The organism is Chryseobacterium foetidum, assembly GCF_025457425.1.
GTDB lineage: Bacteria > Bacteroidota > Bacteroidia > Flavobacteriales > Weeksellaceae > Chryseobacterium > Chryseobacterium foetidum.
In genome coordinates, this window is record NZ_JAMXIA010000001.1 from 2,130,177 (window position 1) to 2,187,847 (window position 57,671).

54 protein-coding genes, 2 tRNA genes and 1 pseudogene (2 of these 57 cut by a window edge) are annotated in these 57,671 nt (G+C 36.6%); 25 read left to right on the top strand and 32 right to left on the bottom strand.

Annotation, left to right across the window (positions count from 1 at the left end):
• The 5 genes in view from NG809_RS10070 to NG809_RS10090 are tightly spaced (at most 46 nt apart) and all read right to left on the bottom strand, a layout consistent with a single transcriptional unit that may run on beyond the window.
• Nucleotides 1–271, bottom strand: the beginning of a protein-coding gene (locus NG809_RS10070; RefSeq protein ID WP_262150284.1) for a methyltransferase family protein. It extends 296 nt beyond the left edge of the window; only the first 271 of its 567 coding nucleotides appear in the window; it begins with the start codon at nt 269–271; its stop codon lies off the left edge, out of view.
• Nucleotides 258–572 carry a 2TM domain-containing protein gene (locus NG809_RS10075; RefSeq protein ID WP_262150286.1) on the bottom strand — a complete coding sequence of 105 codons (315 nt, stop codon included), beginning with the start codon at nt 570–572 and terminating at the stop codon, nt 258–260. Before NG809_RS10075 ends, NG809_RS10070 begins: the two co-directional genes overlap by 14 nt.
• Nucleotides 559–1,890, bottom strand: a complete 1,332-nt coding sequence (locus NG809_RS10080; RefSeq protein WP_262150288.1) for a 2TM domain-containing protein — start codon at nt 1,888–1,890, stop codon at nt 559–561. Before NG809_RS10080 ends, NG809_RS10075 begins: the two co-directional genes overlap by 14 nt.
• Before the next feature lie 46 nt (nt 1,891–1,936).
• On the bottom strand, nt 1,937–2,587 hold the full coding sequence (locus NG809_RS10085; RefSeq protein WP_262150290.1) for a hypothetical protein: 651 nt from the start codon (nt 2,585–2,587) through the stop codon (nt 1,937–1,939).
• Nucleotides 2,588–2,624: 37 nt separating this feature from the next.
• A complete protein-coding gene (locus tag NG809_RS10090) occupies nt 2,625–4,856 on the bottom strand; it encodes a TonB-dependent receptor (RefSeq protein WP_262150292.1) in 2,232 nt (743 codons plus the stop codon).
• Nucleotides 4,857–5,024: 168 nt separating this feature from the next.
• On the opposite strand from NG809_RS10090, the gene NG809_RS10095 reads away from it, so the two are divergent.
• Nucleotides 5,025–5,528, top strand: a complete 504-nt coding sequence (locus NG809_RS10095; protein WP_262150294.1) for a superoxide dismutase family protein — start codon at nt 5,025–5,027, stop codon at nt 5,526–5,528.
• Nucleotides 5,529–5,706: 178 nt separating this feature from the next.
• On the opposite strand, the gene msrA is transcribed toward NG809_RS10095, so the two are convergent.
• The 8 genes from msrA to NG809_RS10135 form a co-directional block, all read right to left on the bottom strand.
• Nucleotides 5,707–6,261, bottom strand: coding sequence for a peptide-methionine (S)-S-oxide reductase MsrA (gene msrA / locus NG809_RS10100; protein WP_262150296.1), 555 nt, complete (start codon nt 6,259–6,261; stop codon nt 5,707–5,709).
• A gap of 473 nt (nt 6,262–6,734) precedes the next feature.
• Entirely contained in the window at nt 6,735–7,700 is a 966-nt protein-coding gene (locus tag NG809_RS10105; protein WP_262150298.1) for an ROK family protein, read from the bottom strand.
• An 82-nt stretch (nt 7,701–7,782) separates the two neighbouring features.
• Complete coding sequence (locus NG809_RS10110) at nt 7,783–8,991, bottom strand: PepSY-associated TM helix domain-containing protein (RefSeq protein WP_262150300.1); 1,209 nt, start codon at nt 8,989–8,991, stop codon at nt 7,783–7,785.
• A gap of 139 nt (nt 8,992–9,130) precedes the next feature.
• Entirely contained in the window at nt 9,131–11,266 is a 2,136-nt protein-coding gene (locus NG809_RS10115; RefSeq protein WP_262150302.1) for a TonB-dependent siderophore receptor, read from the bottom strand.
• 154 nt (nt 11,267–11,420) lie between these two features.
• Entirely contained in the window at nt 11,421–14,495 is a 3,075-nt protein-coding gene (secA, locus tag NG809_RS10120; protein WP_262150304.1) for a preprotein translocase subunit SecA, read from the bottom strand.
• 89 nt (nt 14,496–14,584) lie between these two features.
• A complete protein-coding gene (locus NG809_RS10125; protein WP_034709134.1) occupies nt 14,585–14,806 on the bottom strand; it encodes a DUF2795 domain-containing protein in 222 nt (73 codons plus the stop codon).
• 118 nt (nt 14,807–14,924) lie between these two features.
• Nucleotides 14,925–15,962: a GDP-mannose 4,6-dehydratase gene (locus NG809_RS10130; protein WP_262152570.1), complete on the bottom strand. Its 1,038-nt coding sequence runs from the start codon at nt 15,960–15,962 to the stop codon at nt 14,925–14,927.
• A gap of 14 nt (nt 15,963–15,976) precedes the next feature.
• A complete protein-coding gene (locus NG809_RS10135) occupies nt 15,977–17,134 on the bottom strand; it encodes a hypothetical protein (RefSeq protein ID WP_262150308.1) in 1,158 nt (385 codons plus the stop codon).
• Nucleotides 17,135–17,215: 81 nt separating this feature from the next.
• Between NG809_RS10135 and NG809_RS10140 the strand changes: the two genes are divergently transcribed.
• Both NG809_RS10140 and NG809_RS10145 read left to right on the top strand, forming a co-directional pair.
• The gene (locus NG809_RS10140) at nt 17,216–18,010 is read left to right on the top strand and encodes a DUF2797 domain-containing protein (protein WP_262150311.1); all 795 of its coding nucleotides are present in this window, start codon (nt 17,216–17,218) and stop codon (nt 18,008–18,010) included.
• A gap of 85 nt (nt 18,011–18,095) precedes the next feature.
• Nucleotides 18,096–20,705, top strand: coding sequence for an AsmA family protein (locus NG809_RS10145; RefSeq protein WP_262150313.1), 2,610 nt, complete (start codon nt 18,096–18,098; stop codon nt 20,703–20,705).
• A 31-nt stretch (nt 20,706–20,736) separates the two neighbouring features.
• Here the strand turns inward: NG809_RS10145 and NG809_RS10150 are convergent, their stop codons facing one another.
• Nucleotides 20,737–21,090, bottom strand: coding sequence for a hypothetical protein (locus NG809_RS10150; RefSeq protein WP_262150315.1), 354 nt, complete (start codon nt 21,088–21,090; stop codon nt 20,737–20,739).
• A gap of 140 nt (nt 21,091–21,230) precedes the next feature.
• On the opposite strand from NG809_RS10150, the gene NG809_RS10155 reads away from it, so the two are divergent.
• Together NG809_RS10155 and NG809_RS10160 are read left to right on the top strand one after the other, a co-directional pair.
• Nucleotides 21,231–21,422, top strand: a complete 192-nt coding sequence (locus tag NG809_RS10155; RefSeq protein ID WP_262150317.1) for a hypothetical protein — start codon at nt 21,231–21,233, stop codon at nt 21,420–21,422.
• A 147-nt stretch (nt 21,423–21,569) separates the two neighbouring features.
• Nucleotides 21,570–22,613 carry a PA0069 family radical SAM protein gene (locus tag NG809_RS10160; RefSeq protein WP_262150319.1) on the top strand — a complete coding sequence of 348 codons (1,044 nt, stop codon included), beginning with the start codon at nt 21,570–21,572 and terminating at the stop codon, nt 22,611–22,613.
• An 86-nt stretch (nt 22,614–22,699) separates the two neighbouring features.
• Here the strand turns inward: NG809_RS10160 and NG809_RS10165 are convergent, their stop codons facing one another.
• Together NG809_RS10165 and NG809_RS10170 are read right to left on the bottom strand one after the other, a co-directional pair.
• A complete protein-coding gene (locus NG809_RS10165) occupies nt 22,700–23,650 on the bottom strand; it encodes an isopenicillin N synthase family dioxygenase (protein WP_262150321.1) in 951 nt (316 codons plus the stop codon).
• 86 nt (nt 23,651–23,736) lie between these two features.
• Nucleotides 23,737–25,140, bottom strand: a complete 1,404-nt coding sequence (locus NG809_RS10170; protein WP_262150323.1) for an RCC1 domain-containing protein — start codon at nt 25,138–25,140, stop codon at nt 23,737–23,739.
• 409 nt (nt 25,141–25,549) lie between these two features.
• Between NG809_RS10170 and NG809_RS10175 the strand changes: the two genes are divergently transcribed.
• The 3 genes from NG809_RS10175 (at nt 25,550) to menD (ending at nt 28,658) form a co-directional block, all read left to right on the top strand.
• Nucleotides 25,550–26,287, top strand: a complete 738-nt coding sequence (locus NG809_RS10175) for a DUF6261 family protein (protein WP_262150324.1) — start codon at nt 25,550–25,552, stop codon at nt 26,285–26,287.
• 111 nt (nt 26,288–26,398) lie between these two features.
• The gene (locus NG809_RS10180; protein WP_262150325.1) at nt 26,399–26,857 is read left to right on the top strand and encodes a hypothetical protein; all 459 of its coding nucleotides are present in this window, start codon (nt 26,399–26,401) and stop codon (nt 26,855–26,857) included.
• Between the two features lie 133 nt (nt 26,858–26,990).
• Nucleotides 26,991–28,658, top strand: coding sequence for a 2-succinyl-5-enolpyruvyl-6-hydroxy-3-cyclohexene-1-carboxylic-acid synthase (gene menD, locus NG809_RS10185; RefSeq protein WP_262150327.1), 1,668 nt, complete (start codon nt 26,991–26,993; stop codon nt 28,656–28,658).
• A gap of 283 nt (nt 28,659–28,941) precedes the next feature.
• Here menD and NG809_RS10190 read toward each other — a convergent pair whose 3' ends face one another.
• Both NG809_RS10190 and NG809_RS10195 read right to left on the bottom strand, forming a co-directional pair.
• Entirely contained in the window at nt 28,942–29,568 is a 627-nt protein-coding gene (locus tag NG809_RS10190; protein ID WP_262150329.1) for an aminotransferase class IV, read from the bottom strand.
• Nucleotides 29,552–30,529 (bottom strand): aminodeoxychorismate synthase component I, encoded by a 978-nt coding sequence (locus tag NG809_RS10195; protein ID WP_396124855.1) that lies wholly within the window; start codon nt 30,527–30,529, stop codon nt 29,552–29,554. Before NG809_RS10195 ends, NG809_RS10190 begins: the two co-directional genes overlap by 17 nt.
• 48 nt (nt 30,530–30,577) lie before the next feature.
• On the opposite strand from NG809_RS10195, the gene NG809_RS10200 reads away from it, so the two are divergent.
• Genes NG809_RS10200 through NG809_RS10225 form a run of 6 tightly spaced genes read left to right on the top strand, consistent with a single transcriptional unit; the run spans nt 30,578 to nt 35,314 of the window.
• Entirely contained in the window at nt 30,578–31,330 is a 753-nt protein-coding gene (locus tag NG809_RS10200; protein ID WP_262150333.1) for a hypothetical protein, read from the top strand.
• Between the two features lie 57 nt (nt 31,331–31,387).
• Complete coding sequence (locus tag NG809_RS10205; RefSeq protein ID WP_262150335.1) at nt 31,388–32,107, top strand: beta-carotene 15,15'-monooxygenase; 720 nt, start codon at nt 31,388–31,390, stop codon at nt 32,105–32,107.
• 15 nt (nt 32,108–32,122) lie between these two features.
• A complete protein-coding gene (locus tag NG809_RS10210; protein ID WP_262150337.1) occupies nt 32,123–33,214 on the top strand; it encodes an AI-2E family transporter in 1,092 nt (363 codons plus the stop codon).
• Between the two features lie 3 nt (nt 33,215–33,217).
• Nucleotides 33,218–33,436 (top strand): DUF3820 family protein, encoded by a 219-nt coding sequence (locus NG809_RS10215; RefSeq protein ID WP_191737120.1) that lies wholly within the window; start codon nt 33,218–33,220, stop codon nt 33,434–33,436.
• A 53-nt stretch (nt 33,437–33,489) separates the two neighbouring features.
• Nucleotides 33,490–34,527 (top strand): glycosyltransferase family 9 protein, encoded by a 1,038-nt coding sequence (locus NG809_RS10220; RefSeq protein ID WP_262150342.1) that lies wholly within the window; start codon nt 33,490–33,492, stop codon nt 34,525–34,527.
• Between the two features lie 22 nt (nt 34,528–34,549).
• Nucleotides 34,550–35,314, top strand: a complete 765-nt coding sequence (locus NG809_RS10225) for a lipopolysaccharide kinase InaA family protein (RefSeq protein ID WP_262150344.1) — start codon at nt 34,550–34,552, stop codon at nt 35,312–35,314.
• Here the strand turns inward: NG809_RS10225 and uvrB are convergent.
• The 4 genes from uvrB to NG809_RS10245 all read right to left on the bottom strand — a co-directional run bounded on the left by uvrB (nt 35,311) and on the right by NG809_RS10245 (nt 40,077).
• Nucleotides 35,311–37,302: an excinuclease ABC subunit UvrB gene (gene uvrB / locus NG809_RS10230; RefSeq protein WP_262150346.1), complete on the bottom strand. Its 1,992-nt coding sequence runs from the start codon at nt 37,300–37,302 to the stop codon at nt 35,311–35,313. The two genes, NG809_RS10225 and uvrB, sit on opposite strands and share 4 nt — an antisense overlap.
• 123 nt (nt 37,303–37,425) lie before the next feature.
• The gene (locus NG809_RS10235; RefSeq protein ID WP_262150349.1) at nt 37,426–37,851 is read right to left on the bottom strand and encodes a hypothetical protein; all 426 of its coding nucleotides are present in this window, start codon (nt 37,849–37,851) and stop codon (nt 37,426–37,428) included.
• A gap of 7 nt (nt 37,852–37,858) precedes the next feature.
• Nucleotides 37,859–39,703: a M56 family metallopeptidase gene (locus tag NG809_RS10240; RefSeq protein ID WP_262150350.1), complete on the bottom strand. Its 1,845-nt coding sequence runs from the start codon at nt 39,701–39,703 to the stop codon at nt 37,859–37,861.
• Nucleotides 39,704–39,705: 2 nt separating this feature from the next.
• On the bottom strand, nt 39,706–40,077 hold the full coding sequence (locus tag NG809_RS10245; RefSeq protein ID WP_262150352.1) for a BlaI/MecI/CopY family transcriptional regulator: 372 nt from the start codon (nt 40,075–40,077) through the stop codon (nt 39,706–39,708).
• Nucleotides 40,078–40,186: 109 nt separating this feature from the next.
• Between NG809_RS10245 and NG809_RS10250 the strand changes: the two genes are divergently transcribed.
• Together NG809_RS10250 and NG809_RS10255 are read left to right on the top strand one after the other, a co-directional pair.
• Nucleotides 40,187–41,386 (top strand): PQQ-dependent sugar dehydrogenase, encoded by a 1,200-nt coding sequence (locus NG809_RS10250; RefSeq protein ID WP_262150353.1) that lies wholly within the window; start codon nt 40,187–40,189, stop codon nt 41,384–41,386.
• Nucleotides 41,387–41,466: 80 nt separating this feature from the next.
• Nucleotides 41,467–41,967 carry a DUF6646 family protein gene (locus NG809_RS10255; protein WP_262150354.1) on the top strand — a complete coding sequence of 167 codons (501 nt, stop codon included), beginning with the start codon at nt 41,467–41,469 and terminating at the stop codon, nt 41,965–41,967.
• A 94-nt stretch (nt 41,968–42,061) separates the two neighbouring features.
• On the opposite strand, the gene NG809_RS10260 is transcribed toward NG809_RS10255, so the two are convergent.
• Nucleotides 42,062–43,753 carry a helix-turn-helix transcriptional regulator gene (locus NG809_RS10260; RefSeq protein ID WP_262150356.1) on the bottom strand — a complete coding sequence of 564 codons (1,692 nt, stop codon included), beginning with the start codon at nt 43,751–43,753 and terminating at the stop codon, nt 42,062–42,064.
• A 497-nt stretch (nt 43,754–44,250) separates the two neighbouring features.
• On the opposite strand from NG809_RS10260, the gene NG809_RS10265 reads away from it, so the two are divergent.
• Genes NG809_RS10265 through NG809_RS10285 form a run of 5 tightly spaced genes read left to right on the top strand, consistent with a single transcriptional unit; the run spans nt 44,251 to nt 45,973 of the window.
• Nucleotides 44,251–44,433 (top strand): hypothetical protein, encoded by a 183-nt coding sequence (locus NG809_RS10265; protein WP_262150358.1) that lies wholly within the window; start codon nt 44,251–44,253, stop codon nt 44,431–44,433.
• Nucleotides 44,430–44,654 carry a hypothetical protein gene (locus tag NG809_RS10270; protein WP_262150360.1) on the top strand — a complete coding sequence of 75 codons (225 nt, stop codon included), beginning with the start codon at nt 44,430–44,432 and terminating at the stop codon, nt 44,652–44,654. The genes NG809_RS10265 and NG809_RS10270 overlap by 4 nt, the downstream gene beginning before the upstream one ends.
• Complete coding sequence (locus NG809_RS10275; RefSeq protein ID WP_262150362.1) at nt 44,654–45,355, top strand: hypothetical protein; 702 nt, start codon at nt 44,654–44,656, stop codon at nt 45,353–45,355. The genes NG809_RS10270 and NG809_RS10275 overlap by 1 nt, the downstream gene beginning before the upstream one ends.
• Before the next feature lie 2 nt (nt 45,356–45,357).
• Nucleotides 45,358–45,789, top strand: coding sequence for a hypothetical protein (locus tag NG809_RS10280; protein WP_262150364.1), 432 nt, complete (start codon nt 45,358–45,360; stop codon nt 45,787–45,789).
• A gap of 31 nt (nt 45,790–45,820) precedes the next feature.
• Nucleotides 45,821–45,973, top strand: coding sequence for a hypothetical protein (locus NG809_RS10285; protein WP_262150366.1), 153 nt, complete (start codon nt 45,821–45,823; stop codon nt 45,971–45,973).
• A gap of 38 nt (nt 45,974–46,011) precedes the next feature.
• Here the strand turns inward: NG809_RS10285 and NG809_RS10290 are convergent, their stop codons facing one another.
• The 4 genes from NG809_RS10290 to miaE form a co-directional block, all read right to left on the bottom strand.
• On the bottom strand, nt 46,012–47,169 hold the full coding sequence (locus NG809_RS10290) for a pyridoxal phosphate-dependent aminotransferase (RefSeq protein WP_262150368.1): 1,158 nt from the start codon (nt 47,167–47,169) through the stop codon (nt 46,012–46,014).
• A 3-nt stretch (nt 47,170–47,172) separates the two neighbouring features.
• Nucleotides 47,173–48,258, bottom strand: a complete 1,086-nt coding sequence (locus tag NG809_RS10295; RefSeq protein WP_262150370.1) for an FAD-dependent oxidoreductase — start codon at nt 48,256–48,258, stop codon at nt 47,173–47,175.
• A 193-nt stretch (nt 48,259–48,451) separates the two neighbouring features.
• Entirely contained in the window at nt 48,452–49,069 is a 618-nt protein-coding gene (locus tag NG809_RS10300; protein ID WP_191737130.1) for a DUF502 domain-containing protein, read from the bottom strand.
• A 9-nt stretch (nt 49,070–49,078) separates the two neighbouring features.
• Nucleotides 49,079–49,660, bottom strand: coding sequence for a tRNA-(ms[2]io[6]A)-hydroxylase (gene miaE / locus NG809_RS10305; protein ID WP_262150373.1), 582 nt, complete (start codon nt 49,658–49,660; stop codon nt 49,079–49,081).
• A gap of 133 nt (nt 49,661–49,793) precedes the next feature.
• Here miaE and NG809_RS10310 point away from each other — a divergent pair, with 133 nt between their 5' ends.
• On the top strand, nt 49,794–50,030 hold the full coding sequence (locus NG809_RS10310; RefSeq protein WP_262150375.1) for a hypothetical protein: 237 nt from the start codon (nt 49,794–49,796) through the stop codon (nt 50,028–50,030).
• A gap of 31 nt (nt 50,031–50,061) precedes the next feature.
• On the opposite strand, the gene NG809_RS10315 is transcribed toward NG809_RS10310, so the two are convergent.
• Complete coding sequence (locus NG809_RS10315; RefSeq protein ID WP_262150377.1) at nt 50,062–51,150, bottom strand: acyltransferase family protein; 1,089 nt, start codon at nt 51,148–51,150, stop codon at nt 50,062–50,064.
• 82 nt (nt 51,151–51,232) lie between these two features.
• Between NG809_RS10315 and NG809_RS10320 the strand changes: the two genes are divergently transcribed.
• The 3 genes and pseudogenes from NG809_RS10320 to rpmA all read left to right on the top strand — a co-directional run bounded on the left by NG809_RS10320 (nt 51,233) and on the right by rpmA (nt 52,866).
• A complete protein-coding gene (locus NG809_RS10320; protein ID WP_262150379.1) occupies nt 51,233–52,126 on the top strand; it encodes a GLPGLI family protein in 894 nt (297 codons plus the stop codon).
• A 79-nt stretch (nt 52,127–52,205) separates the two neighbouring features.
• A pseudogene (gene rplU, locus NG809_RS10325) lies at nt 52,206–52,556 on the top strand (50S ribosomal protein L21); the annotation flags it as partial.
• A 52-nt stretch (nt 52,557–52,608) separates the two neighbouring features.
• Nucleotides 52,609–52,866, top strand: a complete 258-nt coding sequence (gene rpmA / locus NG809_RS10330; protein ID WP_056083481.1) for a 50S ribosomal protein L27 — start codon at nt 52,609–52,611, stop codon at nt 52,864–52,866.
• Nucleotides 52,867–53,200: 334 nt separating this feature from the next.
• On the opposite strand, the gene NG809_RS10335 is transcribed toward rpmA, so the two are convergent.
• The 4 genes from NG809_RS10335 to rseP form a co-directional block, all read right to left on the bottom strand.
• A complete protein-coding gene (locus tag NG809_RS10335; protein ID WP_262150383.1) occupies nt 53,201–55,720 on the bottom strand; it encodes a DUF5686 family protein in 2,520 nt (839 codons plus the stop codon).
• A 435-nt stretch (nt 55,721–56,155) separates the two neighbouring features.
• Nucleotides 56,156–56,229 (bottom strand) — tRNA-Asn (locus NG809_RS10340).
• A 172-nt stretch (nt 56,230–56,401) separates the two neighbouring features.
• A tRNA-Asn gene (locus NG809_RS10345) sits at nt 56,402–56,475 on the bottom strand.
• Nucleotides 56,476–56,555: 80 nt separating this feature from the next.
• A protein-coding gene (gene rseP, locus NG809_RS10350) for an RIP metalloprotease RseP (RefSeq protein ID WP_262150385.1) crosses the window boundary here: on the bottom strand, nt 56,556–57,671 show its 3' portion. It continues 363 nt past the right edge of the window; the window shows 1,116 of its 1,479 coding nt (coding positions 364–1,479); its start codon lies off the right edge, out of view; it ends in the stop codon at nt 56,556–56,558.

Genomic DNA, 57,671 nt, shown 5'->3' on the forward strand with positions numbered 1-57,671 from the left:
GGATGATCACCCAGCGGATAAAAACACCTGTTAAAATCAATGCTAAACCGAAAAAGTATATCCATTGCTGATCTGTAATTTTAAATGCTGTTGATTTTGAAATATACACACCGAGAAAAACCGATGGCATAATCACCACCCAAAGGATGTTCAGCGTTGATCTATCCTTTTTTTCTGCCGTTTCATCAGACTTTAAAATTCTTTTGTAATAGATTTCAGAGGCAAGCCAAACGGTTATAGCTGCATAAAAAACAGCGCTAAGAGTTTCCATTTTTATTATCCTTATTCATCAGTTCTTTTATTTTTTTCTCTTCCCAATTTCTGAAAAAGCTGAACCTCGGAAAAAATACAAACAATGCATGAATCAAAAGACCAATTCCCCAGAATGTTGCCGTCATAAAATTTTTAAACTGAAAATAAGTTTCTCCAGGTTTTAGGTCGTAATAATTAAAAACTGCAATCATAATATTCACAGCAACGTAAGAAAACAGATGCCCGTAAAATCCACGAAGGCGGTCTACCTGTTTTTTAGCCTGCTGATACCGAAAGTCATTTTGATTAAACTGATCCATTTTTTCCGTCTTTTTGTTTGTTCATAATTTCCTGAATTTTTCTTTCCTGCCAGTCATTTCCTATCCCGAAAACCTGAAATGCATGTGAAGCCAGGCCAACTCCCCATCCCAGCATTGGCCACAAAAACCAAAGATATTCTCTGCTCGTAAACAGATTTACGAAAATTAAAAAAGGTATCACAATGCAGTAGGAGATGAGGTTTGCATAAAATGATTTCATTTCTTTTACCTTTTTTCGTGCTCTTTGATAAGCTTCGTTTTCGTCGTGCGTTTTTTCGCTTACAATCTGTGGTTTTTCAGCGAGCACCGGTAATTTAATTTTAAAATAATCTTCAGATTTTTCAATGAAGACATTTCTTTTGGTTAAAAGAGCGTAGCGTTGAACGATATTTGACAAGCCAATTCCCGCGCTTTCTTTCAACTGTTCCCTTGCCTGAAGATTGTTTTCGATGCAAAGACAATCGTTTTCAGTAAAAACTTTTATCATCAAAGGCTTCGATGAGGTGGCGAAATTATGTTTGATACAGTTTTCCAAAAGCAATTGAAGTGATAAAGGAACGACAAATTTTCTGAGGTCATTTTCGTTCACATCAAATACAAAATCCACGCTGTCTTCAAATCTTGTTTTCAGTAATTCACAATAGGTTTTAGCAAAATCGAGTTCATCCTGTACCGTCACCAGTTCTTTGTCTTTCTGTTCCAGAACGTACCTGTAAATCTTTGACATTGAAGCAGTAAACTTCTGTGCCTGCCTCGGATTTTCATCGATTAATGAACTTAAAACATTTAAAGAATTAAACAGAAAATGTGGGTCGAGCTGGTTTTTTAAACTTTCAAACTGGGCGTTGGCAGATTTGGCGATGAGTTTCTGTTCTACCACTTCTTTGCGGGAAGTTTTTTTCAGTTCATCCATAAAGCCTTTCGCATGAAGAAAGGCCGATATTAAGAGCGCAACATTAATCGTAAACCAGTTGATAAAATTATACCTTCCACTAAAATACTGCTGAGTCGTTGCCGCCTTTTGAAACACGACAAAATTCATGTAGTTGCAGAAGTAAACGAGAATTGTATTCGCAATCAGAATTACAACAATGCTGATGATGGCTCTTTTTGTAGTCGCTTCAGACCATGGAAATTTCTTGTTGAGATAGTCATTGATCAGGCCATTTCCTGCACCCAAAAAGAAAGAGTACATAAATGAAATGAGCACAGTCAGCAGAAAGTTTTCCAGTGTTTTCTCGTCTGTAAATGCAAAAAAGAAAAACATTGATGTTCCCAGCGAAATCCACGCTAACGTGATAAAATTCTTACGTTTCATAATTATTTTACAGGCTTTAGAAAAGCATTGCGCACAAATTTAAATATTATTTTCCTGCCCCTTGGCTGATGAAGTATTCAGCTTCAGATTTTCCCCAGTTTGGATCTAAAGAAGTTTTAGGTTTAAATGAATTGTATTTTTCCAAAGCGGTCTTGAAAAGCTCAATTCCTTTGGTCTGGCTTCCGCCGTACTGCGCCGGAGTAAAATACATATCTTCAGCTTTTATCAACGTCACTCTTGGGTTTTGAGGGTTTAAACTCTCTGCTTTTTTCAGCGTCTCATCGGCTTTCATTCCAAATGTCATGTATCTTTCCATCGGGTTAACAACCATTTTCAGAGAATAAATCATTTTCTGAAGCAGATAAATTTCAGAATTATTGGCGTCGGCGGCCATGGCAAGATCTACATATTTCTGAGCGGTATCGGCCACTGCATCAAGCTGATCCATTTTTCCTTCACGCATCAGAGTTCTTCCTTTTTGAATTTGTGCAAAGGCAGCGTAATAGTTTGGCAGCCATTTCCCTTTTTCTTTCTCTGCAATTCTTACAAAATCATTCGATAAAGCATGAAGCTCATCCGGAGTTTTTGAGGTTTCGATTTTGGCAATTTTATCAGCCATCACTTTCTCGTAAGTGGTTTGTGCAAAAGTCGTTAAGCTTATTAAACTTAAAGCAAAACTTAAAATTAATTTTTTCATGATTGTAAAATTTTTAAAGTTAAATATAATTGTTTTTTTAAAGATTGTTGTTGATGGCATCCTGCGTTTTATCGACTCCGAAACTGATGAACATTCCTACGAAAACAAAGGTATTCACAGGCGGAACGACTGCTGATCTGAAATTTCCGTTGGAAGAAAAATTGTATCCGTAAATATTATTTCTCCCCAAAATATTGGAAATACTTAAAACAAAAATGGTGAACGCTTTCGAATCTTTTTTCCCGAGGTTTGGCAGATAATTGAAACTTAAATTAAGCGAACTGAAATCCTTTAAATTGCCTTCGTTTCTGATGATATTTTCGCCGTTGCTTCTTACAATATCATAGTATGGGCGGCCTTTGGCATAATTAAAAGATAAATTGGTTCCGAATTTCAGTTTTGGAAAAAACCTTTTGGCGACTAAAGCGACGGTGTGTTCAGAAGCGAAATTGGGTCTTAAACTCATCGGATAATTCAGAAAATCTCTTTTCGAATCTAAAAACGAGTAGCTCACCCAGTAATCGATATTTTCGAAAGTCTTTTTGTCTCTGAAAAAGAACTCTAAACCTTTGGCAAAACCATTTCCGTTGTTGTTTACGGCAGTCTGCACCGGCTGATATTGCCCCTGAATATTGAAAGCATTCTGAACTTTTATCAAATCATCGTAATTTTTGTAGAAAGCTTCAAATCTCAGACTTCTTCCTTCCACATTGCCCTGAAGCTGGAAAATATAATGCTGTGACTGCTGAAAACCCAGTTTTGCCGGAGAATTGATGTATCTGCTTTCAGGATTTTGATAGAAGATTCCGTAAGCGAGGGAAGTAGTCCAGTCTTTTGCAAGTCGGTACGCTAAAGCAACTCTGGGAGCGAAATTACCGGCCTTTAGAAAAGAAGAATATTCTCCTCTCGCTCCGATTTTGGCTGAAAAACGGTTGCTGAAACCTAAATCTGTTTCCACAAAAGCCGAAGAAATGAGGTCTGAATAATTTTTATTAATATCGAGCACCGAAAGCTCTTCGTTTGCATGATTCAATTCAAAACCACCTCGCACAGCACTTATTCTGTTGATTTTTCTTTCTAAAACTGCTTTAAAGTTCAGATAATTTCCGTCATTCAATACTCTGGTTTCATCTGACTGTACAGATTCTTTTTCTGTTGTAAAACTAAGGTCTGAACGGTTGAAAGAATATGATGTTCCTAAATTTAAGAGATATCTGCCGAATTTCTGACGGTAAGAAAGGGTCTGAAAAGTGTTTTTTCCTTTTAAATTCACCAAAGAATGGTCGTAGTCAGGTTCAAGGCTGGGCATTTTCACGCCCATGACATCTGTGCTGAACATTCCGTAATATTTCAGAAAGCCGCCGGACTTTGTTTTAATTCTAAAATTGGCGTCTCCATTAAAACCACTTGGAGGTTCGTGAAAATTGGTGTTAAAATTAAACACTTCCTGCATCAGTTTTAAATTTGAATAGCCTGCACTCGCCCCAAAAGAATGGGTTTTCTCATCATTTACCCTCTGAAATGAAGCATTTAAGAAAATCGGAGCCACACCAAAATCGTAAGAAGACTGCTCAGGAAGATCCACACTTTCCAGCATCAGGGCTCCAGAAAGTGCCTGTCCGTACAAAGCGGAATAACCACCACTTGAAAATATATTTCCTTTAAAAAGTGAAGTGTTGAAGCGGTCCCGTCCTGCAATTCCCGGAACTGAGTTGGAAAAATAATTGTTGATTAAGCTTCCGTCCATAAAAATTTTAGCCTCAGAACCCGTACCGCCGCGAATGAAAAGACCTTCTGTTTCGCCAACTTTCTGTACACCCGGAAGATAATTTAAAGCAGATGAAATCTGTCCGTCTGCTCCTGCTGTTGTGTAAATATCCAATGGAGTAAGCAGTGCCGTTGCCCTGTTTTTGTCGCTCGCCTCAATCGAACCTGCGGTGATGACCACGGCATCGATCTCGCTCACTTGCTCTTTCATATCAAGTGAAAGTTGAATGTTTTCATTTTCTATCTGCAAAGGCTTTTCAGTCTCGATATATTTAGGATGAGAAAACTGGAGGATATGACTTCCTTTTTCTGAGGTTTCAAAAGAGAAATTTCCGTTGCTGTCGCTTGTGGTGCCATCGTAAGTGTCTTTCAGCGTAATATTTACCTGAGGAATTCCCTTGTTTTTATAGCTTACCTTTCCCGAAATTTTAATCTGGGCTGTTGCTGAGGCAAAAATCAGATTTAAACTTAAAATAAGGATGCGAAGGCTGAAAGTTTTCATTGGCTAATAATTTGATGTAAAAATACACAGTTCATCAAAAGCCTTCAATTAAAATATACTGAACGGTCATTTTTAAACTCCGAACGGTATTTTGATTTGTCGTGAGACTTTTATGGTTTTAGATTTTTTTCATTTTCAAATTATTCAACACTATAAAATATTAATAAAATGAATTTAAAAACAATTACATTATTGGGTGGTTTTGCCCTGTTCACCGTGTCTTGCGGAGCCAGCAAAACATACGACATTATGCCAAAGAGTGACACTAAAACTGCCGGAACCGTAAGTTTTACCGAATCAGGCGGAGAGGTAACAATGAAAATTAAAGCCAAAAATCTTACACCCGGAATTCACGCGGTACACCTGCATGAAAAAGCCGACTGCTCTGCACCCGATGCCACTTCGACCGGCGGACACTGGAATCCTTCAAAAATGGATCACGGAAGATGGGGCGGCGAGCATTTTCACATGGGAGATATTGGAAATCTTACAGCCGATGCCAATGGAAATGCTGAACTTACCTTTAAAACCGATAAGTGGTGTCTCGACTGTGTAGACGAATCTAAAAATATTCTCGGAAAAGGAATGATTATCCACGCCGCGGCAGACGATTTCCAGACTCAGCCAACGGGAAATGCTGGCGGTAGAGTTGGGTGTGTGGAAATAAAATAGTGATATATCTTAACCATTAAGGTAGTTGAGGTTTGAAGGAGTATTAAGAATTTGCAAGCAAATTTAAGCGGTTTGCTTAAGGAATTTTAATTTCATCTTAACCAAACTTAAATGTTAATTGTCTTAATGTTTCAAACCTTAAAATAAATAATGCCGGTCTTATCAACCGGCATTTGTTTTATTGTTCTGTAATCAATCCCAATTCTCCGTAATGTTTTTTAAACTTCTGAATTTTGGGACCGACCACTGCGCTGCAGTAAGGTTGCGTAGGATTTTCACTGTAATATCCCTGATGATACTGTTCGGCAGGCCAAAATTTTTCGAGAGGTGAAAGTTCTGTAACGTAAGTTCCGTTCCATCTTCCAGACTCTTTAGAAACTTCGATTGCCCTTTCAGCTTTAGCCTTTTCAGCGTCGTCTTTATAGTAAATTACCGAGCGGTATTGGGTTCCGATGTCGTTGCCCTGTCTGTTGAGTTGCGTAGGGTCGTGAAGGAAGAAAAATACATCCATCAGCTGCTCATATGAAATTACGTGCGGGTCGTAGGTAAGCTGTACCACTTCTGCATGACCGGTTTGTCCGGTGCAGACCTCTTCGTAAGTCGGGTTGTCTTTTTGTCCGCCTGAATATCCTGAGACTGCGGATTCCACACCTTTCAGCATATTGAAACAGCTTTCAACACACCAGAAGCATCCTCCGCCAAAAGTTATTTGTTCAAATTGATTTGTATCCATTTTTTATTGAATCTTATTTAAATTTAAAAATGCTTTTAAAAGCCTATCAAAATTAGGAAAAATCTTGCCAAAAGGAATGTGTTTGAGGTATGATTCGGTAAATAATTAAGATTTAAAATGACCATCAGAAAAAATGAGACGTGTAAATTAAAGAATTCAGACGTGTAAATTAATAAGTTTAGACGTGTGAATTTTAGAGGTTTTAATTTCAATCAAAAATTCATACGGGTGAGTTCAGGAATTCATGCGGATGAATTGAGTAAATCATGCGGATGAATTGGAAGATTGATGCGGGTGAATTTCGGAATCAATTTGCATGAGTTTGAAAATGCTCCATAGGAGCAATATCTGTGTAGAAAAAATAATCTGTTCGGATGGCGCGTTCCGTAGGAACGCTATCTCTTTTCAATCGAATCGTTTACACAAAAAAGCATCCCCGAAAGAATGCTTATATGATTTAAATTTATTTAAAATTATTTCTCCCAAACCAATGCACTTGCGCCTAAAATAGCAGCATCAGCTTCATCCAGTTCAGAGAAAACCAATCTCACCTTATTTCTGAAAATAGGAAGAAGGTTTCTTTCCATGTGAAGTTTGGCAGGTTTTAAAATGAAATCTCCTGCTTTGATGACTCCACCAAACAAAAGAATGGCCTGCGGGGAAGAGAACATTACGAAGTTCGCCAACGCCTCACCCAGTTTCTGACCTGTATATCTGAAAACTTCTATCGCAACAGGATCTTCTTTCAAGGCACATTCGTGAACCGTTTTAGAGTTAATTGATTCTTCAGGATATTGATTCAACATGGAATCAGGGAATTCAGCACGCATTTTCTTGGCTGTGATGGCAATTCCGGTAGCTGATGCGTAGGATTCAAGACTGCCTTCGGAGCCTGTGCTCCAGTGTTTTCTGCCGCCTGGTTTTACAATGGTGTGGCCCAATTCTCCGGCAAAACCATCGCTGCCGTAAATCAGATGTCCTCCGGAAACAATTCCGCTTCCTACACCGGTTCCAAGGGTAATCATGATGAAATCTCTCATGCCTCTTGCGGCACCGTACATCATTTCACCAAGCGCTGCTGCGTTGGCATCGTTGGTCATTTTGCAGGGCTTACCAAATTTTTCGGTCATCAAGTCTGCAAACTGAATCACGCCTTTCCATGGAAGATTGGGAGCAAGCTCGATAGTTCCTCTGTAGTAATTTGCGTTGGGAGCGCCTACACCGATACCTTCAATTCCGGCCTCACAATATTCTTCAATCAAGGGTTGAATCTGCTCGTAAAGCGCATCCACAAACTCTTCAGGTGTGCTGTATTGGTCGGTTGACAGGGAACCTTTGGTTAAAATCTGACCTCTGTGATTTACAAGACCAAATTTAGTATTGGTTCCACCGATATCGATACCTAATGCAACCTGTTTTGACAAATCTACTACTGACATTTTCTTATTGTATAATTTCGAGGCAATAAATTTATAAAAAAGATTGTATTAATAATCAGTAAACCTGATTTATTTAAATTCTTTACATCGCTTTTCTGGTCTTCTTTCTTCGTCCCCACCAGATTAAAAATCCTGTCACTGGCAATGAAGCACAGATTAAACTCACAATAAATGCAATGATTTTCGTTGGTAAACCTAAAATTGATCCTACGTGGATATCGTAATTGGCAGCCACGGTTTTTTCACCAAAGTTCTTGTCTTCGTGATTGTAGGTGTGTAATAATTCGCCTGAGTTTTCATCAAAAATCAGACTGCTGTTTTTGTGGTAAGAGTAGGAGAGATGCTTTACAAAAACCGAAAAATTCGGGTGCTCGTGATCATCCATGTGAGGATGTCCGAGATCGATAGCAAAGCCATACGACTCTGGATATTTTGCATGAACTGTCGAAATGACTTTGTCTAAAGTAGTTTCGTTTCTCAGTTCGATCGGTGCCTTTGTTGTGATATGGGAGAAATCAGGATACACGGTATTTCCGCCGGAGAAAATGAAATAAATCGCAGCCTGAACCACAAAGAAGGCATAAAATAAACCTGTAATCGAGAAAATCAGAGCAAAGATAGAAGCGTAGAAACCTAAGACGTTATGAAGGTCGTAGTTTTTTCTTTTCCAGCTTTTGATGTTTTTCCATTTGAATGAAAATCTCTGTTTTCTTGCGGCTTTGTTTTTTGGCCACCAAAGGATAATCCCTGAAATCAGCATAATGACGAAGATGATCACTGGAATTCCCACGACATATTTTCCCCAGTCCTGCTTCAGTAAAAAGCTCCAGTGAATGGTTTTTACAATCTGAAAAAAGCCGTTTTTCTCGTCGAATACTTCCAAAACTTTCCCTGTGTAAGGATTGACGTAGGCTGATTTGTAAATGGGAAATTCATCAAAATAATTCCATGCCTCGGTATTGTGCTCGTACCAGTAGAACTGATAAGACATTTTTTTATCGACAGGAACGTTGACCCAATGGATCTTGTATTTTTCTTTTACCTGCTCATCAACCATTTTCTCTAAAACACGAATAGGCAATACCTGCTTTTGAGCAATATTTTGTTCATTATGATAAATGACTTCTTTCCTCGTGAAGTTCTCTACTTCATCTTTGAAGACAAACAGAGTTCCGGTGATAGAAACGATAAAAATAATAAGCCCAACCGACATTCCCAGCCAGAGATGCATCTTGCCAGTCCATTTTTTGAAGGCGGTGGGTTTCTTTTTATGGTGATGTTTTTTTCTCATGAATCAATAAGTTGGACAAAGATAATATTTTCAATTCTTATTTAGATTAAATACAATTAATGAATTGAATTGATTTAAACTAAAACAAATCTGCCAAACTACAATTGCAATTTGGCAGAGGTTTGATGTGTTGTTTTAATTAAAATTTATAGTTCAGGCTTAAAGAAAGCGTTCTTAATCTCTGAGGAGTGACTGTAGACCATCCTGAGAAATACTTCTTGTTTGCGATGTTGTCTAATTTTAAAATAATACTGTATCGCTCTTCTGTAAATGATACTGAAGAATTCATAATGATGTAACTTGGTAACGGGAAAGCTCCGATATCACCTCTGTTCAAAGTATAAAATCTGCTTGCTGAGTTACCTCCAAAACCAATTCCGAAGTTTTTCAAAGGTCCTTCCTGTATTTTATATGTTCCCCAGAAGTTAACAAGATTTTTAGGTCCTGAATCTTCCGTTCTGTTTCCTGGATATCCCTGGTCGCCTTTAACTACATTACTGTCGTTGTAGCTGTATCCGGCAATAAGGTTCATTCCAGGAATCGGACTACCCAGTACACTTACTTCAAAACCTTTACTGTCAACTTCACCTCCCTGATTGACATCAAGGCCATTGCCCATTACCTTGTTTTTCACATTAATGCTATAGTAACTGGCTGTAATTGAGAATTTATCTCCTGCCAGGTTGGCTTTTGTGCCGACTTCCCATTGATTGGCGTGTTCCGGATCGAAGTAACGAAGTTCACTACTTAAAACATTTCCAAGATTGTCTGTTACCTGTATTGTAGAAGGATCAACATTTCTGAATCCGTTCATGTAATTACCAAATACAGAAACCTTGTCTGGAATAGGCTGATAAACTAAACCTAATTTAGGAGAAAAAGTTGTCTGACCCTTTGTATCATCAGTGGCGTATGCACTTGCTCTTCCTGTAAAATGATCCATTCTAAGGCTTAACATTGCTGATAAATTTGGTAGAATATTCACAACGTCAGAAACGTAGGCACTATAAATTTTTGCTTCAGCATGACCAATTGCCTGTCCGGCATTTCTTAGTTCATAATCTACAGCTGATTTGGTTAATAAATTTGCTTTCGTATCAGATTGGTTTACAATATCTACTACACCATATCCAATCCAACCTGTTCCTCCTTGGATAAAATCTCTTTGGAAATAATCTAAACCTACAAGCAGTTTGTTTTTAACATTTCCAAAATTAAAATCTCCAACAAAGTTCTGTTGAATTCCTGTGGTATTGGTTTCTCCACCAACATTGGCGATAAATCTAGTAAAATCTTTCCCATTGGACTGATCATAAAGATAATGGTAATAACCGTCTGTCTTAGAATTGCTCCTTGAGAAAATGGTCTTCGAAGTCCAGTTATCTGAAATCTTATAATTTGCAGATGCCTGAAGGTTGAAGGTATTATTATTAATTGTTAAATCATCACTTGTGTACGAGTTCTTGTAATTTTGTTTGAATATATCAATAGAATTGTAAGTAAGAGGGAGATTTCTGTTTAAGAAAATCATCGGCGCATTGGCAGATTCGCTCTTTTTTATTTCTGTATTAACGTAAAATGTAAGCCTGTCGCTTGCAACAAATTTAAGCGATGGAGCAATATAAAATGATTCGTTGAAGCCTGCATCCTGAAAAGTGTTTTGTTTTTGGTAAGCAGCATTTACTCTTGCAAACAGGTTTTTGCTGAGCGGCGCATTAACATCTGCTGAAACTCTGTTTAGGCCATAACTTCCGTTGATATAGTTTACCTCTCCACCAAAGTGTTGGTATGGTTTCTTTGTAATGACATTGATTAATCCACCATAAGAAATTACGCTTCCCCCGTATAATGTTCCTGAAGGTCCTTTTATAGCCTCAATGGTTTCAATTCCTGCAGGATCTAATGTTCCGTTTGTTAATGAAGGCATGCCGTTAGTCAGCGATGGTTGTAATGAAAAACCTCTCATCGTGTAATACTCACCACCATCATTTCCTCTTCCGGTAGATTCCCATAATCTTGTAATACCCGTAACATTTTTCAATGCGTCATTAAAGTTGGTAACGACCTGTTCTTTAATTACGTTTTTGTTAACGATATTGTAAACCTGCGGATTTTCAATTTCTTTTAAAGGCATTTTGTTTACAGATTCTCTGTCTCTGGTGATGTAACCCTGTACAACTACTTCATTTATATCATTTGATTTTATAGAGTCGTTTTCTTGCGCAAAAGCAAATACCGTTGCTAACAACGAAGCAGAAATTAATAGCTTATTCATGTAGACTTAATTTTCTGCAAATATATTCTTTTTAATTATTCTAAATAAATCTTAAAATTGATATTTGTCATATTTAAATCACATTTAATATTCAATAAATAACAAAAAAACCGTCTCAAAAGAAACGGTTTTTGTATAAAATGAAATTTATCTCTTATGCAGGAATTTCTCCTTTGTATAAGAATGAGATAATTTCTTTGTTTAATTTATCGATCATTTCGCTGAACAAGTGAAAAGATTCCTGCTTGTAGATTACCAACGGATCTTTCTGCTCGTAAACAGCTCCCTGAGAAGATTTTCTCAGATCATCCATTTCACGGAGGTGAAGTTTCCAGTTTTCATCGATGATGGAAAGAGTGATGTTCTTTTCGAAATCATTGATCATGGTTTCACATTTAGAATCGTAAGCTTCCTTAAGATCAGTAACGATAGTCATTGTTTTGATACCATCCGTGAACGGAACCTGAATCATTTTAAACATAGAACCCTGATTCTGGAATACATTTTCAATGATTGGGAAAGATTTTTCTTTCAACAGATTCAGCTTCATGTTGTAATCTTCCTGCGCAGCATTGAATAAAGTGTTCGTAAGATCAGCCACTGTTTTCGATTTGAAATCATCCTCAGAAACAGGAGATTCCATGGTGAAAGTTTTAATGATTTCGTACTCAAATTCTTTATAACTTCCGGTAGCTTTTCCTTTCGCAACGATAGAATTGGCAACATCGAAAATCATATTCGTAATGTCATACTTCAGGTGATCACCGAACAATGCGTTCTTTCTTCTTTTGTAAATTACGTCACGCTGTTTATTCATTACATCATCGTACTCCAGAAGTCTTTTTCTTGTTCCGAAGTTGTTTTCTTCTACTTTTTTCTGAGCTCTTTCGATAGATTTTGAAATCATAGAATGCTGAATTACTTCACCTTCCTTGTGACCCATTCTGTCCATCATTTTAGCAATTCTTTCAGAACCGAACAAACGCATCAGGTTATCTTCCAAAGAAACATAGAACTGCGAACTTCCAGGATCTCCCTGACGTCCCGCTCTACCTCTCAACTGTCTGTCAACACGTCTTGAATCATGTCTTTCAGTACCGATAATTGCCAAACCTCCGGATTCTTTTACTTCTTTTGAAAGCTTAATATCCGTTCCACGACCTGCCATGTTGGTTGCAATGGTTACAACTCCTGGCTGACCCGCTCCTGCAACGATTTCTGCTTCTTTCTTGTGAAGTTTAGCATTCAGAACCTGATGTGGAATTTTTCTTAACTGAAGTGCTTTTGAAAGCAACTGAGAAATTTCTACAGATGTCGTACCCACCAAAACAGGTCTTCCTGCAGCAGTTAATTGCTCAACTTCTTCAATTACAGCATTGTATTTTTCTCTATTGGTTTTGAAAACCAAATCCTGCTTGTCATTTCTCAAAATCGGACGGTTGGTAGGAATTACCACAACGTCTAATTTATAAATCTGCCAAAGCTCGCCAGCTTCTGTTTCAGCTGTACCCGTCATCCCCGCAAGTTTGTTGTACATACGGAAATAGTTCTGAAGGGTAACTGTTGCAAAAGTCTGCGTAGCAGCTTCAATTTTTACATTTTCTTTAGCTTCAATCGCCTGATGTAAACCGTCTGAATAACGACGGCCTTCCATGATACGACCGGTCTGTTCGTCAACGATTTTTACTTCACCGTCGATTACAACATACTCATCATCTTTTTCGAATAATGTGTAAGCTTTAAGCAACTGGCTCATGGTGTGAACTCGCTCAGATTTCTCGGCAAAATCTGCGAAAAGTCTTTCTTTAGCTTCAAATTCTTCTTCTTTGGATAAATTTTTAGCTTCAACTTCAGCGATTTCAGTTCCGATATCCGGAAGTACGAAGAAGTTTGAATCTGAATTCCCCTGAGACATGTACTCAACACCTTTGTCTGTAAGGTCTACCTGATTGTTTTTTTCTTCAATTACGAAGTAAAGATCTTTATCTACAATCGGCATTTCTCGGTTGTTGTCTGCCATGTACTGAGCCTCAGTTTTCTGAAGTAACGCACGGTTTCCGCTCTCCGATAAGAATTTGATCAGCTGTCTGTTCTTTGGAAGACCTCTGTAAGCCTGAAGTAATTTAAAACCACCTTCTTTAGTGTTTCCTCCGGCGATTAATTTTTTAGCTTCATTAAATAAAGCTGAAACTGTTTTTTTCTGAACTTCAACAATTCTGTCGATGGAAGGTTTCAGAACATCAAATTCCTGTCTGTCACCCTGAGGAACCGGACCTGAAATAATCAAAGGTGTTCTTGCATCATCCACCAAAACAGAATCTACCTCATCCACAATGGCAAAGTTTAATTCTCTCTGAACCAATTCGGTAGGAGAACTTACCATGTTGTCTCTAAGGTAATCGAAACCAAATTCGTTATTGGTTCCGTAAGTAATATCTGAATTGTATGCTTTTCTTCTTCCGTCTGAGTTCGGCTGGTGATTATCGATACAGTCGATAGACATACCGTGGAACTGGTACAAAGGTCCCATCCATGCAGAGTCACGCTTTGCCAAATAATCATTTACAGTTACAACGTGTACCCCTCTCTCTGGAAGAGCGTTTAGGAAGATAGGAAGTGTTCCTACCAAAGTTTTACCTTCACCGGTTGCCATTTCGGCAATTTTACCGCTGTGAAGAATTACCCCACCGATAAACTGCACATCATAATGCACCATATCCCAGTTTACGGGAGTTCCGGCAGCGTCCCAATGGTTTTTCCAAACCGCCTGGTCGCCCTGTATTTCCACGAAATCTTTTCCTAAAGAAGCCAACTGTCTGTCCCAGTCTGTAGCCGTCACACGGATTTCTCCGTTTTGAGCCCATCTTCTGGCAGTTTCTTTTACTACTGCAAAAACTTCCGGAAGAATCTGGAGAAGCACTTTCTCTTCAATTTCGTAAGATTCTTTCTTTAGTGTATCAATTTTTGAGAATAAAGCTTCCTTTTCGTCAACGTTTGTTGAGTTTTTGATCAGCTCTTTTGTTTCTTCAACCTGAGCAGTGATTTTGCTGGTTGCAGATTTGATATTTTCTTTAAACTCGGCCGTTTTACCTCTTAAACCATCATCAGACAATTGCTGAATTTCAGGTTCAACAGCTTTGATTTTTGTTACAACTTTTTTTACTTCCTTTAGGTCCTGCGCTTTCTTGTCTCCCAAAAACCCTTTAAGAACTTTGTTTAAAAAACTCATTTATTTAGCTTTTAGCAAATAGCTTATGGCTAATTGCGTTAGTAATTATATAAAAAAGCCAATGACAGAAGCCATCAGCTGTTGCTATCTTAATATTCGTCTTCGTTCCAAAGATAATCCTCGTCTGTAGGATAGTCGCTCCAGATCTCGTCAATGGCATCATAAACTTCACCTTCATCTTCGATAGCCTGAAGATTTTCTACCACCTCCATTGGTGCACCGGTTCTGATTGCGTAGTCGATCAATTCTGCCTTTGTCATCGGCCAAGGTGCGTCACTTAAGTAGGATGCTAATTCTAATGTCCAGTACATAATATTTTAATTTTTTGCAAAAGTATAAAATTAGGTTATATTATAGCCTTTTTTATACTTGATTTTCAATTCTTTTTGTTAAATATTTATGAACAGCGTAAAGTATTTACACACTTTGTCAGCTATTCTCTTCTCGATTTCTCAAAAACCATTCCACGAAAATTTTTATGCCATTTTGGAAGTTTACTGCAGGTTTATAAGCCAATAATGTGGTTGCTTTGGCAATATCTGCATTGGTTTTTGTGACATCACCCGCCTGCATTGGCAGATTTTTTCTGTTTGCTGTCTCGCCCAAAGCTTTTTCTAAAGTAGCGACCATTTGATTGAGTGTAATCACTTCGTTTTCACCCAAATTAATAATTTCGTAGATATTATTGTTGTTTTCTAAATATTCTATTGAGCCAATAATTCCATGGATGATGTCGTCAATAAAAGTATAATCCCTTGCAGTAGATCCGTCGCCGTAGAAGGGTATTTCTTGATTTTCGGAAATAAGTTTTGTGAATTTGTGAATTGCAAGATCGGGGCGCTGTCTCGGACCATAAACTGTGAAAAATCTGAGGTGAATCATGTCGATTCCGTAAAGACTGTGATACACATTTCCTAAAATTTCTACTGCTCTTTTTGTTGCTGCATAAGGAGAAATGGGTTGGTCTACAGCATCGTTTTCAGAAAAAGGAACTTTTTCATTGTTTCCATAAATGCTGGATGATGATGCGCAGACAAATTTTTTAATTCCAAAATCTCTTGCAAGCTCCCACAGGTGCATTGTTCCTTTAATATTTACTTCTTCGTAATCTAAAGGTCTTTCGATGGAAGGTCTTACGCCGGCAAGGGCAGCAAGATGAATAATCAGATCAATCTGATGGTTTTGGAAAATTTCCTTCAAGCCATTTTGATTTCTGATATCAACGTTGTAAAGCTTAAAATGTTCAGATTTGGTCTGTTTTATAACGGTTTCAATATCACTTGATTTATCTTCGAAACTGAATGTTGATTCAAGACCTGTAGATTCTAAAGTATTTCTGATTTTAATTTTATAATCATAGAAATCATCAAAATTATCGATGCTGATGACAGAATGTCCGTTTTTCAACAAATTTTCAATTAAGTGAGAACCGATAAATCCGCTTCCGCCGGTAATGAGATAGGTCATTGTGTTTTGTCTAATCATGATTTGGCATCAATAAAATTCTGTTCCTGAGCAGAAAGTAATGTTTTGGTTTCATTAATATCTTTGTCTGGAATGTTTTCTATGAAAGATTTGTTGAGATCAATTTTCTTTTTCAGACCACGTTTATTTCCTTCGCTGAATTTTTCCAGTTTAATTTCCTGATAAGCTTTAAAAGGAACTTTCATGGTTTTAGATTCAGAATACCCTTCGCCCATTACCGTAATCAAAGAAGGAAGATACTGGTTGTTTTTCTTATAAAAATCAAAAAAAACTTCTGCTTTCGTAGTATTGCTGGTGTAGGGCTCTCCGGTTTTAGACACTTTTTCAGATTGAGCATAGTTCTGGTCTATTACTACGTTTAAATTGATTATCGCCTTGTCGTTTTTGTTGTAAGTCAGAAATCCGCTGAATTTTATCTCAAATTTATCATTTTTCTCACTCTCAAAACGGAGTTTCTGAATGCCGGCATTTTCGTATAATAGGCTTGTTTTTATCTTTAAATCCTTCACTGTATTCAGCATGCCTGCGATCTGATAATTCATATAAAATGTTCCGATAAAATCTTTTGGAAGCAAATTAGGAACGGATGCGAAAGGGTATGACTCGTCAAGCTTTATCGTTTTATAGTATTTGATATCATTTAAACCGATATTGAAAAAACTGTCGGGATCTTTTGACTCTTTGAAATTGTAAAAATTAAATTTTGACCAAACATTTACGTCAGCAACCAGAAGATGAGCAATTTTACCGTCAACAAAAGATTTTTGCTTCACCGTTCCTGTATAAAGTGAAGGGTTTGAATAATAAACAGTACTGTAGGTATCAATAATATTCCTGAAAATTTTCTTTAAATCAACATTGGTAACCACAACTTCCTGAATCTCTTTGAATAGAGGCTTCAGATATATCTGTGGAGAAACAGAGGAGATTTTTTTCATTCCGTACCATGGAGCAGAAATTTCTATGTTTTTAATTTGTTCGGGAATAAGTACTTTGCCGTCTTCGTTGGTGTACAAAACACTGTTTCTGGTAAGTATTTTTGCATTTGCAATCGGTTTTGAATCTGCAGAATCCAGTACAGACACGGTTCTGAAGGATTGTGCTGTAATTTTTGAAACTGAAAAAATCAGGATTAAGAAGAGTAGATTTTTCATACGTGTTTGAAGAATCACAAAATTATAAAAATTAAGTTGATAAAGTATATTTCAGTATTTTTACTTTCAAATTAAAAAACAATGAAATTTCAGGGGCAAATTTTAAAAATGACGAGTTTTGATGCTCAGCCTATACAATATTATCTCAATCTTTCCGGCGATTTGATTCACATGAACGAACTGTTCGGAAAAGATTTGTCCATTAAACATACCGGTTACCAATGCGTAAATTGCGGACTGGACAAAACAATATACAGGATGGGATTCTGCAAAAGCTGTTTCTTCGAAAGTCCGTACGCAAGCGACACCATCATTCGTCCGGAGCTTTCTACAGCACATCTGGGAGTTGGTGAAAGAGATCTTGAAGTGGAAAAACAGATTCAGCTTCAGCCGCACACCGTCTATTTGGCTTATACAGGTGATGTAAAAGTAGGTGTTACCAGAAACTCACAAATTCCTACACGATGGATTGATCAGGGTGCCACATTTGCGCTGCCGATTGCCCGTACAGAAAACCGTTACGAAGCCGGAATGATAGAAGTTGCATTGAAAGAACATGTTGCAGATAAAACCAACTGGCGAAAAATGCTTCAGGACGATTTTGAAGATGCCGTTGATCTGGCAGATTTTCAACAAAAAATCAGAGAATATTTTCCTGAAGATTTCCAGAAGTTCTATTCTGAAGGTGAAAACATGTGGAAATTTGATTATCCCTATAGCAAACCCGAAAAAATAAATTCTTTCAGTTTAGACAAAAAACCGGAGTTTACGGGAAAACTGGTTGGAATTAAAGGACAGTATCTAAGTTTTGATGGCGGTAATTTTATGAATGTGAGGGGGCATGAAGGGTATGTGATTGAATTAGAGATTAATTAAGGCTTCATTTTAATTTTTGTTGGTCTGATTTTAGCAACGACTTTTATTTATCTCAAATTAATATTCTTGACTAAAACCTCGTACCATGAAAAAACCTTGGGTCAAAAAGCTTTTCCTCGTTTTTGGAATTCTCTTCGGACTGATTTTGGTTGCCAATTTTGCACTCAATATCTGGCTTAAGACCCAACTTCCCGATTACATTAAAAATAATACAGCCTACAAAGTTTCTTACAAAAAACTCGATGTAGATCTTGGTTCGGGAAATATTTTTGCTTCTGAGATCAAGGTTCAGTCTAAAAATCCCAACAACACGCAGTTGCTCGGTCTTGATGGCACGGTTGATACCATTAAAATCAGCCGTTTTGGAATTTTTGATGCGCTAATCAATAAAAAAATCAGCTCTACAGATGTATTTCTGGCGAGCCCGAAATTAAATATCACTTTATCTGATGCGGTCGACAAAAAGACAGGGAAGAAAAAAAATCCCGTTTCTTTTGAAAATATCAGAATCAGAAACGGGAAAATTACTGTTTTTAAACCCACGAAAGAAAACTTTTTAAGCGTTCAGGATTTAGATTTAACAGTAGAAAATCTTGAAACAACAGAAGATGTTGTAGAAGATAAATTACCTGTGGTGTTCGACAGTTACAGCATTCATGGTGAGAATTTTTTCTTTCAGCCCAACAGAATTTACCAGCTTACCATTGCGAAGATGAACACAAAAGACGGGCAGATGTCTGTGGAAAATTTTAATCTGAAACCTTTGATGGGTTTTGAAGATTTTAAAAAGAATTTTCCCAAGCAGAAGCAACTTTTGGATTTTGCCATTCCGCAAATGAATTTTAAGGATATTGCTTTAAAAAAAAATAAAGTTTCGCTTTCCGGTGCTCATTTCATCAACCCGCGTTTTCTGGTTTATACCAATAATGCTGTCGCTGCCAAAAAAGAAAAGAAGCCGTTCAATTTTGATATAGATTTGAAAGGTTTTCAGATAAGCAACGCGTCTGCTCAGATTGTAAAACCAGACGGAACAGACTTATTGTTGGCGAAAAAACTAAATCTTTCGGTTAATGATCTTGTTTTTAATAAGGAAACTTCATCTCAGGTAATTCCTGTGCATTATAAAGATTTTAAGTTTGCAGGAGAAGATGTTTTGCTGGCTGCGAATGACCGTATTCATTTTAAAAACATCAATATCAGTCCTAAAAATGGAGCTTTCAGTGAAATTTCAGTTTCAAATCCGAACAATAAAACGAATTTAAAACTTAATAAAATCGCTTTCAACGTCAATGATTGGAAAATCGCAGACAAAAAACTCAATCTGGATGTAAAAGATGTTATTGTGGATGGAGTTGACGGCATTTACATTCCTTCATCAGCCGAAAAGGCTGTAAAGAAAAAGCAAAATTTTGCAGGCATTCAGTTTCCGGTAACTATCAGAAATATTCAACTTAAAAATTCCAGTTTTACTTTAGATAAAGATAATCAGCCATTGTCATTCAAACAGCTGAATGCAAAAATCAGCAATCTGGAAATGGCTCCAAAATCAGACAATTCAGGTCTTGCCTTTAAAGTAAAAGATTACAGTCTTGCTTCATCTGATTTTTCCTACAAAACAAAATTCTATCTGATGACTGTCGGAAATTTGAATTTTGCTAAAAACAAGGCAGTCATCAATAATTTTGCAATGAAGCCGCTGGTTTCAAGAGCTCAGTTTATCAAAATGATTCCGGTGGAAAGTGATTTGTATGATTTGAAATTTAGTCAGATTATAGCCAGTGGAAATTGGGATTTCTTTTCAGAAAATAAATCGATTCATGCCAATTCTGTTAAGATTTTGAATGCCAATGCCAATATTTTCCGAAGTAAAGTTCCCGCGGATGATCCGAAAATAAAACCTTTGTATTCAAAAATGCTGAGGTCGATTAATATTCCGATGTTTGTTGATCATTTATACCTTAAAAATTCCTATCTCGAATACGAAGAAGACACCAAAAAAAGCGACGGGCCGGGTAAACTGACCTTCAGCAAATTCAACATGCACGTTCAAAATCTGAATTCTGCCAAAATGAAAGGAAAACCGACAGAAGTTAAAATCAAAATCGACTGTTCGTTCCTCAATGCATCGCCGCTTTCTGTCAACTGGAATTTTAATACGGCGGATCAGAACGACCGTTTCAGAATTGCAGGTCGTGCTACGGGAATTCCCGCTTCATCGCTCAATGCTTTCATTGTTCCTTATATGAATGTTTCTGCGACAGGCACCATTCAGGAAATGCTTTTTGATTTTAAAGGAAATCCGAAAGGTTTGGCAGGAAGTTTTAAACTAAAACATCAGGATTTGAAAATTGCTCTTTTGGACAAGCAAACCAAAGCCAAGAAAGGGCTTCTGAGTGCTGTGGCAAATGTTTTCATTAAAAGTACATCAGACAAATTCCCTGAATCTGTCGAAGTGGAAGGTGTGGAGCGTGACCCAACAAAATCGTTTTTTAATATGTTCTGGAAAGGAATTGAAGATGGTCTGAAGAAAACTCTTATCGGCGAAACTTTGGCTAAAACTACAGAAACAGTAAAAGATGTCACAAAATCTGTAAATGAAGAAGTAAAATCTCAGCCAAAAAAAGAAGAGCCTCAGAAGAAAAAAGGATTTATGAAAGGTGTTTTTAAGAAAAAAGAAAAATCCGAAACCAAGTAATCAGTTTCGGATTGGTTTATGAAGTTTATTATCAGTCCAGATTGTACTCTTCGCTTTCTTCAACCGGAATATCTCTTAAAAATTCGTCGAATTTATGTCCGGGATAATTGCTTTCTGCTCCGTAGGAATCTAAAATAAAGCCGATGTTTTGTTCGTGGTCTTTCACTACATAAAGCACAGCGCTGTCTGCGGGGTTGCTGTCACCTTCAAAACGGTAGGTTCTTAAAATCGTGAGGTTGACCGGTTCGTATGTTCTTTCAGAATTATCCAGTTTCATGTTTCCTTCCTCATCCATTCTGTATTCTCTGTGAATTCCTCTCTGGGCAAGTCTGGTCATTACCTGACTGAGTGTTGTCATTTGATCACCTGTTTCTCTGTTTTCCATAATACTATTTTTAGTTTCAAACTACAATTATCAAACCACAAAATCCTGACATGAAAATGTGTTCTTTAACAAAATTTATTATTGTCGCGATTTCAAAAGGTACATTATTTGCTTTCGTCTAAAACAAAAAATTTCATAATATGAAAAAAGAAGCAGGAATTTTACTTGCAGGAGGAATAGGCCTTCTGGCTGCATTAAGTTTTATTGGAATCAAAAAAATCTTGGAAAAAAAGCAAAAAAGATACAATGATTATTATGGCGATTATCACAGACATCACGACAGGGTAGATGCCGAAGATGAGCACGGAGTCGAGTATTTTGCTATGAAATAACAAACCGCAGAAGTAGTATACAATTATATTTGTCTTACAATTTCCGGCATTTCCAAAATTTTTGGTGTGCCGGATTTTTTTTGTGGAAAACTTTAGTCTTAAAACTCATTATTTCATTTGATTTCAGCTTTAATTTTACGAAACGAAATGGAAAAAGAAAACATCATAAAAGGTCAGGGAGCACAGCGAAATGTCAACAACCGTTTCGATAAGTATACTTTTGAGCCTGATGATGAAGATCTTGAAAACATAAAAACCACTTTTACGGAAGTCTTCCCAAAGACCATAGTCAATCAGGTAAAAAGTGCCGATTTACCAATGGAATATTCCATGAATCCTTATCAGGGTTGCGAGCACGGATGTTCTTACTGTTTTGCCAGACCCACCCATGAATATTGGGGCTATAACGCAGGCATTGATTTCGAACGAAAAATCATGGTCAAAAAAAATGCTCCTGAACTTTTAGAAAAGTTTTTCAGAAAAAGAGGATATCAGCCATTACCTATTTTACTTTCCGGCAACACTGATTGCTACCAGCCTGCTGAAAGACAGTTTGAAATCACAAGAAAGTTATTGCAGGTTTGTCTCGACTACAGACATCCGGTAAATATTCTTACGAAAAACGCTTTGGTTCTGCGGGATTTGGATATTTTAAAACCAATGGCTGAACAGAATCTGGTTTCAGTTTCTCTCAGTATTCCCACCATTAATGAAGAATTACGTCGAAAGATGGAGCCGAGAACAAGTTCAGCAAAAAATAAGCTGAAAGCTGTAGAAATTCTGTCTCAAAGCGGCATTCCTACTCACGTGATGGTCGCACCAATTATTCCCGGATTGAACAGTGATGAACCATTAGGTATTTTAAAAGCAATTTCTGAAGCTGGAGCTCAGAGTTTCGGATATACTTTGGTGCGATTAAACGATTCTGTAGAACCTGTTTTCGTTAAATGGATTGAGACCGAGTTTCCTGACAGGGCACAGAAAGTTTTAAATTTAATCAGATCAATGCGTGGTGGAAAACTGGGAGAAAAGAAATATTTTGACAGGCAGAAAGGGGAGGCGAATATCGCGGAAATGATTCACAACACATTTAAAATTGGCAGAAAAAAGTTTTTTGATGGAAAGGAGTTTCCGAAACTTTCTACTGATGGTTTTACCGGGACGAGAGAGCAGCAGCTGAGGTTGTTTTGATAGTCATTTTAGAATGTTTCTCACAGATCGCACAGATTCCCACAGAAAATTTAAAAAAAACCGAACTAAAAAGTTCGGTTTCAAAATTATTTCTTAATCAATCCCAGTTCAATTAATCTTTCGTGTAAAAATTCTCCGGCGGTTGTATCTTCATACAGCTTAGGATTGTTTTCATCTACACAGTTTTCTAAAGCATTCAGCGACATTTCGCTCACCGGATGCATAAAGAAAGGGATCGAATATCTTGAAGTTCCCCACAATTCTCTTGGCGGATTGACCACTCTGTGAATCGTAGATTTCAGCTTATTGTTGGTGTGTCTTGACAGCATGTCTCCAACGTTGATCATCAGTTCGTCCGGTTCGGCAATGGCATCAATCCATTCGCCTTTATGGTTTTGAACCTGAAGACCTTTTCCCTGAGAACCCATCAAAAGAGTGATGAGGTTGATGTCTCCGTGAGCGGCTGCTCTTACCGCATCATCCGGCTCCTGAGTAATTGGCGGGTAATGAATAGGTCTTAAAATAGAATTACCTTCCGCAATTTTGTCGTCAAAATAAAACTCGTCAAGACCAAGATATAATGCCAACGCTCTCAAAACATATTTTCCTGTTTTTTCAAGCATTTGGTAGGCCTCTTTACCTACTTCATTGAATTGTGGAAGCTCGTCTACGATGACATTGTCAGGATATTCGCTTTTGTATTTAGAGTCATCCGAAACGTACTGCCCGAAATGCCAAAACTCTTTCAGATCACCTTTTTTAAAGCCTTTTGCAGTTTCTTTTCCGAAGCCTACATAGCCACGCTGTCCGCCGATGCCGGGGATTTCATACTTTTGTTTTGTTTCTGTGGGAAGTTCAAAGAAGTTTTTCACTTCTCCATAAAGATTGTCTACGAGTTGATCATCAAGGAAATGTCCTTTTAAGGCGACAAAACCAATTTCTTCGTAAGCTTTTCCGATTTCATTTACAAATTTCTGTTTGCGTTCCGGGTTGTCCGAAAGGAAATCACGCAGGTCTACACTAGGTATTTTATCCATTTTATAGAAATTTTACGTGGGGCTAATTTACAGAAATTTTTTATGGATTGCAGATCATTATTCATTTCAAATAAATTTCAGCAGCTTTATTTTTTTATAAATTTAGAATTATAGAAAGTTTTATCTTTACTTTCAAGTCTTATTATATAAGTTCCACTGACAAGATCAGAAACGTCCACTGAGCTTTCAGAAACATTCTGAGAACGTATTTTCCTTGAACTCATGTCATAGATGGTGACTTTTTCTATCGGGATATTTTTTGCCCAGGAAATTTTATCCACGGTTGGATTAGGATAGAGTACGAGGTTGGAAAGTTCTTTTTCGTTTTCAGAAGTTGATAGTGCACATTGAAATACTAGAGTAGGCGTGTAAGAATAAGCGTTTGTACCATTATTCCATATGGATCCCCATGCACCAAAAGCCCACACGGTATTATCATTTCTTATTGCAAAAACAGAACAACCGCCGGCTGCTACCTTTACCCAGTTTGATTCTGTTCCCACCTGGTTTGGAGCGAGTGAGTTAGCAGGAACAATATTTCCCGAACCTGTAGAGTCCCAGCAGCCTCTTCCCCACAGCCATAGGGTGCCATTAGTTTTTATGCCAACACCGTAAGGATTGCCAACAGCAAAATCTTTCCATGTATCAGTTCCTATCTGTACAGGAGTTTGTACAAGCTGGCTTGTTCCACTACCTACTGCTCCCATGATATTGTCTCCCCAGCCCCATAATGTATTGTCAGTTTTTTGGGCAAGAGTGTAATCACCACTTACAGAAGTTGTCACTCTTCTCCAGTCTGCTGAAGCCCCGATTTGCATAAAATTAAAAATGCATGCCCCATCGCCGTATAGAGGAACTCCAATTGAATAATAATTATTTCTCCCTCTTCCCCAGAGAGTACCATTGCTTTTTATAGCAAAAACTCTTGATCCGCCACTGTTGATATCTACCCAATCTGTATCAGGGCTGATTTGTACAGGAGAGGCATAGAAATTATTGGGATACGGCGCTGCTTCTGCACTGGTAAGTTCGCAAGCTGAATTGTTACCCCATCCCCACAAAGTTCCGTTGGTTTTAAGGGCAACAGTATGAAAATTGCCTGTCGTTATTTTTTTCCAATCTGTTGCTGTACCTATTTGAATTGGGGAAAGTTTGTCAACAGTTGTTCCGTCTCCAAGCCCGCCTCGTGAATTTCTTCCCCATGCATAAATTTTACCGTCGTTACTCAATGCTGCTGCATGATCCAACGAATGGAAAATCTGGACAAATTTTGGTGATGAAGGCCTTTGCCAAGGGGTGTTCTGAGTTTGTATGGTTCCGTTTCCCACCTGTCCGTAAGGGTTTTGCCCCCAAGTATACTCTTTTCCGTCGCTTGTGAATATAGATACGGTATGATAATTATAAGAAACATCAGTTACACATAGATTGGTTTGTGCGTTAGAAAATGAAACTGCTCCCAGTATTGCAAGTAGAAAGTAAATTTTTTTCATAAAGTAAATTTTGATTTGTGATATTAGTTTTAATTATCATAAAACCTTCCATTAGTGGTGTGTCTTGTGTAAAAATATAAAAATTTGTTAATTTCTTTATCAATATAATGTGAAATTTTATATTTTTGACACAAACAAAACAAAATGATGATAGAATACTACAGCTTTTCGCTAATGAAAAAGGGTTTGTCCTGTCGGGACTTCCGAAAGCTCCCCCTGATTTCAGATTGCGTTGTCGGAATCTCCGAAACGTTATCCAAAATCTTTTTTGCTCTGTCTGTACTTCCGAAAGCTTTTCCCAAAATTAATTTACGCCGTCGGAATTTCCGAAGTCTTACCAATTATTAAATGGAGCAGGCGGAAAATCCGACAGCATTATCAGAGTTAAAACATTTTAAAAAACATACTTATGGAAAAATTACACAAATTGGATGTTACAAGACTCCACCACGCAGAATTCGGGCAATTAATGGTAAGATTCTTTGAAGACTTTACCAATGTAAATCTCAATGCTGCTGCAGATCCGGATTTCAAAAGACTTTATGACGGACTGCTTGCACAGGTTGCTATTTTCAACAGTGGGCTTAATCAAATCAAAGCAAGTGAAGAATCTCAGGAAATCGCACGGCTGGATGTTGAGAGAGATAATGCTCTGCAAAATCTCAGGAATTCACTCAAGCCTTACCGCAACAGTTCAGAAGCCGAAGCTGAAGGGTACAATGCACTTTCTCTTCTGCTTTCAGAATATAAGGATACGCACGATGCCTCCTTCGAATCTGAAACTAATCAATTGAATACACTAAGCAACCGTTTAGGTTCTTCAGATTTCAGCAATCATGTTGCTGAATTGGGAATAGGAAAATTCGTAATCCGGATGATAGATGCCAACACAGCCTTTAATAATCTTTTTTCGCAAAGGTCTTTCAAAACATCTCAAAAAGAGGTGCTGGATGTGAAAGCTTTGAGAAAAGTATTTGCTGCTGATTACAAAAAGATGACAGCCTATATTTCGGCAATGGCTTCGGTAAAAGACGATGTTTATTATAAAAATGTTTTGGACATTATAAATAATGGAAGATTGTATTTCTCAAATATAGTCTTGGCGAGAAGGGCAGGAAAGAAACTTCCTCCGACAAAAACCGAATAATACTCACAAACCGCTCTGACAAGAGCGGTTTCTTTTGCATGTCATTGTAAGGATAATATTGCAGAAAGTCAAATGTATTAAATTTGTCCAAAAAAAATATTTTCTTTAAATATGATTCTTGAATTTTCCAGACCTCTCATAGCCATTCTTCTGCTTTGCTTTATCGTAGCCTATAAGTGCTTATGCAGAAAAGAACTGCTCATCAATTTTATTTTAGATTTTATTGTGGGTGCAGTGATTATCTTTATGGCAGAAGTCTATTTTGAAGATCAGATGAATTATTATTTAGGGCAAGGAAGTGCTATAATTTTGGTAATTGATTTTTTCTTTTTTGCATTACTTTATGTCATTTCAACCTCCGTTTTATATTGGAAAAAATCAAAAAATAGTGGATCAATTATTCCTATGGTTATATTTGGATTATACATTATTCTCTTTTTCTCTGACTCAGAATTATCAGTAGGATTTGGGAAAAGTACATTACTTTCCATTTTGATAGCCTTTTTCCCGATTTACATTTTTAATTATTTCAGAGTTCTATATTGGTATTTTAATCCTGAAAGAAAATAAAACTCATCCCGAATCATTTTACGATTAAATTTTTAAAGATTAAATTTGTTTTTTGAAATCGCAGTTTAACATCTTGTCTAAATTTAGAAAGATCTAAAAGCGATTACATTGATCTAACAACAGACATTTTCAAATGAAAAAATATTCTTCTAAACGCAGTGTGCAGATTCTTGCACATCTTCTTCAGCAGTACGGAATTTCAGATATTATCATTTCGCCGGGATCGAGAAACGCTCCTTTGGCAATACATTTTTCTGAAATCGACAGCTTCAACTGTTTCTCGATTGTTGATGAAAGAAGTGCAGCGTTTGTTGGAATGGGAATGGCGATGAGCGAGAAAAAACCTGTAGTTCTAACCTGTACAAGCGGATCGGCTGCCGCCAATTATTATCCTGCAGTGACGGAAGCTTTTTATTCAAATACGCCTTTACTAATTTTAACGGCAGACCGCCCGACAGATTATACCGATATTTTTGACGGGCAGACCATTCGCCAGAATAATCTTTTTCATCAGCATTCCTACGGGGATTTTCAGCTTCTGGAAGATTCCAAAGACGATGCGGAAAATATCAATTCTGAAACTATCAAGAAAGCCATCGAACTTTGTTTTGAAAAAAGAGGTCCGGTGCACATCAATATCCCTTTGGAAGAACCATTGTACGAGCTGGTTTCTGAGCTGCCAACTTTTCCTTCCGTAGAGCATACGATTCGCCAGAAAGAGTATGAAATGCCATCCAACCTTATTGCCGACTGGAATACATCGCAGCGAATTATGATTTTGGTAGGAACCAGAGATTACAGCGCCGAACTTGAAAATCAGTTAACACAATTGGTGAAAAACCATACGGTTGTAGTTTTGTGTGAAGCCAATTCCAATCTATATCACGAAAAGTTTTTTAAACATATCGACCGCTACATTACCGGATTTACAGAAGAAGATTACAGACAATACGCTCCCGATCTTTTGATTACAGTAGGCCAAAATGTGGTTTCAAAAAGGGTAAAACAGTTTTTGAGAAATGCTCACCCTAAACAACACTGGCATCTTGATGAGGTTTGGCAGCCCGACACTTATTTTGCGCTGACGCAGAAAATTGAAATTAAACCCGAACTGTTTTTCTCTAAACTCCTGAATTTTGCAGCCCTCGAGCCTAAGCCTTTTTATAATCTCTGGGATGTTCTCAGGGATAAAAAAGACCTGAAACATGAGCAGTATCTTAATCTGGTAGAATATTCAGATTTTTATTTTTTCAACAAAGTTTCGCACAGCGTTCCGGAAAATTACAACATACATTTCAGCAATTCTTCAGCGATTCGTTATGCCCAGCTGTTTGATTTCGGAAAGAGAAGGATTTACTGCAACCGTGGTACGAGCGGCATCGACGGAAGTACTTCCACAGCAATGGGCTTTGCCATTAAAAATGAAAAACCAACGCTTTTGCTTACAGGAGATCTGAGTTTTATGTACGATGTGAATGGCCTTTGGAACCAGTATATTCCGCCGTTTACGAGAATTATTATTTTCAACAACGGGGAAGGAAATATCTTTAAAATCATTCCGGGACCGGGAAATGCCAATTCGAATACTGTAGACGAATTTATCGCAACAAAACACCACAAAAACGTAGAGTTTTTAGCAAAACACTTTGGATTCTCCTACACAAAAGTGGAAGATGAAATGACGCTTGACCGTGTGATGGATAATTTCTTCAAAGCCGATATCCAGCCTAAAATTCTGGAAGTTGTAACGGCAGGGAAAAGCAATGCTGAAATTTTAAAAACTTATTTTAAATCGTTGTAACTGACTTAAGTTGAAACATTAAGGTTATTAAATTTTTAAGATTTGATGAAGATGAAGTGTATAATTTCTTAAGCTCGTCGCTCAAAATTCTAATAACTGAAATAATTTAAACGGTTGCGTTGAGATACTTTGACTGCGTCGAACCTAAAGGTTTCAGCATGACAAAACTGGGGATAAAAGAAATCAAAATAAATTGAACGTTATCCTTAATAAATATCTTCAGATATTTCCTGAACAAAACTTAACAACTTATTAGCCTTAATGGTTTTAATAATAAAATGATTTACAAATCCAGATAATCCTCATTTCCGGGGAGATTAACGATTTTGTCGATGGGATAGATAAACATATCATCAAAATCATTCATGGCGTTAATGAGCTGAAAATGAGAAAAGTCTTTCAGGTTTTGCAGAGTGATTTCTGTTTCTTTAATTTTCTTTGATTTCAGCAAATGCTGACGCTGCACGCCGTTTAAAAGATAAGTAGTCGGTGTGAACCAGTCTTTTCCTTTTTTAAATAAGAGATTGGAAAAAGAAGTGTCTGTAATGTGATTGTTTTTTACGATAATAATCTCTTCAGCCCTTGATTTCATCTTCATCCTGTCAAGTTCCTTGCGGTCTTCAAATTTGAAAGAATAATCGTAGCTGTTGTTTTCCACCAACTGAAAAGTATGGATTTCCGGTATCGCATACGGAATCATCTGGGTGCGGATCTTTTTGTCTAAATCGTAAACCAGACGAAGTTTGTACAAGCCGTCTTCGTCATGCTCCAGATGTTTAAAAATCTTCTGCAGGTCGATAGGATCACTCTTTCCGAAGTGAGAAAAAGTGTCGTTAATTCTTTTCTGATGAAGATCGGCAAGAAAAATTTTCTGGTCTTCTACTTTTATGCTTTCAATGAATTGGGACATAGATTTTGTTTTTCATTTCTTCGTACTCGTCTTCTAATTTGCTCATGTGGGTAATTCCGCCGCCACTTTTAAAAAAAAGTTTACCGTTTTCTTTTTCTATAAAACGGATCATCACGCAGCTGTCGAGGTTTTCTCCGTCAAACCAGCCGCAAACTCCAGTGTAAAATCCTCTGTCGAAACCTTCTGCTTCCAGAATAATTTCCAGAGTTTTAGGTTTTGGAGCTCCTAAAATTGAACCTGCAGGAAGGAGTTTCTGCATAATACTTCCTATATTTCCCTGAAATTCCGGTTTCAAATTTCCTGAAATTTCCGAGCTCATGGCGTAAAGATCTTTCTGTTTTGTCTTCAAAAAATCAATATACTGAAATTTATCCACCTTCACATCATCAGCGACCATGCTTAAATCGTTTCTCAGGAGATCAACCACAGTGTAATGCTCTGCTTTTTCTTTAGGATCATTTTTCAAAACTTCAGCGGCATTATCTAAAGATGCATCAATAGTGCCTTTCATCGGAAACGTCAGTATTTTGCCGTCAATGATTTTAACGAAAGTTTCAGGAGAAAAAAATACGAAAAAATCTTCAGATAACACTTTGTATTTGGCCTGAGAATGATAAAAAATTTCCTTTAAAGTCAGATTGGTTTCAATCTCTGTTTTTCGGGTGTAATTGGTTAAATATGAGTTGCCTAACCGAAGATTGCTTTGCACATGATCAAACCCTTTTCTGAAAGCGTCCATAGTTTCGGGATAAGCTTTCAGTTGAATCTTTTTATTTAAATCATCCTTCTTTATCGAGTTTGAAAACGACTGAAAATCAATTAACAAGCCTGATTTGCCAAGTTCGATTTCAGTATAAACCAAAACATTTTCACAAAGAAAATCAGTCATGAAAAAAAACGGAACTTTCTTTTGCGAAAGCTCGTCCATTCTTTTAAAATTTGGATGATTTGCCAAAAACATTCCGCAAAAGTAGTTATTGATGTTTACTTTTGCATAAAATTTTTTCTGATGCAACAACAATATCCCCAAAAAGCGGGAATCGATCTTATTTTAAAGCAGGCTTTTTCATACTGGAGTAAAACTTTCGGCTTACAGCTGATGTTTTCAATAATTTATTTTGGAATTTTTCTTACGGTATTTTACTATTTAGGTACAAAATATAATGTGATCGTTGATCTGCAAACGGCCTTTATGGATTACCAGCAGGCGGGCAAAAGCGGAGTTGAAGACTTTCAGACCGATATTGCTACCATCACAGACAGTGAAGGTTTTCAGTATTTCATTTTGGGAATGATGGCAGTAAGAATCTTTCTTTATCCTTTAAATATAGGCTTTTACCAGATTTATAAAAAGATGGATTTGAAAGAGGAGGTCGGTATAAATGATTTGTTTGCAGGCTATATTGGAATTAATTTCTTCAAATTTTTAAGCTTTTATATTTTCTGGATATTTCTGTACACCATTATTGGAAGAACCTTTGTTTTGCCTGTACTTTGGGTGATGCTGACCATTTTTGCTGCCCCGCTGATGTTTTTTGAAAATAAAAGAATCATTGAAATTATTGCCATCGGCTGGAAGGCTTTAAAGAATAATTTTCTGGAAATTTTTGTTTGCGTTTTGGTTTCATTGCTTTTCTGCTATGCAGGTTTTCTGTTCTTTTTTGTAGGGTTTCTTGTCACATTCCCTTTTTGGAATGCCATGATTTATTCTATGTATAAAAACGTTTTGGAACAAAATATAAAGGAAGAAGAAACAGTTTAATATTTTTTTGTGGTGAAAATAATTTATATTTGAGTAATCATAAAAATCTAATAAACGATGTCTCAATTTGACGAATTTGACCAGCAGGGAAAGGCTCCCGCAAGAAATACCGGCGCCATCATTTCGCACGCCTTTGAAATGTATAAAGGTGTTTTTCTCTACGGTTTGGTCGTGATGATTATTTATTTTGTAGCTGATTTTATTCTGCAGTTGATCACGGGCTTCAGCCTCTGGACCGATTTTGACAGTTTCAATGATTTTGATGATGCAGAAAGCAGACTGTGGAGAAATTCTGAAGTGAAATTTTATTACTCTTCAACCGGCTTGCTCAACATTGCACTTACTCCACTTTATCTTGGATTAATTTACGTCACCAACAAATTCAATAACAAACAACAGATTGATTTCAATGATCTGTTTATTGGTTACCGTCAGAATCTTGGACAGACAATGCTGTATGGTCTGATCACAACAATTATTCTTTACATCTCACTCGCCATGTGCGGATTCCCGTTTTTATTTGTCTTTCCGCTGTTTCTTCTGGGTCTGCCATCTCTTTTATTTGAAAATCTTTCAGCAACTGAGGCGCTTGGTAAAACCTTTAATATCGCCAAAGAAGACTATGGTGTTTTTCTGGGCGTAAGTCTTTTGGGCGGTCTTTTAAGTATCGCAGGATTTATACTTTGTTGTATTGGTATAGTTTTTACTATCCCCTTTATCTATGTTGTCATGTATTCTGCATACTGTGCGTATTGCGGAAAGCCAAGACAGATTTAAAAAAAAATTAAAATCATGAATACCAACGAGCAAATCAGCGGCACAAAAATCAAGCAGGTTTTTCTTTTAGCAATCATTATTACGATGGTTGCTTTAATATGTTTTAACCTTGCACTGTTTATCCCTTCAGTTCTGGGAGCAATTACGATTTACGTCGTTTGCAGGAAGTACAATTTTTATCTTCAGGAAGAAAAAAAATGGAAACCTTGGGCAGCGGCTCTACTGCTGATGTTGGCGAGTCTTCTTGTGATTGTTTTGCCGATTTACTTTATCGCCGATCTTTTGATTGAAAAATTGGGAAATGCACAGGCATACATGACGAAATTCAACGTTTTTATAGATAAAATACATGATTTTGTTTATTCTAAAACCAAAATTGACCTTCTGAGCAACGAAAACATGACGAAGCTGAAAACTGCTGCAGGAAGATTCTCTACCTCGGCACTCAGCGGAACTGTAAATACACTCACCGTGATTATGTCGATGTATTTCATTCTGTATTTTATGTTTGAGAAACCACGTTTGTTTGAAAGAATCCTGGGTTCTGCAGCACCTCTAAAAAGGGCAAATGTATCTTTAATCGGTGAGAAAATGCGTAAGCTCATTATGGCCAATGCGATCGGAATTCCTGTTGTGGCTTTAGGTCAGGGGATCATTGCTTTGATTGGTTACTTTATTTTCGGTGCGCCAAGTCCGGTACTTTTATTTGCGCTTACTGCAGCAGCATCGATGATTCCGGTGGTTGGGGCAGCGATTATTTATGTTCCGATCTGTATCTTTATGATTGCAGAAGGAAATACCGGAGCGGGTCTTGGTTTGGCTGCCTATTGCGTGATTGTAGTAGGTGTTACGGATAATCTATTAAGATTTACTTTACTTAAAAAACTGGAAGATATTCACCCTTTAAATACTGTTTTCGGAATTATCATGGGGATGAATCTTTTCGGGTTTATGGGATTGGTTTTTGGTCCCATCATGGTTTCCTTAACCTTACTTTTAATTCAGGTGTACAGAAATGAGTTTTCGGATGACGGAAGCAGAGATTTAATCCTTTCAGATAAAGACAAGGACGAAGAGCTCGAAAATAAAATAGATTTGATTGTTTGATACATGGAAGGATTAAGACCTGAAATTCTTCAGGAAATATGTGTGGTGAAAATGCCGTTCGGGAAGTACAAAGGAACAATACTCGCCGACATTCCGGTTAATTATCTCGAATGGATGCATAAAAAAGGGATGCCTGCGGGGAAATTGGGGATGCAGCTTTCAACGGTTTACGAAATTAAAATTAATGGTCTGACAGATTTGCTCAGGCCATTGAGGAATTAATTAGATTCATTCAAAATTATTTACGACCTTTACAGGATGTTTTTATTTTCTAAATGAAAGTACCAAAAAAAATAAATACGGCCAGAAGGTCACTGATGCGGGGACTTACTAAAAATGTTGGAAAGTCTCATTCTAATACAATTGTAAAGAAAAATATTCCTCTAAAGAAGATTTTGATTTCGAGGCCCAATCACAGGCTGGGGAATCTGCTTTTAATGTCTCCTTTAGTACAGGAAGTTACAGAAACTTTTCCCGATGCCCAGATCGATTTATTTGTAAAAGGTGGAATAACTCCTATCATTTACAAAAATTATAAAAATATTGACCGGATTATCCAGTTGCCAAAAAAGCCGTTCAGTAATATGTTTCAGTACATCAAAGGTTGGGCAAAACTGAAAAGCAGAAAGTATGATCTCGTCATCAATGCGAGTCATGGTTCTTCGTCAGGGAAATTGTCAACTTCAATGGCGAGGGCGGAATACAAAATTTTTGGAGATACTGATGAAAAACTTGGATCAGAATTTCAAGACTACCGGCACGCTGCAAAAAATTCAATCTACACTTTAAGAGATTTTCTGAAGCATCTGGACATAGACAGGAGCAATGCTAAAATACCTGTTTTAGATATAAAATTAAGTGCTGAGGAAAAACAAGAAGGTGAAAAAAAGCTACATAATCTTGTGAAAAATGACAGGAAATCGATCTGTCTTTTTACTAATGCCACAGGAGCAAAATGTTACTCCGAAGAATGGTGGAATGCTTTTTATGAAAAATTAGAAACTGCCTTTCCCGACTATAATATTGTAGAGCTTTTACCGGTAGAAAACATCTCGAAAATCAATTTCCGCGCACCGGCTTTTTACAGCAAAGACATCCGCGAAATGGGAGGGTTCATTGCCAACTGTAAAGTTTTCATTGCAGCAGATAATGGCGTCATGCATTTGGCAAGTGCTGTGAACACTCCAACCGTGGGCTTTTTTATGGTTACGGAAGAGGAAGTTTACAAGCCATACAACGAGGGAAGTTTTTCTGTGAATACCAATGAGCATTCTGCGGATGAAATTTTCACTTTATTAAAAAATATCCTCTAAAAACGAACAGTAATCTGTCAATATGAAAAGTTTTTACGCAGAAGGCTTCAAACGTTTAGAGGCTAAAATTTTAGATGTATTAAATAATTTTAAGACTGGTGGAATTCTGATCGGCCCCGGAAGCAGGAACGTGGTAAAAATCTTTGATATTGAAGGCGAAAGATTCAATTTCAAATCTTTTAAACAGCACAATGTCATCAACCGGCACGTTTACAAATATTACCGAAAATCCAAGGCAAAACGTTCTTTTGAGTATGCACAGCTTCTTCTAAGCAAAGGTTTCCAAACTCCGGAACCAGTCGCCTATATTGAAAACTTTGATTTTTGGGGTGTAACGTCAAGCTATTATATCAGCCGACAACTTGAAGATTCTCCGACTTTGATGGAAGTTATTGTCCATCTTACGTTTCCTGATAGAGAGCAAATTATTCGTGAATATGCTCAGTTGATGTTTCGTTTGCATGAGCAGGGATTTGAGTTTTTAGACAATGCTCCGGGAAATTTCATCATCAAAAATGAAAATGGGAAGCACCGTTTTTACATGGTAGATCTCAACCGAATGAGCTTTCACGAGAAGATGGATTTGGATAAAAGATTAAATAATTTTGCACGCCTGACTTCTGATCCTGAAGTAATTAGAATGATCAGCGATGAATACGCAAAACTTGTTGGCTCATCCGGAGATTACTGTTTTAATAAAATTACCCAGGCCATCAACGGAATGGTTCGCAAAAGAAAAATGAAAAAAATTCTTAAGTTTTACAAATTTTTACTTCCAAAACGTTAGTTTTTCAAGGCTTCAATCTCGTCACGCAGTTTTGCTGCTTTTATAAAATCTAAATTCTTCGCAGCAGCTTCCATTTCTTTCTGTTTCTGTAAAACAATTTTTGCCACATCCTCAGTAGAATAGTTCGCTTTTGTTTCAGCAACTTTTTGAGTGATTTCTTTCTGCGTATATTTTTCGTCCGGGAAATCTTTGCTTCTTCCCACAAGATTTTCAGAAATCTTCTTATTTAAGGCTGTCGGAACTTTTCCGTGCTCCTGATTGTAACTGATCTGCTTTGCGCGGCGGTATTCCGTTTCATCCAAAGTTGCCTGCATCGATTTTGTAATCTTATCAGCATACATGATGGCTCTTCCGTTAATGTTTCTCGCAGCACGACCCACGGTTTGTATCATCGATCTTCGGCTTCTCAGCATTCCTTCTTTATCGGCATCCAAAATCGCAACCAGAGACACTTCGGGTAAATCCAAACCTTCCCTTAATAAATTGACACCAATCAGTACATCAAAAAGGCCCACACGCAGATCGTGCATGATCTGAATACGCTCCAAGGTCTCCACATCAGAGTGAATGTATCTCGTTCTGATGCCGAATTTTGTGAAATATTTGGTCAGCTCTTCAGCCATTTTTTTGGTTAAAGTCGTCACCAAAACCCTCTCATCCAATTCAGCTCTTTTGTTGATTTCTTCCATTAAATCATCGATCTGATTTAAAGAAGGTCTGATTTCAATAATCGGATCCAAAAGCCCTGTCGGACGGATGATTTGTTCAATATATTCACCACCGGTTTTCTCCAGTTCATAATCCGCCGGAGTTGCTGAAACATAAATGACTTGATTCTGAATTGCTTCAAACTCCTCAAATTTCAAAGGTCGGTTATCCATCGCAGCAGGAAGACGGAAACCATAGTCCACTAGAGCTTCTTTACGGCTTCTGTCGCCACCGTACATGGCATGAACCTGCGGAACGGTAACGTGGCTTTCGTCAATCACCATCAGATAATCTTTCGGGAAATAATCTAAAAGGCAAAACGGTCGAGAGCCGGGAAGTCTTCCGTCAAGATAACGGGAATAATTTTCAATTCCTGAGCAATAACCCAATTCTTTAATCATTTCAAGATCGAGTTCTGTTCTTTCCTGAAGTCTTTTAGCTTCCAGAGGTTTTTCAATGGAACCAAAAAAATCGACCTGCTTCACCATGTCATCCTGAATATTTCTGATGGCTCCGTTCAAAGTTTCTTTTGAAGTCACGAAAAGATTGGCAGGATAAATCTGAATAGATTCAAAATTGGAAGTTACATTGCCCGAAACCGGATCAAAACTTTGAATTTTTTCTATTTCGTCACCAAAAAACTGTACTCTGATTCCGTTATCAGCATAAGCTGGAAATATATCAATTACATCACCTTTTACCCGAAACGTACCTCTTTGAAACTCGCTGAGTGTTCTGGAATACAATGCGTTAACTAAAGAATGAAGCAGTGCGGTCCTTGTAGTTTTCTCACCAATTTCCAATGAAATTAAAGACTTATGAAATTCTGCCGGATTTCCAACGCCATAAATGCATGATACTGAGGCAACAATCAAAATATCTCTTCTTCCGGAAAGCAAACTTGCAATCGCCGAAAGTCGCAGCTTTTCCACTTCTTCGTTGATGCTCAAATCTTTCTCAATGTACGTTCCGGAACTGGCAATGTAAGCTTCAGGCTGATAATAATCGTAGTAACTCACAAAATATTCAACGGCATTTTCAGGAAAGAATTCTTTAAACTCCATGAAAAGCTGTGCTGCCAGAGTTTTGTTGTGTGCCAAAACAAGGGTCGGTCGCTGAACATTATTCACAACATTGGCAACGGTAAATGTTTTACCCGAGCCGGTAACTCCCAAAAGCGTCTGATATTTTTCACCGATTTCAACGCCACCCGTCAGTTTTTCAATTGCTGTAGGCTGATCTCCTGTAGGTTTGTATTCTGATTGAAGTTTGAATTGCATTGAACAAATTTAGGAAATAAATGTTTGAAGAGAATAGGGTGGAGGTCATAATTTACAATTTGCTTTCATCATGCGCCGTGAATAAAAAAAGCGTCCCGAAAAAAATCAGAACGCTTTTAAAAATCATAAATTTCTCAAACCTTTTAGAAGGAATTTTTTATTTGATTCATGGCAGGAATCACTGACAGCGATAGTAAGATGATTTTTTCCAATGATGCTGTCGCTGTAAACAAAGCCTTTCTTTCTTTTTTTATTATCAATCAAAACGTAATATTCTGTATTAATGTATCTGTCGTCGCCGTAGAGAAGAATATTTTTAAATTTTGGTCTTTTCTTATTTAATTTTTTAAATTCTTCTTCACTTGAGGCAAATTTAAATCCGCCAAAACTCACGTACTTCAATTTCAAACTGTCATTACTTATGCAAAGATACTGTTGGTCTTCGTAGCAGTAGGCTTTTGTGTTATATTGCGCATATCTGCTGAAGTGATTTCCGGAGCAGCTGTAGAACATAAAACTTAGAATTATAAGAAAGGCGTACGATTTCATACAGATGTTATTTAGCAGGAGAGTTTGTGGCGAACTGCATTTTCAAAGGTAGTTTAAAAACAGTTTTTACATTTTTGCCATTATCTTTGGCTGGTTTCCAAGGTTTATTGTTTGTTGCCAATTTTACAGTCCGCACAGCTTCAGTATTGAATGCTATATCTTCGCCATCTGCTATTACATCTGTGGTCTTACCATTCTCGTCAACTGAAATAAATATTGATGTTGAAATAATTCCTGTCTTTTTATCGAAAAGTGACGAATCAAAGTTTTCTGCAATCTTTACTCTTAAATCATGAATTCCTCCTGGAAAATCTGCCTGCACAAAATTTGCCGAAGGCGGTGGAGGTGGTGGGATAGTTTTGGTCTCCGAAAAATCTTCAAAAATTGTCTTTGTTATTTTCTCTTTTTTTGGTTGAGAAACTTTTGCATCTTTATTTTTTTTAGGCGAAATGGTGTCGTTCTTCACCCATTGTTTATATTCTGCCATATCAACTTTGAATGATACAGTAATTTTTTTTGCAGCGTTATATTTTTTTGCAAATGCTTTTGTGTATAAAACTACTCCATAATCATATTTTCCATAATCTGGATTTGTGGGAATAACCTTTAAAATATATACATTATAAAAATCTGTGTTTTTATAATTTTTCAGAACTTTATTATCAACCAATTTTCCATCAATTTCTATTTTATAACTGGAAATCAGAAATTTATTCATTTGATTTATGGTAGGTATTTCTCTGCTTATTTCTGTATATTTTACCCATATTGGCGCTTCAATTAAATCTGTAGAATTGAAATTATCAAATAGGTCAGCCAACTTCACCTGCACTTCCCGAGGGACTTCTGTGGTGAATTTTTTATGATCCCGATTTTTTATTATAGGTTCATATCTTTCGATTATTTTAATGAATTCTTTGTAAGCCTCCGAATGGTTTAGTGATAGTTTTGTTGCATTACTTTTGATTCCGTAATCATTTTTCAGATCACCAACATTATTCCCATACACCTTCTCAGCAAATACAAACGCAGCAATTGCAAATACGGGTACTGCCAAAAACTTTTTTACCTTGGCAAATTTTGAATTTTGTTTTGTCATCATAATAAATCGTTTTTTAGTGTTGTTAAAATTAAACTGATGAGTAAGAGATAAGTTTTGTTGTTTTAAAACTTCCTGTAAAATCAGTTCCTGATAGTTTTTAATGTCATTTTTTTTATTGATAACCTCTTCGTCAGCGAGAAATTCGTGGTTGTTGATCATTGCATTTTTATAGAAATAAAAGAAAGGATTGATCCACAAAACGGCTTTTGTCAGTTCGATAAAAACCAAATCTAGCGAATGTTTCTGTTGAATATGAATTTCCTCGTGCATGAAAACACGTTCGTCAATTCCGGAATCAGTAAAAGACTTTTCTGAGATGTAAATCGTATTCCAAAAACTGAATGGTGCCAAATCCCTCTTTAGTAAAACAATCTTTTTGCTTTTATAAATTATTTTTCTACCCTTTAAATTTTTAATTTTTAAAACTGAAAAAATGAATTTTGCCAGAAAAAAGACAGCGATTAAACAATAAGTTGTCAGAAGAATCTGATTTAAATCAAAGCTTTTTTCTTCAACAATCTGTCCTGTTAAAATTGGTTGAGATATTTCCTGTTCGATCAGTAAGGTTGGTTTGTCTTCATTTAATTCCGGCAGTTCAATGGTCAAAAATGGAATGGTAAGTGAAAAAATAACCGAAAAAATCAGATAAAAACGGTTGAAAACAAACGTCTTTTCTTTCGACAAAAGCAAATGGTACAATCCGAGCAGAATCCCTGAGCAGATTACGATTTTTAAAACTAAAGTTTCCATAATTATTTTTTTATCTGTTGATCAATGATGTCCCGAAGTTCTTTCAAATCTTTCTGCGTCAGTTTGGAATTTGACGTAAAGAAAGATGCAAACTGTGTAACCGAAGAATTGAAAAAGCGGTCAATCATCGTTGTCATTTCATCCTTAAAGTAATCGCTTTTTGCCACTTTCGGAAAATATTCTCTTGAATTTCCGTAGAGCGTAAAGCCCACCAGATCTTTGTTCTGCATTCTTTTCAGAAGTGTTGCTACAGTTGTTGTCGCAGGTTTCGGAGCGTCATAAGCTTCAAGAATTTCTTTCATAAAAGCTTTCTCTTTTTCCCAGAGAATTTCCATCAAAGTTTTCTCAGAATCGGTCAGTTTTATCTCATTCATATTCTACAAGTTTATATTCTATTCTACAAATGTAGAGTAAAATTTTAATTGAACAAATTTTTATGGCATTATTTTTCGTCTTTAACAGACTACACTTTAAAAATTAATTATGAATAAGATTCTATTACCCATTTTGTTAGCTTCTGCCACCACCATCGTTTCGTGTCAGGGCAAAGGCAAACCCAGCGAACCGTCGGCTAAGGAAGAAAAGCCCAATACCAACTACAAACCTGCATTTGAAGGGCAAACGCGAATCGCTCCCGTAAAAACTACTACACCCTACAACGTAGAAATCATCAACACCTCACTCGGAAAACCCTGGGGAATCATCAATCTTCCTGACGGACGGTTTTTAATTACCGAAAAATCAGGTTTTATTAATGTTGTTTCTACCGACGGAAAAACGGTTTCAAAAATCGAAGGTTTCCCGAAAGTGGATGACAAAGGTCAGGGTGGAATGCTCGATGTAGCATTAGATCCGGATTTCAAAACAAATCAAATGATTTATTTCTGTTATTCTGAACCTTATGGAGAGGGAAATCACACAGCGGTTGCCAAAGGAAAATTATCTGCCGACCTGAAAAATATTTCAGAGGTTAAAGTCATTTTCAGGGCAACACCAACTTATGATGGCGATAAACATTACGGAAGCCGTCTTCAATTTGATAAAGACGGAAATTTATTTGTGAGCACCGGTGAAAGGTCAGATAAGGAAACGAGAGTTTATGCTCAGAAAACGGATAATTATTTAGGTAAAATTTTAAAAATTACCAAAGACGGAAAACCTGCCGAAGGAAATCCATTTATTGGAAAAGCCGGTTACAAACCTGAAATCTATGCTTTCGGAATCAGAAGTCCTCAAGGTTTGGCTTTAGATGAAAAAGGACAGCTTTGGGATATTGAAATGGGACCGAGAGGCGGCGACGAAATCAATCTCATCCAGCCCGGAAAAAATTACGGTTGGGGCGATGTAACGTATGGAATTGAATACAACGGCGACAAAATCAACAACGGAACCACCCAAAAAGCAGGAACAGAACAACCAATTTATTATTGGGATCCTGTAGTTTCACCAAGCGGAGTCACTTTCTACACAGGAAATATTGCAGAATGGAAAAACAACCTTTTCATCGCTTGTTTAAGTGGACAACACATCAACAGAATTGTTTTGAAAGATAATAAAGTAGTAGGTGAAGAACGTCTGCTTTTAGACCAGAAAGAAAGATTCAGGGATGTTTTGAATGGAATGGATGGAAATCTTTATGGGGTGACGGATAGTGGAAAGCTGTATAAAGTTTCTAAGAAGTAATTCTTTAAAACTGTGTTTTTGTAGTTTAAGTTTCGCTAAAATTAATTTTTTATATCTTTGCTGTCGTAAAAAATCAACAAATGAAAAAATTATTTTTAGCAGCAATGATTGCTGTTTTTGGTGTTGCCAATGCTCAAAACGACGCTTTTTCCGGAAAAGGTGATTTGAAACTAAACATCGGAGCCAACATCCAAAATCATGGAGCAGGAATTATGACTTCCTTAGACTACGGTTTGGGAGAAAGTTTCTCCATCGGGGCACAGGCCGGTTACCTTTTGGGAATCGACGAAATCTATGGTGACAAATCAAGAGTTGAACACCGTTTTGATGTAAAAGCCAGAGCCAGCGCACATTTAGGAGACGTTATCGGTTTGCCTGCCAATTTCGATGTCTATCCAGGTCTTAATTTAGGTTTGAAAAACTTTGGAGCCCACGCAGGCGCAAGGTACTTCTTCAAGAAAGGATTTGGCGTTTTCACAGAGATTCAGTTACCGATTGCAAAATACAACACAGATTCTGATAATTACAGACTTTTAAACAACCAGTTTGCTTTTATGGCTGGAGTTTCTTTTAATCTGTAATTGATTAAAGTTAATAGAAAAGCGATTTCAGTGATGAAATCGCTTTTTTTTGGATTAAAGTGTTTTGTATAAAATCCTTTTAAATACATAAATCTTAATTTTCAAAGTATTCTTTTGGAGATTTTCCATACTTCTCTTTAAAAGCAGTCGCAAAAAATTCCGGACTGCCGAAACCCAATTTTGATGAAATGTCCTTTATTTTTTGGCTGCTGAATTGTGAATCTGCTTTAAGTTTCTCGTCAAGATATTCAAATCGTAAGTCCGTTAGATAGGAATTGAATGTTTTTCCTTTATAAATTTTAATGACTTTACTCAAATACTTTTCGTTAGTATTCATTTTTTGCGCTAAAGTGGTGAGTTTTAAATCCTGTTCTAAAAATCCAAAAGAAGATTCGAAATTTTTCATAGAAGCGAGAATCTGATCGACCGTAAGTTTGTTAATCGGTCGGTACAAACTATAATCGATTTCTGTACCATCGGAAGTTGCCTGTATCTCTACCTTGTTATTCTTTGGTTGCGGAATCTCAGTGGGAGTTTTCAGTATTTCTACAATCTTTAGAACGTCTTTCTTTTTGTTGGGTTTAATTTTTCGATACACAAAATAAGCGACGCCAATCGAACTTAAAGAAATAATGGCGATACTAAGCCAATCACTAAACTTTTGCTCATCTTCAGCAAGAGCCTGTTCTTCTGTTTTATGCTTTTCGTCAAAGTCTTTCAGCTTTAATTGAACGTAGTTTTTAACATCTTTTTCAAACTTGTCAAACTCAAGCAGATCATTTAATGAAGCCAATTGTTGTTCTGTAGTTCCGTGCTTCTTATAATACTCTGTAAAGAAGTCGAATGCCGGACGGAAGGCTATAGATGTTTTCCTGCTTTTAAGAAAATTGTTTTTTATTTTTTCAAATATTGGAAAAGCTTTATCTATCTTGCCGGTTTTCCAGTAGCATTGGGCTAAAAGAAAAGTTATGTTTTCAGATACTTCAATATTTGTTTTACCCATCATATCTGTCGCGAGATTTATTTTTTGTATTGCAGACGTATAATTTTTCATGTAAAAATCATTGTAAGCATCTGCAAAAATTACCTGATAACTACTTAAACTAATTTCTCTGTTAGTCTTGTCAAAATTGTAAGACTCTTTGATAAGAAGTTCATTTTCTTTGTGTTTTTGAAGTTTTGCATTTGTCATTATCAATGAAGTCAAATAAAACCTATACCATAATTTATTATTAGGTGGCGTAAGATTTTTCTTGAGATTTTGATACTGTTCGTTTAACAGTTTTTGAGCAGCTTCATCCTCATTAATTAAAGATTTCAGTTTTGCTATCGTAAATATAGATTTTACTACTTCCTCTGGCTTTTGAGTTAAATAATAATCGTAAGCAATGACCGAAAATTCTGAAGCTTTTTTATAATCTGATAGCATTAAACTTCTTGTGGCTATTGCGTAATAGGAATTTCCAATAGCAACCTGATCCTTCAATTTTATTGCTAAATTCAAGATGCTGTCTCCATACTTTAGGCCAATGCTGTCATTAGCCATACCTGATGCACTTTCATAACCATTAAGTAATTCCTGAGGGTTGTTTTCTTTTTTAGCTAAATCAATATATTTTTTGCACAACGCTAAAGCTTGGTCTCTGTTTTTAGCAATTATGATTTCTTGATGAATCTTTTCAAAATGGGAAGCTTCGTTAATATTTGTTTGGTTTTGTCCTCTAATAAGATCCGAAAAGAAAATAAGACTTAAAATGAGAAGTAAAAACCGACAATTTCTGGTCATTGTGAAAGGGAATTATCTGCAAAATAACGGAAATATTTAGTTTAAATCCAATTATCATTTAATGCGTTGAAAATCAACAGCAAATTTTCGCCATTTTTCTTTTTAGAAAGACTGTTTTCCTTTTAGAAAAGATTCCTTTCCTTGGTTCTAATAGAAATTTTCTTTTTACTCAGCTGCTTAATTTTCAGAATTTGGAAAGTAGATTTTTACCACAATATATTTGCCTCAGAAAGGACAAGGAATTCAAAATTTAAAAAATAAAACAATCATGAATCAAAAAAGCAATTGGATCGAAAATCCAACCAAAACACAATTGATTATAAGTCTGACAGTCTATTTAATTCAGCGTGACCATTATGGTTGCAGCAATGACAGATTTTTTTCGGGAACCATTTGATCTGAAGATTAATATTGTCTTGTTGCTTCTGAATCTTGGTGCGACAATAAGCGTCATTAAAGTTATTAGAAATTATTATAAAAAATTTAAAAAATAAATTATGAAAACAGTTAGATTTCTCGCCATCGCAGTAATGCTTCTTACACTTCTTTTTATTACAAGCAATTATCTTTTAAAGGATGAAGAATTTCAGGGAATTAAAATTATCATTCAGGGTCTCCTGATCGGGTTTGTGTTTTCTTTAGTTTTTGCCTTATATAACCGTAAAAAAAAATATCAATGAATCCTGAAACTAAAAACAAACTTCTAAACGTAATTCCTCTAATCATAATTGCATTTATCATCTACAGATTTTCCAACTCTTCAGTTTTCGACACGATGATTTCTGACGGAAATAACGAGATCAAGGAATTTGTAAAGAAATCCTTCAGCTGGGGAATTTGCTTTGGAGCACTGATCGTAATTTTTATAAAATATTTTAATCAATTAATAAAAAAAAACTAATGAAAAAATACATACTTATTGTTACACTCGCAACTAACGGAATTGTTGTTACAAAAGCACAGGATAAATTGGAACAAGCAGGTCTTTATAATTCAGAAATAAGCACGATCGAGAAAAAGACTGACGGTAAAACATTAGTATTTTTTCCAATGAAACATGCAGGAATTAGAGAATTTTACAATAATGTCAAAAGTAAAATAGATTCTCTAAAAAAGGAGGGGTTATATTTCCTTTACGAAAAAGTAAAAGTAGATGCGAATGATGAAAATATGCGTAGGAAATTAAAAAAAATCACAGGGAATATCCCAATTTCTGTAGAAAAAGGCTATGTGCAGCTTTTGAGAGATTATGGAATTTTCATGAGAGAAGAATTATTTGATCAACCCTCATACAGTGATTTTGGTTTGGATGAATCAAATAGTGAAAATTTAGATGTTACTGGATTGAACCTGGTCGATTATTATGAAAGAACATACGGAGAAATTAGACTCAACAAATGCGAAATGGAAACTCCGATTACAGCAAAAGATAATTGTAAGGGGAAAATTTTAAAGAAAAAACATAGAGATGATGTAATCTTAACTTTTAGGAATAAAATTATTGCATCAGGTGTTTTGAATGAAAGTCACACAAAAATCGCTTTGATTTATGGAGAAGGTCATATTAAAGGGATTTTCGCAGAATTAGATAAAAATAAATAATTATGAAAAAAACACTATTACCATTTTTGATGCTGTCGTCTTTCGTTTTTGCGCAAAACAGCACTTATGTATCAGCCGGCGCCGGAGTTTTAGCACACAAAAAAACAAGCGCTTTCGACTTTGATGTTGCCGTAGGTTACCAGTTCAAAAAAAATTATGTTCTGGAAGCAAACTACATTCATTCTAAAAATTTGAACCTGGCAAATGTTGTTTTTGGGATAGAATCTGCTTCAGAGAGAAAAATTGTTTTATCAGGATTCACGGGTTTTGGAGCAGCGTTTTTGCAGGACAAAAGTCATTTTAACTACCAGCTCGGGCTTAACATGGGTTATAGAATAGAAAAGCAGTCTCTTGTGGGTTTGAAGATTTCCAACAACTTCAATAAAGCCAAAACAGTTACCGCAATGAATTTGTTTTACAGATTTAGCTTTTAATTAATAAAAGATTTAAATAAAATATTTTACCATGAAACCAATCGCCATTCTATGCGCAGCTCAGGCATCTGTTGCGACTTTTACAAATTACTATCACGAAATCTGGGACATTCCGTCAATCCTGAGTTTTGGAACGCTCATTATTTCTGCGGGATATTTAATTGTAAACTTCATTAGAAAATAAAAAAAACAGGGACAAAATTTTCGTCCCTGTTCTGTATTCTAAAAACTTCTAATAATCCGCTCCAATCCCTCTTCCAAAATCTCCTGCGAAGTTGAAAAACAAATTCTCACATGCCCTTCCGCTCCTTTTCCAAACCAACGCTCGGAGCCTGGAACAATCGCTACTTTGCCTTGTTTTAAAACATGTTGGGCAAATTCATCACTCGACATTCCGTTTTCTATTTTTGGGAAAATAACGAACGTAGCTTCAGGTAAATTTGGGTTTAAAATTCCTGAATTTTTCAGCTTGTTGTAAGCGAAATCTCTGTTGCTTTGAAGATGAGCAAGGAAATCATTAAACCACGATTTAGCTTTATCAATCGCAACACTTGCGGCAATCTGAGATAATGTAGAAACCCCTTCAATCGTTGAATTAAACTGAGATTTTTCGGTAAAATCATCCAAGAGATCCTGGTCGTTGCACAAAACAGCGCCAATTCTTAAACCGGCAATTCCAAAAGATTTTGAGAAACCGAAAACGGTGAAACTTTTCTTCTTTGCTGCTTCAGAAACAGAAGAATAGGTGTTGAATTCTTTTTTGTCGTAAACAATATCGCTCCAGATCTCGTCGCTCATTACCCAAAGATTATGAGCTTCAGCGATTTCAGATATTTTAATTAAAATTTCTTTAGAATAAACTCTTCCTACAGGATTGTGAGGGTTGCAAATGCTGATCAATTTCGTTTTCGGACCAATCAAAGATACCAACATTTCCAAATCAATGTCGCCGGTCTTAGAATCTACCGCACAGAGTTTTATATTTCCACCAACAGCATCAACGGTTTTCTTGAATAAAAAATCTACCGGATCAAAAATAATGGCTTCATCACCAGGATTCAAAACATAGTTGGCAACCATGTACATTCCCATTGCAGCACTGTTGACTGCCAAAACATTTTCAGGAGTGAAATTTCCGTTTTTACCACTGTTAAAATGTTCTGCAACACTTTTTTTAAACTCTGGCAAGCCGGAAAACGGACCGTAGCTGAGGTAACCGTCTTTAATGTATTCAATAATTCCCTGCTCGATCACAGGCGACATTCTGAAGTCCGGATCAGCTGCCGTTAAAGGGATAATTCCGTCTTCCAGAGTTGCCCATCTGCCGTTGTAGGCCTTCCGTTTCAGAGCTTCGAAGTTGATATCCTTGTTTGTAAACATTGCTTATTTGTATGAAATGGGTAAAGTGTTTTTCGGCTGCTCGCTCAGCGGTAAAAGAAACTGATTCAGTAAAATTCGGCCATTGTTGATATGAATATCGATTTCAGGTCTTCTTTCTTCTTCATATTTTTTGAAGATTTCTTCAAGGTTGTTTCCTTCCTTTAAAAGATTGGTTAAAGTGAAAGAATCTTTCAGTGCAGAAGTTACGCCCTGACTTGTAAACGGAATCAGCGGATGTGCAGAATCACCGATAAATACTATGTTCTGGTGGTAGAAAGGATTCAGTTTTTCCAGTTCATAAACGCGCCAGATGTGTGCATTTTCGTAGCTTGATCTTTCAATAATTGATGTTAAAAGCTCATTCCAGTCGCCAAAGTTCTCAATCATAAACTGTTTTATGGAATCTGCATCATAATCTTCGCTGATGAAGTATTTGGTGATGTCAAACTGGCAATACCAAAGGATTTTTGTAGATGAAAGTTTTAATACTCCGAAAGTCAAACCTCCTTTTTCGTGGTGAAATTTAAGAAAATTACTTTCAATCCGGCTGGCGAGCTCTTCGTCTTCAATGATATTTACCACTTCGTTTTCCAGAACAGCGTTCATCGTTTCATCCTGAAATATTTTTCTTCTGATTCTGCTTCGCGAGCCATCTGATGCGACTACAATGTCGGCTTCTATTGTGTTGTTTTCATCAATTTCAATCTTTGCTTTTCCGTTTTCAAAACCTGTCAGTCCGATGGTTGTTTTGTAGGAAATTTTATCTGAAGGGATTTCGTTTGCGAGAATTTCAATCAAAGCACTTCTGGAAACCACAAAAACATCATCCAGTTCTTTTTCAGACATGATTTCGCCTGCCTGATTGTAGTGGATATATTTTTTCAGGAAACTTCCTCTTTTATAAAGCTCTTCGATGTTGATGATGTTTGAAAGAAACTCAATTCCCTCTTTTGGAAGGATAAAACCGTGACCTTTAAGGTCATTTTGAGTGCGTCTTTCGTAGAGATGATAGTCAATATTATTTTTTTCAAGATAATTTGCCATGCTCAAACCGGAAACTCCGGCTCCAATGATTGCAACTTTGCTCATCTTTTTTGATTTTATTGTATAGTTAGTTTTTTTTTAAATTAAATTAAATTCTAAATTGCAGTAAATCATTTATTAAAAACAAATAATTTCGCCTCGTAGACTTTGCAATTTTTGGAGAAAAGTTTTTATTGAATTAAAATATTTTCAATAAAAAAAACTAATATCAGAACGATATTTTTATAGAATAATAAGACTATTCCGGAGCCTTAAAAACATTGTCATCAGAGTGAAAACCTGCCACACCGCCGCTTACCGCAAATTTCATTGCCGTAGCTGCACTCATTCCCACAACGGGTTTGATGTTTTTTTCTTCAGTTACGATGACCCATCCTGAAATGGCATAAGAATGCGGAAGATAGACCGCGACATAATTGTCTTTCTGAACAACGTCCATTTCTCTCTGAGTTAAAAAACCGATTCTCCAGATTTCCGGATTTTCGTTGGTTTTTACCCAGACAGGATCGCTGAATTTCTTTTTATCGCCCACAAATGAAGACATCACATCTTTCGTCGGCGAGTAAATATGTTTGATTCCTGGGATTTTTTCTAAAAGTCTGTCGATAGAATCAACAAAAAAGCGACCTACAACAAATTTATTTCCTAAAAATCCAAGTAAAGCAGTGACTAAAAGAACGGAGATAAAAACCAACCCTGGAATCTGTTTTGCAACCGAAGGAATGATATTATCGATAGACGTAATCACCGACCAGATCACATAAATGGTAAGTCCGATAGGTCCAATGATAATCAGTCCCTGAAAAAAGTTTTTCAGGAAGATATTGGTTACGCTTTCAAATGTTGGTTTCTTCAATTCTGATATTTATCCGTGGATGCTTTCTTTGTTTCCGTAAGATTTGATGACTTTGGCTTCGTATTCCAGCCATTCTTCCCAGCGGGCATTTACCTGATCAGGATCACCCAGTTCTCTTGCAAAACCTATAAAAGTGGTGTAATGATTGGCTTCTGAAATCATCAAGTCTCTGTAAAATGTTTTTAATTCTTCGTCCTTAATGTTTTCTGTTAAAACTTTAAAACGTTCACAACTTCTGGCTTCGATCATTGCTGCAAAAAGCATCTTATCGACGATTAAAGTATCTCTGTGACCTCCCTTTTGAATAAAATTGACTAATTCATTAACGTAATCGTCTTTTCTGGTACGTCCAAAAGTATAGCCCCGTTTTTTGATGATCTCCAAAACCTGTCCGAAATGTTCCAGTTCTTCCTGCGCAATAAGCAAAAGTTCAGATATAATATCCGGACGTTCAGGAAGCATCGTAATCAGTCCGATGGCGTTAGTAGCGGCCTTTTGTTCGCACCACGCGTGGTCTGTAAGGATTTCCTGAAGGTTTCCTTCTGCAATATTTGCCCATCTCGGGTCGGTAGGAAGTTTCAGCTTAAACATGACTCAAAAATTTCGGTAAATTTAATTAATAAAATTAACATTGAATGATGCTAAATTTCTAATTTGAAAATTCCATGTAAAGTAAGTGGCATAGAGTTGGTTTACGCTAAGTTAACAAACAAAAAAATCAACGATGGAAATTGCAAAAATTACTAAAAAAATACAGAATTCTGCATTGGCAATCCTGGCTTTAATCATGAGCACATTTGCCTCAGCACAGGAAGCTGTGGATTCTAAAGTTACCACAACCACAAAAACCACACATACCGAAGAGTGGTACGCAGACCCAACTTACATTATTATTGGTGCGGTTCTGTTTATTATTCTAGTAGCCGCTTTGGTGATGGGTGGAAGAAGGAGAAGAGATTAACAATAACGATTTAATGAAAAACCGTTCAATTTTATTGAGCGGTTTTTTTACGTAAAAATTCTAATATATTCCATCCGAAAGCATCAAATTTCTTTAATCCTGCAGAAATAATAAAAGCTAAAATGACATTAAAAACATAAATAATGATCATTAAAAGCCACCACGGCATGGTTTCTTTCATGGGTACGACCAAAAAATAAATTAAAGAAGAGCTGATTCCCTGTCCGAAATAAAAGAAAATGGCGTTTTTGCCGATGTATGTGACGAAATTTTCTTTGGTGATTTTTAAACGGTTGTAGAAAACGAAAAGTGTTGTGAGCGAAAATAGAGACCAAATGATGTACGGGATTTTCGGCGGAAACTTCTGTTTGTTGATTTTAAAGAAAATATCATTTCCAAAATACAGAAACATCCAAACTAAGGCTGCTGCAACCAATCCGTAAAGAACGGGAATCATTTTAGCAGGAATTTGTTTGCCTTTCATTCTATTTGCAACGAGGAAGACGGTCATGTAAAATGCTACGTATCCAACTTGTCCGTTAGGATAAATTTCAGGAAAAATGTTGAATAATGATGTTAAAGCGATGCAGATTCCTATAAACCAGTTGACGTGTTTCGGGAAAAATTTTAAAATTAAAACTCCAAATACGGTTAGGATAAAATAAACTTTCAGATACCAGAAACTTCCCATTACCACAGGGAAAGTGTCGGCATTATTGTACTCGTGCAGGTACCAGTTCCCAAGATTCTGCCATTGCGGAACTGTTGAAATGCTGGTTGCAGCATATTTTGATCCGAAAGTAGAGTAGAAGTTTTGCAGCCACTCAAGAGAGAAAAAGGTGAGTCCGAAAATTTTAAAGAAATAGTCTAAAAAGAACAGCAGCGTCACAAAAATCATGTACGTTATCTGCAGTTTCAGTAACCGGTAAAAAGTTTTTTCGATGTTTGAGCCCGATGTAATTCCACTCAAAGCATAGAAAAGAGCAACATCAAAAACCAGTGAAAAGACTCTCACTTCCGGCTGAATATAAAACTGCCCCGACCAGAACGCGGTGTGGATGAAAATAATGGAAAGTGTCGCCAGACCTTTCGCAAAATCAATATAAAGATCTCTGCTCATCTCAATGTGGAATATTTTTCAAAAGTACAAATAAAATATTTCCGTTAAAATTTCGTTAAGACAAATATTAAATCAACAAATAATGAAATTAAAAATATTGTTACTAATGACATTTTTCGCTGTCATCAATCTTTCGGCTCAAGGAAACCGTTTTATTTACGAATACCAATCGAGAAGAGATTCTACGAGAACCGACAGTCTTAAAAAGGAGTTCGTAAATCTCGATATTTTGCCTGCGAAATCTTATTTCTACGGTCAGGCAAAATTTGCGAGTGATTCTGCAGATAACGTCTCGCTTGCTAAACAACGAAATGCGACACCGGGAATTTACACTTTCAAGTCTACTATTCAGGATTGGAATATTGAGTATGTTATTGAAAAATCTTATCCTGATTTTACTATGAAATGGTTTACTCAAATCGAACAAACCGATTTAAATGTGGAAGAAAAAACCGAAATTAAATGGAACATCTTACCGGAAACAGCAAAAATAGAAAATTACAACTGCCAGAAAGCAACAACAAAATTTGGCGGAAGATTCTGGGAAGCGTGGTTTTCCAAAGATTTGCCATTTCCCGACGGACCGTATAAATTTCATGGCTTGCCAGGTCTGATTGTAAAATTGGAAGATCAGACAAAATCACATCAGTTTCTATTAAACGGCAGCAAAAAATTAAAAAGCAAGGATGAATCCTGGGATTTGATTTTAGCCTTGAGAAAAGAAGCAGAAAATGAGACGAAAAGTGTGAAAGTTACACCCGAACAATATAAAAAGCTTTATTTATCCTATAAAAATGATCCTGCAAAAGATATTAAACTGAAGCTTTCAAGCCCGAATACCAGAATGGAAATTAGTTTTGGTGATGGCAGAGTAATTAAAGATAATGCCGAAATCATTAAGTATTATGAAGGAACGCTTTCGGAAAAATATAAGAACAATAATAATCAGCTGGAACTCAATTTGCATAAAAAATAGAAAATTTAGTCAAACCATCTTGTTAATCAATAAATAATCAGTACATTTGCACCTCGAAATAACTAAAAATTTATAAACAATGTTTGCAATTGTAGAAATAGCAGGGCTTCAATATAAAGTTGAGCAAGACCAGAGACTGTTTGTAAACCGTTTAGCAGGAGACAAAGGAGGAAAGGTATCTTTCGATAAAGTACTTCTTACTGTAAACGGAGCAATCACGGTAGGCGCCCCAGCTGTAAGCGGAATCACTGTAGAAGCAGAGATCCTTGATCACGTAAAAGCTGATAAAGTAATCGTTTTCAAAAAGAAAAGAAGAAAAGGTTATCAGGTAAAGAACGGTCACAGACAGTCATTAACTCAGATCAAAATCACTGGAATCACAGGATTTGACGGAGCTAAAAAAGAAACTAAAGCGAAAAAAGCTCCTAAGACTGAGGAAGCTGGCGCAGAATAATTGTTTAACCAAAAAACCATAAACTAAAATGGCACACAAAAAAGGAGTCGGTAGTTCCAAGAACGGTAGAGAATCTCACTCTAAAAGATTAGGTGTAAAGATTTTCGGTGGACAAGACGCTATCGCTGGAAACATTATTGTAAGACAAAGAGGTACTCAGCACCACCCGGGTGAAAACGTTGGGATCGGTAAAGATCACACTTTGCACGCACTTGTAGACGGTAAAGTAGTTTTCAGAAAGAAAGCAAACAACAGATCATTTGTATCTATTGAACCAAACGCATAATTCATTTAGCGTTTTATAAAATAAAATCCTCAGCATTTTTGTTGGGGATTTTTTGTGTCTGAAGTTGAACGTCGATATAGTTTCAAGCACATGAGTCACATAAGGTAGTTTGACATGTCTGGCGTTTTATTTTAGAACACGTCAGAATTGAAAAATCAAAGATTTTTCAGTGTGTATTTTTTTAAGCCGACATTTTTTAAATGTCTTTTTATAATAGACAACGATAAATTGCGGACAGGAAAAATTTTAATTTTGCTCTGATGTGTTCTAAAATATACAGTATAAAAAAGTGGAAATCTATGTGACTGATGTGTCAAGCCTGCAACGAAAGGAATTAAAAATAAAACTGAAATCCTGCCTTAATGCCAAATTTTGAAGCATCAGGTCGGTCAAGATAATTTCCTCTCCAGTTGAAGTCTACACGAATGATTCTGATGTTTCCGAAGCCAATGTTTTCGATACCGAATCCGTATTCGTAATAAATCTGCTGATCAGGAGCAGAATATTTTAAATTATCAACATTGATATTTTTGGAAGCGTCACTCAGGGTTCCATAAGCTCCTCTGATGAAAGCAACTTCTCTCAGCTTCAACTTCTTAATCAAAGGGATAAACGAAAGTATTTTACCGTTAAAATGGTGCTCAATATGAAGAGTAGAGTAGGTGTCTGCCACAAACTCATAATAATTCAGCTGTGCAAAAGTATTGGGAACCAAACCGTAACTCTGGTTGGCCGGAATAATGTTCTGCAAAGCCAGCGGAACGGTATCAAAGTTTTTCCCAGCCTCAAAATTCAGAAAAGTTTTTCCCCAGCTTCCCAGCAACATTGGTTTATAAAACATAAACTGCAGTTTGTTGTAATTAAAATCTGCATTAAACAAACCTTCAATTCCACGGGTATATTTCAGAACAATGGTTGGTGCCAACGTGCTGTGTTCGTATCTGTCGACTCCGGTTTGAGAGAATTTTGCTCCCGGTCTGGCAATTAAACTGATGGTAACACGCGAATCATTTACGGTTTTTCTGAGGTCTCCGTTTCTATAATACATCAGGTTAAAATCTGCAGGATTGGCAGATTTGATGCTTTGTAAAGTACCGTCCACTCTCACCTGAAAGTTTTTCCACGGTTCAACAGAAGTGAAAAAGCTGGTTTGGGTTACCGAACTTAAAGATGCGTTTTCTCCTCTCGCAAAAACCGTTGAAGAAGCGAATGAACGGGATAGAATGCCGTCTTCTGTAGTAAGCTGTACGCCAAGTTGGGTAATGTCTCTTTTGGTTCCGCCACCAATCATGAAACGGTTGACGCGGTTGAACATGTAGCGGCCTTCCACACCATATTTGAATTGCTGGTCTTTAAAACCATACGCATTATAAAATTCAATTCTCCACGGATCGTTTTGAGTGAAATAAGTTCGTGCTCCGATTCTTATTCTGTCGCCTTCCACTTCGTTTTTACCATAAACGGAGGTAATAGGTCCTAAATCAATACCTTTTGTGACGTTGTAATATCGTGAAGCCAATGTTTCATACAATTTTACAATACGGTTGAATTTTGGGGTCTGCTGAAGTTTTTCAAGCATTTCATAAACACCTTTTTCCTGTTTGGAAAGAGAGTCGGGTCTTGCATTGGTCCAGAATTCATCGTTTTTTTCTACAAATTTAGCATCGTATTCTTCTTCTTTCCTTGTGAAAATATCGTCTGCAAGATGTTTGTTAAACTGATAATTGGAGTAATCCACAGAGCGTTTTGCGAGAAGACTCTTGGAATTTTTCTTTTTTGAAAAAGGGGTAAGTTCAATTTGTGTTACCAGTTTTTTCGGAAGGAAAGTTTCGTCGTCAGGATTGCTGTATTCCAGTTCAGTATAAATTGAATTAATGAAATTCACGCTGATTTTACTGGTCGATTTCAAGGTTGCCGCTAAAACAGCATACGTTTCTGTATCAATGTAAAGATAGCCCTGAAAAGCCAAAACATCTTTTCTGCGGGGTTCATACCGGATTCTGTAAGCTCTGTTTCCGCTGATGGAAATTGTGTCGCTCAACTGATAATCGTACGTGCTGAAACCATCCGTAGATACAGGACTTTGAAATCCAATATCGAAATAATTTAAAGTATTATCGTAAATATTAATGTCACGGTATAGATTTTTCGCCGTAATCGCGACCACCTGATTGTCCTGAAAACCTGAAGTCTTTTGTGCTGTAAGAAGCTTTTTAGTCTTTTTTGCCGGACGGTTTACTCCGAAATTTTCGTACACAGATTCATTTAGAAAAACAGGAAGAGCCATTGTTCCGTTGGCAGTGGAATCGGCGTAATCAAAAATAAAATCGAGTTTATTGAAAACCTTTCGGTTCATGAATGCGCTGTCGATATTATTCGCATCAAACTGAATTTTTTCGTATTCTTTATAACTGTAGCTGTCGAATTTTTCCAGTCCGTTGTTTCTTTTGCGCTTCCAGACTTCCTGCATAATGGCGTAGGCAGGATTTTCTTTTTTATTCTTATATTTTGGCTTGGTATTCTGAATCACAACTTCGTCAATCGCACTTTCTTTTTCTGGGGAAAGCTTGATCTGAAGGTTGTTTTCAATTGCTGTAACTTCCAAGACAGCATAATTTTTCCTTTCAAACCTGATTTTGTAAATAATCGTGTCTGAACTTACCGTAAACTGTGATGAGGTGGTTGTTAACGCGGCTACAGTCTTGTCGTTAATAAAAATGCTGACTCCGCTGAGATCTTTGTTGGTTTTAGCGTCTGTAATTTTTCCGGTAACGGAAGTTTGTGCGAAAAAAAAGCCTGTGGTAAAGAGGGAAGATATAAAAAGAAAATATTTATAAATCTGTGTAGACATCATTTGATTCATCGAGCATTTAGCGTAAACAAAAAGCGTGCTGAAATTTATTTAAACTAAATATTTTTTAAGAGCTTTTGTCTCTGATTATTAAGGTGCAAATGTAACGAAAAAAACAGTCCCGATATTGTGTGGTGGTGAAAGTTTATTATGTTTGAAACAGCAACGTAGGTTTTAGGTAAAAATCAATAATATTTTCCTAAGAAAATTCGTAAACTTTAATGGTTGATTTTTTTTGTTTTATTCCAAATTTTGGGATTGATCCTAAAAAATTTCAGACTGCAGCTACGAGGTGTACGTGACAGATCATTTTTTCTCTTTATACTGTCAAAACTTTTTGCTTAGTCCCCAAGTTTTAATACTGATCCCTGATCTACAGAATGTATGATATAGATGTAATACATAAAAAAACCGCAATCATTTATGACTGCGGTCTTGCTCCTCCTGCTGGGCTCGAACCAGCGACCCTCTGATTAACAGTCAGATGCTCTAACCAACTGAGCTAAGGAGGAATGTTGCTCTTTTAAGGTGGTGCAAATATAAAAGGAAAAATAATAGCTTACAAGTTTTTTCTTCGCATTAATGCATGAATTCAGCTATCTTTTTATATTTCAGGGAATTAATTTTTAATTAAATTTAAAACAGAACACAAAAAAAAGACCTACATTTCTGTAAGTCTTTTTGCTCCTCCTGCTGGGCTCGAACCAGCGACCCTCTGATTAACAGTCAGATGCTCTAACCAACTGAGCTAAGGAGGAATGTCCTTATTTTTAAGTGGTGCAAATATAGGACAGATATTTAAACCACGCAAGTTTTTAAATTAAATTTTTTAAAAAAATCAGAATCCTCCGGTTATCATTTTAAAAATATCATTTCCAAAAATGAGTAACATTAATCCTAACAGGAAGATAACGCCCACCATTTGAGCATTTTCCAGGATTTTCTGTGGCACAGGTTTTCCTACAATCATTTCATATAATGTGAAGATAACATGTCCGCCATCTAATCCAGGAATAGGAATTAAGTTTAAGAATGCCAACCATACCGAGAACATTGCCGTAAAGCTCCAGAACCAGGTCCAGTCAATCGAGAGACTGCCGTCTTTAGCTTTATCTACCTGCATTTTATTGATGATTGCCAACGGGCCGCCTACTTTTTTATAACCCTGAACTTTAGCATTAAAAATCAGTTTAAATTGCTTCACCTGATAGGTCAAACTTTCAATACTCCTTGTAAAGCCTCTTCCGACAGATTGCGCAAATGTGAAATGTTTGGTTTCATAAAACTTTTTCATCTGCTTGTAAGAAGCCAAGCCTAAAGTCGCCTCTTTAGATACCTCCAAAACCAGAGGAGTAGTGGTGCCGTTTCTCAGTACATCAACATTAATGTTTTTTCCTGCACTGCTTCTTACGATTTCCTGAAATTCATCATAGTAAGTGATTTTCTTCCCATCCACACCAACTACCTGGTCTCCAACTTTCAGGCCTGCCTGTTCTGTTTTAGGATTGTAAATAGAATCAATTACTGCCGGAAATCTCGGTGTAAGAAAAGCTCTTGGGTTTTCATCTCTGAAAGCTAGTGCCTTTCCGTCGTCACTTGTAGGGAATGTAACTTCTTTTCCGTCTCTCAAAACAGTAATTTCGTCGCTTAACAGAACGTCTAATGCTAATTTATCCAGATTGTTCTGGGTTTTACCGTCAACTTTGAGAATTTTATCTCCATCTTTGAAACCCATTGCCTTTGCAATATTGGTGTAATTCATCGGAGCATTCACTTTCGAAGTGTCAAAAGATGTTTCTCCGTTAAAGAAAGACAAACTTCCAAAAATGATCCATGCCAAAAAGAAGTTCACGGTAACACCACCCAGCATAATGATTAACCTCTGCCAAGCTGGTTTTGCTCTGAATTCCCAGGGTTTTGCAGGCTGTTTCAGCATTTCGGTATCCATACTTTC

Bases quoted from the DNA above. Each gene is read 5' to 3' on its own strand.
- NG809_RS10205 (WP_262150335.1), top strand. From the start codon at position 31,388: ATGTCTCAATTTGACGAATTTGACCAGCAGGGAAAGGCTCCCGCAAGA.
- NG809_RS10150 (WP_262150315.1), bottom strand. From the start codon at position 21,090: ATGGAAAACAGAGAAACAGGTGATCAAATGACAACACTCAGTCAGGTA.
- NG809_RS10135 (WP_262150308.1), bottom strand. From the start codon at position 17,134: ATGAAAAATCTACTCTTCTTAATCCTGATTTTTTCAGTTTCAAAAATT.
- NG809_RS10285 (WP_262150366.1), top strand. From the start codon at position 45,821: ATGAAACCAATCGCCATTCTATGCGCAGCTCAGGCATCTGTTGCGACT.
- NG809_RS10220 (WP_262150342.1), top strand. From the start codon at position 33,490: ATGAAAGTACCAAAAAAAATAAATACGGCCAGAAGGTCACTGATGCGG.
- NG809_RS10215 (WP_191737120.1), top strand. From the start codon at position 33,218: ATGGAAGGATTAAGACCTGAAATTCTTCAGGAAATATGTGTGGTGAAA.
- NG809_RS10130 (WP_262152570.1), bottom strand. From the start codon at position 15,962: ATGACCTATCTCATTACCGGCGGAAGCGGATTTATCGGTTCTCACTTA.
- NG809_RS10075 (WP_262150286.1), bottom strand. From the start codon at position 572: ATGGATCAGTTTAATCAAAATGACTTTCGGTATCAGCAGGCTAAAAAA.
- NG809_RS10295 (WP_262150370.1), bottom strand. From the start codon at position 48,258: ATGAGCAAAGTTGCAATCATTGGAGCCGGAGTTTCCGGTTTGAGCATG.
- NG809_RS10095 (WP_262150294.1), top strand. From the start codon at position 5,025: ATGAATTTAAAAACAATTACATTATTGGGTGGTTTTGCCCTGTTCACC.
- NG809_RS10255 (WP_262150354.1), top strand. From the start codon at position 41,467: ATGAAAAAATTATTTTTAGCAGCAATGATTGCTGTTTTTGGTGTTGCC.
- NG809_RS10085 (WP_262150290.1), bottom strand. From the start codon at position 2,587: ATGAAAAAATTAATTTTAAGTTTTGCTTTAAGTTTAATAAGCTTAACG.
- NG809_RS10125 (WP_034709134.1), bottom strand. From the start codon at position 14,806: ATGTACTGGACATTAGAATTAGCATCCTACTTAAGTGACGCACCTTGG.
- NG809_RS10110 (WP_262150300.1), bottom strand. From the start codon at position 8,991: ATGAGAAAAAAACATCACCATAAAAAGAAACCCACCGCCTTCAAAAAA.
- NG809_RS10280 (WP_262150364.1), top strand. From the start codon at position 45,358: ATGAAAAAAACACTATTACCATTTTTGATGCTGTCGTCTTTCGTTTTT.
- msrA (WP_262150296.1), bottom strand. From the start codon at position 6,261: ATGGATACAAATCAATTTGAACAAATAACTTTTGGCGGAGGATGCTTC.
- menD (WP_262150327.1), top strand. From the start codon at position 26,991: ATGAAAAAATATTCTTCTAAACGCAGTGTGCAGATTCTTGCACATCTT.
- NG809_RS10260 (WP_262150356.1), bottom strand. From the start codon at position 43,753: ATGACCAGAAATTGTCGGTTTTTACTTCTCATTTTAAGTCTTATTTTC.
- NG809_RS10175 (WP_262150324.1), top strand. From the start codon at position 25,550: ATGGAAAAATTACACAAATTGGATGTTACAAGACTCCACCACGCAGAA.
- NG809_RS10180 (WP_262150325.1), top strand. From the start codon at position 26,399: ATGATTCTTGAATTTTCCAGACCTCTCATAGCCATTCTTCTGCTTTGC.
- NG809_RS10240 (WP_262150350.1), bottom strand. From the start codon at position 39,703: ATGGAAACTTTAGTTTTAAAAATCGTAATCTGCTCAGGGATTCTGCTC.
- NG809_RS10245 (WP_262150352.1), bottom strand. From the start codon at position 40,077: ATGAATGAGATAAAACTGACCGATTCTGAGAAAACTTTGATGGAAATT.
- NG809_RS10090 (WP_262150292.1), bottom strand. From the start codon at position 4,856: ATGAAAACTTTCAGCCTTCGCATCCTTATTTTAAGTTTAAATCTGATT.
- NG809_RS10275 (WP_262150362.1), top strand. From the start codon at position 44,654: ATGAAAAAATACATACTTATTGTTACACTCGCAACTAACGGAATTGTT.
- rpmA (WP_056083481.1), top strand. From the start codon at position 52,609: ATGGCACACAAAAAAGGAGTCGGTAGTTCCAAGAACGGTAGAGAATCT.
- NG809_RS10265 (WP_262150358.1), top strand. From the start codon at position 44,251: ATGAAAACAGTTAGATTTCTCGCCATCGCAGTAATGCTTCTTACACTT.
- NG809_RS10140 (WP_262150311.1), top strand. From the start codon at position 17,216: ATGAAATTTCAGGGGCAAATTTTAAAAATGACGAGTTTTGATGCTCAG.
- NG809_RS10250 (WP_262150353.1), top strand. From the start codon at position 40,187: ATGAATAAGATTCTATTACCCATTTTGTTAGCTTCTGCCACCACCATC.
- NG809_RS10160 (WP_262150319.1), top strand. From the start codon at position 21,570: ATGGAAAAAGAAAACATCATAAAAGGTCAGGGAGCACAGCGAAATGTC.
- NG809_RS10170 (WP_262150323.1), bottom strand. From the start codon at position 25,140: ATGAAAAAAATTTACTTTCTACTTGCAATACTGGGAGCAGTTTCATTT.
- NG809_RS10270 (WP_262150360.1), top strand. From the start codon at position 44,430: ATGAATCCTGAAACTAAAAACAAACTTCTAAACGTAATTCCTCTAATC.
- NG809_RS10165 (WP_262150321.1), bottom strand. From the start codon at position 23,650: ATGGATAAAATACCTAGTGTAGACCTGCGTGATTTCCTTTCGGACAAC.
- NG809_RS10225 (WP_262150344.1), top strand. From the start codon at position 34,550: ATGAAAAGTTTTTACGCAGAAGGCTTCAAACGTTTAGAGGCTAAAATT.
- NG809_RS10115 (WP_262150302.1), bottom strand. From the start codon at position 11,266: ATGAATAAGCTATTAATTTCTGCTTCGTTGTTAGCAACGGTATTTGCT.
- NG809_RS10195 (WP_396124855.1), bottom strand. From the start codon at position 30,529: ATGTTTTTGGCAAATCATCCAAATTTTAAAAGAATGGACGAGCTTTCG.
- NG809_RS10290 (WP_262150368.1), bottom strand. From the start codon at position 47,169: ATGTTTACAAACAAGGATATCAACTTCGAAGCTCTGAAACGGAAGGCC.
- uvrB (WP_262150346.1), bottom strand. From the start codon at position 37,302: ATGCAATTCAAACTTCAATCAGAATACAAACCTACAGGAGATCAGCCT.
- secA (WP_262150304.1), bottom strand. From the start codon at position 14,495: ATGAGTTTTTTAAACAAAGTTCTTAAAGGGTTTTTGGGAGACAAGAAA.
- NG809_RS10315 (WP_262150377.1), bottom strand. From the start codon at position 51,150: ATGAGCAGAGATCTTTATATTGATTTTGCGAAAGGTCTGGCGACACTT.
- NG809_RS10210 (WP_262150337.1), top strand. From the start codon at position 32,123: ATGAATACCAACGAGCAAATCAGCGGCACAAAAATCAAGCAGGTTTTT.
- miaE (WP_262150373.1), bottom strand. From the start codon at position 49,660: ATGTTTAAGCTGAAACTTCCTACCGACCCGAGATGGGCAAATATTGCA.
- NG809_RS10190 (WP_262150329.1), bottom strand. From the start codon at position 29,568: ATGTCCCAATTCATTGAAAGCATAAAAGTAGAAGACCAGAAAATTTTT.
- NG809_RS10145 (WP_262150313.1), top strand. From the start codon at position 18,096: ATGAAAAAACCTTGGGTCAAAAAGCTTTTCCTCGTTTTTGGAATTCTC.
- NG809_RS10200 (WP_262150333.1), top strand. From the start codon at position 30,578: ATGCAACAACAATATCCCCAAAAAGCGGGAATCGATCTTATTTTAAAG.
- NG809_RS10310 (WP_262150375.1), top strand. From the start codon at position 49,794: ATGGAAATTGCAAAAATTACTAAAAAAATACAGAATTCTGCATTGGCA.
- NG809_RS10105 (WP_262150298.1), bottom strand. From the start codon at position 7,700: ATGTCAGTAGTAGATTTGTCAAAACAGGTTGCATTAGGTATCGATATC.
- NG809_RS10335 (WP_262150383.1), bottom strand. From the start codon at position 55,720: ATGATGTCTACACAGATTTATAAATATTTTCTTTTTATATCTTCCCTC.
- NG809_RS10235 (WP_262150349.1), bottom strand. From the start codon at position 37,851: ATGAAATCGTACGCCTTTCTTATAATTCTAAGTTTTATGTTCTACAGC.
- NG809_RS10320 (WP_262150379.1), top strand. From the start codon at position 51,233: ATGAAATTAAAAATATTGTTACTAATGACATTTTTCGCTGTCATCAAT.
- NG809_RS10155 (WP_262150317.1), top strand. From the start codon at position 21,231: ATGAAAAAAGAAGCAGGAATTTTACTTGCAGGAGGAATAGGCCTTCTG.
- NG809_RS10080 (WP_262150288.1), bottom strand. From the start codon at position 1,890: ATGAAACGTAAGAATTTTATCACGTTAGCGTGGATTTCGCTGGGAACA.